The organism is Arenibacterium halophilum (assembly GCF_005938225.1).
GTDB classification, from domain to species: domain Bacteria; phylum Pseudomonadota; class Alphaproteobacteria; order Rhodobacterales; family Rhodobacteraceae; genus Arenibacterium; species Arenibacterium halophilum.
Genome location: NZ_VCPC01000002.1, coordinates 1,309,070 through 1,366,162 on the forward strand (window position 1 = coordinate 1,309,070; position 57,093 = coordinate 1,366,162).

General features: G+C 61.9%; 51 protein-coding genes (1 of these 51 running past the window's edge). 22 read left to right on the forward strand and 29 right to left on the reverse strand.

What is annotated here, in order from left to right:
- Positions 1-1,144, forward strand: partial view of a penicillin acylase family protein gene (locus FGK64_RS12985; RefSeq protein ID WP_138864190.1) — the 3' end only. It extends 1,322 nt beyond the left edge of the window; only the last 1,144 of its 2,466 coding nucleotides appear in the window; the start codon falls outside the window, past its left edge; it ends in the stop codon at positions 1,142-1,144.
- 148 nt (positions 1,145-1,292) lie between these two features.
- Here FGK64_RS12985 and hflX read toward each other — a convergent pair whose 3' ends face one another.
- The 4 genes from hflX to trkA all read right to left on the reverse strand — a co-directional run bounded on the left by hflX (position 1,293) and on the right by trkA (position 5,843).
- On the reverse strand, positions 1,293-2,567 hold the full coding sequence (gene hflX, locus FGK64_RS12990) for a GTPase HflX (RefSeq protein WP_138864191.1): 1,275 nt from the start codon (positions 2,565-2,567) through the stop codon (positions 1,293-1,295).
- Positions 2,564-2,803, reverse strand: a complete 240-nt coding sequence (hfq, locus tag FGK64_RS12995) for an RNA chaperone Hfq (protein WP_008204623.1) — start codon at positions 2,801-2,803, stop codon at positions 2,564-2,566. Before hfq ends, hflX begins: the two co-directional genes overlap by 4 nt.
- Positions 2,804-2,935: 132 nt before the next feature.
- A complete protein-coding gene (locus tag FGK64_RS13000) occupies positions 2,936-4,465 on the reverse strand; it encodes a TrkH family potassium uptake protein (RefSeq protein WP_138864192.1) in 1,530 nt (509 codons plus the stop codon).
- A 1-nt stretch (position 4,466) separates the two neighbouring features.
- Complete coding sequence (trkA, locus tag FGK64_RS13005) at positions 4,467-5,843, reverse strand: Trk system potassium transporter TrkA (protein ID WP_138864193.1); 1,377 nt, start codon at positions 5,841-5,843, stop codon at positions 4,467-4,469.
- Positions 5,844-5,978: 135 nt separating this feature from the next.
- Between trkA and FGK64_RS13010 the strand changes: the two genes are divergently transcribed.
- Complete coding sequence (locus tag FGK64_RS13010; RefSeq protein WP_246057751.1) at positions 5,979-6,449, forward strand: hypothetical protein; 471 nt, start codon at positions 5,979-5,981, stop codon at positions 6,447-6,449.
- Positions 6,450-6,601: 152 nt separating this feature from the next.
- Positions 6,602-7,294: a VPLPA-CTERM sorting domain-containing protein gene (locus FGK64_RS13015; protein WP_138864195.1), complete on the forward strand. Its 693-nt coding sequence runs from the start codon at positions 6,602-6,604 to the stop codon at positions 7,292-7,294.
- Between the two features lie 75 nt (positions 7,295-7,369).
- Here the strand turns inward: FGK64_RS13015 and ntrX are convergent, their stop codons facing one another.
- The 5 genes from ntrX to dusB form a co-directional block, all read right to left on the reverse strand.
- Entirely contained in the window at positions 7,370-8,791 is a 1,422-nt protein-coding gene (ntrX, locus tag FGK64_RS13020) for a nitrogen assimilation response regulator NtrX (protein ID WP_138864196.1), read from the reverse strand.
- Positions 8,788-11,082 (reverse strand): sensor histidine kinase NtrY-like, encoded by a 2,295-nt coding sequence (locus FGK64_RS13025; protein WP_138864197.1) that lies wholly within the window; start codon positions 11,080-11,082, stop codon positions 8,788-8,790. The genes ntrX and FGK64_RS13025 overlap by 4 nt, the downstream gene beginning before the upstream one ends.
- Positions 11,083-11,192: 110 nt before the next feature.
- Positions 11,193-12,560, reverse strand: a complete 1,368-nt coding sequence (locus tag FGK64_RS13030; protein WP_138864198.1) for a response regulator — start codon at positions 12,558-12,560, stop codon at positions 11,193-11,195.
- 4 nt (positions 12,561-12,564) lie between these two features.
- Positions 12,565-13,641, reverse strand: a complete 1,077-nt coding sequence (locus FGK64_RS13035) for a two-component system sensor histidine kinase NtrB (RefSeq protein ID WP_138864199.1) — start codon at positions 13,639-13,641, stop codon at positions 12,565-12,567.
- Between the two features lie 8 nt (positions 13,642-13,649).
- Positions 13,650-14,633 (reverse strand): tRNA dihydrouridine synthase DusB, encoded by a 984-nt coding sequence (gene dusB, locus FGK64_RS13040; RefSeq protein ID WP_138864200.1) that lies wholly within the window; start codon positions 14,631-14,633, stop codon positions 13,650-13,652.
- A gap of 192 nt (positions 14,634-14,825) precedes the next feature.
- Here dusB and ispF point away from each other — a divergent pair, with 192 nt between their 5' ends.
- From ispF to FGK64_RS13060, 4 genes are all read left to right on the forward strand, one after another.
- Positions 14,826-15,989 carry a 2-C-methyl-D-erythritol 2,4-cyclodiphosphate synthase gene (gene ispF / locus FGK64_RS13045; protein ID WP_138864201.1) on the forward strand — a complete coding sequence of 388 codons (1,164 nt, stop codon included), beginning with the start codon at positions 14,826-14,828 and terminating at the stop codon, positions 15,987-15,989.
- Positions 15,986-16,483 carry a phosphatidylglycerophosphatase A family protein gene (locus FGK64_RS13050; RefSeq protein WP_138864202.1) on the forward strand — a complete coding sequence of 166 codons (498 nt, stop codon included), beginning with the start codon at positions 15,986-15,988 and terminating at the stop codon, positions 16,481-16,483. Before ispF ends, FGK64_RS13050 begins: the two co-directional genes overlap by 4 nt.
- Positions 16,480-16,959: a CinA family protein gene (locus FGK64_RS13055; protein ID WP_138864203.1), complete on the forward strand. Its 480-nt coding sequence runs from the start codon at positions 16,480-16,482 to the stop codon at positions 16,957-16,959. The genes FGK64_RS13050 and FGK64_RS13055 overlap by 4 nt, the downstream gene beginning before the upstream one ends.
- A gap of 142 nt (positions 16,960-17,101) precedes the next feature.
- Complete coding sequence (locus FGK64_RS13060; protein WP_138864325.1) at positions 17,102-18,280, forward strand: ammonium transporter; 1,179 nt, start codon at positions 17,102-17,104, stop codon at positions 18,278-18,280.
- 34 nt (positions 18,281-18,314) lie between these two features.
- Here FGK64_RS13060 and FGK64_RS13065 read toward each other — a convergent pair whose 3' ends face one another.
- From FGK64_RS13065 to FGK64_RS13075, 3 genes are all read right to left on the reverse strand, one after another.
- Positions 18,315-18,875 carry a DUF4453 domain-containing protein gene (locus FGK64_RS13065; RefSeq protein ID WP_138864204.1) on the reverse strand — a complete coding sequence of 187 codons (561 nt, stop codon included), beginning with the start codon at positions 18,873-18,875 and terminating at the stop codon, positions 18,315-18,317.
- A 31-nt stretch (positions 18,876-18,906) separates the two neighbouring features.
- Complete coding sequence (locus tag FGK64_RS13070) at positions 18,907-19,353, reverse strand: type II toxin-antitoxin system RatA family toxin (protein WP_138864205.1); 447 nt, start codon at positions 19,351-19,353, stop codon at positions 18,907-18,909.
- A gap of 83 nt (positions 19,354-19,436) precedes the next feature.
- On the reverse strand, positions 19,437-19,967 hold the full coding sequence (locus FGK64_RS13075; protein ID WP_138864206.1) for a hypothetical protein: 531 nt from the start codon (positions 19,965-19,967) through the stop codon (positions 19,437-19,439).
- Positions 19,968-20,031: 64 nt separating this feature from the next.
- Between FGK64_RS13075 and hpt the strand changes: the two genes are divergently transcribed.
- Complete coding sequence (gene hpt / locus FGK64_RS13080; RefSeq protein WP_138864207.1) at positions 20,032-20,583, forward strand: hypoxanthine phosphoribosyltransferase; 552 nt, start codon at positions 20,032-20,034, stop codon at positions 20,581-20,583.
- On the opposite strand, the gene FGK64_RS13085 is transcribed toward hpt, so the two are convergent.
- The gene (locus tag FGK64_RS13085) at positions 20,580-21,443 is read right to left on the reverse strand and encodes a LysR family transcriptional regulator (protein WP_138864208.1); all 864 of its coding nucleotides are present in this window, start codon (positions 21,441-21,443) and stop codon (positions 20,580-20,582) included. The genes hpt and FGK64_RS13085 overlap by 4 nt on opposite strands.
- A gap of 96 nt (positions 21,444-21,539) precedes the next feature.
- On the opposite strand from FGK64_RS13085, the gene FGK64_RS13090 reads away from it, so the two are divergent.
- Together FGK64_RS13090 and FGK64_RS13095 are read left to right on the forward strand one after the other, a co-directional pair.
- Complete coding sequence (locus FGK64_RS13090) at positions 21,540-22,022, forward strand: c-type cytochrome (RefSeq protein ID WP_171054063.1); 483 nt, start codon at positions 21,540-21,542, stop codon at positions 22,020-22,022.
- A gap of 75 nt (positions 22,023-22,097) precedes the next feature.
- Positions 22,098-22,976 carry a c-type cytochrome gene (locus FGK64_RS13095; RefSeq protein WP_138864210.1) on the forward strand — a complete coding sequence of 293 codons (879 nt, stop codon included), beginning with the start codon at positions 22,098-22,100 and terminating at the stop codon, positions 22,974-22,976.
- Between the two features lie 6 nt (positions 22,977-22,982).
- On the opposite strand, the gene FGK64_RS22175 is transcribed toward FGK64_RS13095, so the two are convergent.
- Entirely contained in the window at positions 22,983-23,147 is a 165-nt protein-coding gene (locus FGK64_RS22175) for a hypothetical protein (protein WP_171054064.1), read from the reverse strand.
- 10 nt (positions 23,148-23,157) lie between these two features.
- Complete coding sequence (gene lipA / locus FGK64_RS13100) at positions 23,158-24,111, reverse strand: lipoyl synthase (RefSeq protein WP_138864211.1); 954 nt, start codon at positions 24,109-24,111, stop codon at positions 23,158-23,160.
- Between the two features lie 195 nt (positions 24,112-24,306).
- On the opposite strand from lipA, the gene FGK64_RS13105 reads away from it, so the two are divergent.
- Positions 24,307-25,209 (forward strand): hypothetical protein, encoded by a 903-nt coding sequence (locus FGK64_RS13105; RefSeq protein ID WP_138864212.1) that lies wholly within the window; start codon positions 24,307-24,309, stop codon positions 25,207-25,209.
- Between the two features lie 240 nt (positions 25,210-25,449).
- Positions 25,450-25,998, forward strand: a complete 549-nt coding sequence (locus FGK64_RS13110; RefSeq protein WP_138864213.1) for a peroxiredoxin — start codon at positions 25,450-25,452, stop codon at positions 25,996-25,998.
- A 274-nt stretch (positions 25,999-26,272) separates the two neighbouring features.
- Here FGK64_RS13110 and FGK64_RS13115 read toward each other — a convergent pair whose 3' ends face one another.
- Entirely contained in the window at positions 26,273-27,421 is a 1,149-nt protein-coding gene (locus FGK64_RS13115; RefSeq protein WP_138864214.1) for a DUF6456 domain-containing protein, read from the reverse strand.
- Between the two features lie 224 nt (positions 27,422-27,645).
- Between FGK64_RS13115 and FGK64_RS13120 the strand changes: the two genes are divergently transcribed.
- Positions 27,646-27,963 carry a DUF6477 family protein gene (locus tag FGK64_RS13120; protein WP_138864215.1) on the forward strand — a complete coding sequence of 106 codons (318 nt, stop codon included), beginning with the start codon at positions 27,646-27,648 and terminating at the stop codon, positions 27,961-27,963.
- Here FGK64_RS13120 and FGK64_RS13125 read toward each other — a convergent pair.
- A complete protein-coding gene (locus FGK64_RS13125) occupies positions 27,956-29,500 on the reverse strand; it encodes a trimethylamine methyltransferase family protein (RefSeq protein ID WP_138864216.1) in 1,545 nt (514 codons plus the stop codon). The genes FGK64_RS13120 and FGK64_RS13125 overlap by 8 nt on opposite strands.
- 195 nt (positions 29,501-29,695) lie before the next feature.
- On the opposite strand from FGK64_RS13125, the gene guaA reads away from it, so the two are divergent.
- Both guaA and FGK64_RS13135 read left to right on the forward strand, forming a co-directional pair.
- Complete coding sequence (guaA, locus tag FGK64_RS13130) at positions 29,696-31,255, forward strand: glutamine-hydrolyzing GMP synthase (RefSeq protein WP_138864217.1); 1,560 nt, start codon at positions 29,696-29,698, stop codon at positions 31,253-31,255.
- A 106-nt stretch (positions 31,256-31,361) separates the two neighbouring features.
- Positions 31,362-32,264: a DMT family transporter gene (locus tag FGK64_RS13135; protein ID WP_138864218.1), complete on the forward strand. Its 903-nt coding sequence runs from the start codon at positions 31,362-31,364 to the stop codon at positions 32,262-32,264.
- 566 nt (positions 32,265-32,830) lie between these two features.
- On the opposite strand, the gene FGK64_RS13140 is transcribed toward FGK64_RS13135, so the two are convergent.
- Both FGK64_RS13140 and FGK64_RS13145 read right to left on the reverse strand, forming a co-directional pair.
- Positions 32,831-36,022, reverse strand: coding sequence for a Hint domain-containing protein (locus FGK64_RS13140; RefSeq protein WP_138864219.1), 3,192 nt, complete (start codon positions 36,020-36,022; stop codon positions 32,831-32,833).
- Positions 36,023-36,748: 726 nt separating this feature from the next.
- Positions 36,749-37,510, reverse strand: coding sequence for an SDR family NAD(P)-dependent oxidoreductase (locus FGK64_RS13145; protein WP_138864220.1), 762 nt, complete (start codon positions 37,508-37,510; stop codon positions 36,749-36,751).
- 206 nt (positions 37,511-37,716) lie between these two features.
- Between FGK64_RS13145 and FGK64_RS13150 the strand changes: the two genes are divergently transcribed.
- The 3 genes from FGK64_RS13150 (at position 37,717) to FGK64_RS13160 (ending at position 41,277) form a co-directional block, all read left to right on the forward strand.
- On the forward strand, positions 37,717-38,958 hold the full coding sequence (locus tag FGK64_RS13150) for a cytochrome P450 (RefSeq protein ID WP_138864221.1): 1,242 nt from the start codon (positions 37,717-37,719) through the stop codon (positions 38,956-38,958).
- 71 nt (positions 38,959-39,029) lie between these two features.
- Positions 39,030-40,025: a zinc-dependent alcohol dehydrogenase family protein gene (locus FGK64_RS13155; RefSeq protein WP_171054065.1), complete on the forward strand. Its 996-nt coding sequence runs from the start codon at positions 39,030-39,032 to the stop codon at positions 40,023-40,025.
- On the forward strand, positions 40,018-41,277 hold the full coding sequence (locus tag FGK64_RS13160) for a thiolase family protein (RefSeq protein WP_138864223.1): 1,260 nt from the start codon (positions 40,018-40,020) through the stop codon (positions 41,275-41,277). The genes FGK64_RS13155 and FGK64_RS13160 overlap by 8 nt, the downstream gene beginning before the upstream one ends.
- 11 nt (positions 41,278-41,288) lie before the next feature.
- Here the strand turns inward: FGK64_RS13160 and FGK64_RS13165 are convergent, their stop codons facing one another.
- From FGK64_RS13165 to FGK64_RS13200, 8 genes are all read right to left on the reverse strand, one after another.
- Entirely contained in the window at positions 41,289-42,092 is an 804-nt protein-coding gene (locus FGK64_RS13165) for an enoyl-CoA hydratase/isomerase family protein (RefSeq protein WP_138864224.1), read from the reverse strand.
- Positions 42,093-42,199: 107 nt separating this feature from the next.
- Positions 42,200-43,759, reverse strand: a complete 1,560-nt coding sequence (locus tag FGK64_RS13170; RefSeq protein WP_138864225.1) for a class I adenylate-forming enzyme family protein — start codon at positions 43,757-43,759, stop codon at positions 42,200-42,202.
- A 593-nt stretch (positions 43,760-44,352) separates the two neighbouring features.
- Positions 44,353-44,982 (reverse strand): TetR/AcrR family transcriptional regulator, encoded by a 630-nt coding sequence (locus tag FGK64_RS13175; RefSeq protein WP_138864226.1) that lies wholly within the window; start codon positions 44,980-44,982, stop codon positions 44,353-44,355.
- Positions 44,983-45,193: 211 nt separating this feature from the next.
- Positions 45,194-46,816 (reverse strand): AMP-binding protein, encoded by a 1,623-nt coding sequence (locus FGK64_RS13180; protein ID WP_138864227.1) that lies wholly within the window; start codon positions 46,814-46,816, stop codon positions 45,194-45,196.
- Positions 46,816-47,994, reverse strand: a complete 1,179-nt coding sequence (locus FGK64_RS13185; protein WP_138864228.1) for a thiolase family protein — start codon at positions 47,992-47,994, stop codon at positions 46,816-46,818. Before FGK64_RS13185 ends, FGK64_RS13180 begins: the two co-directional genes overlap by 1 nt.
- A 27-nt stretch (positions 47,995-48,021) precedes the next feature.
- Positions 48,022-49,602, reverse strand: a complete 1,581-nt coding sequence (locus FGK64_RS13190; protein WP_171054066.1) for a TRAP transporter large permease — start codon at positions 49,600-49,602, stop codon at positions 48,022-48,024.
- The gene (locus FGK64_RS13195) at positions 49,599-50,174 is read right to left on the reverse strand and encodes a TRAP transporter small permease subunit (protein WP_138864229.1); all 576 of its coding nucleotides are present in this window, start codon (positions 50,172-50,174) and stop codon (positions 49,599-49,601) included. Before FGK64_RS13195 ends, FGK64_RS13190 begins: the two co-directional genes overlap by 4 nt.
- A 65-nt stretch (positions 50,175-50,239) precedes the next feature.
- Positions 50,240-51,337 (reverse strand): TRAP transporter substrate-binding protein, encoded by a 1,098-nt coding sequence (locus FGK64_RS13200; RefSeq protein WP_171054067.1) that lies wholly within the window; start codon positions 51,335-51,337, stop codon positions 50,240-50,242.
- Between the two features lie 226 nt (positions 51,338-51,563).
- On the opposite strand from FGK64_RS13200, the gene FGK64_RS13205 reads away from it, so the two are divergent.
- Positions 51,564-52,337 carry a class II aldolase/adducin family protein gene (locus FGK64_RS13205; protein WP_138864231.1) on the forward strand — a complete coding sequence of 258 codons (774 nt, stop codon included), beginning with the start codon at positions 51,564-51,566 and terminating at the stop codon, positions 52,335-52,337.
- Positions 52,338-52,386: 49 nt separating this feature from the next.
- On the opposite strand, the gene FGK64_RS13210 is transcribed toward FGK64_RS13205, so the two are convergent.
- Positions 52,387-53,325, reverse strand: a complete 939-nt coding sequence (locus tag FGK64_RS13210) for a ketopantoate reductase family protein (protein WP_171054068.1) — start codon at positions 53,323-53,325, stop codon at positions 52,387-52,389.
- Positions 53,326-53,705: 380 nt separating this feature from the next.
- On the opposite strand from FGK64_RS13210, the gene FGK64_RS13215 reads away from it, so the two are divergent.
- On the forward strand, positions 53,706-54,038 hold the full coding sequence (locus FGK64_RS13215; protein ID WP_138864233.1) for a hypothetical protein: 333 nt from the start codon (positions 53,706-53,708) through the stop codon (positions 54,036-54,038).
- A 260-nt stretch (positions 54,039-54,298) separates the two neighbouring features.
- On the opposite strand, the gene FGK64_RS13220 is transcribed toward FGK64_RS13215, so the two are convergent.
- Positions 54,299-55,123: a hypothetical protein gene (locus FGK64_RS13220; protein WP_138864234.1), complete on the reverse strand. Its 825-nt coding sequence runs from the start codon at positions 55,121-55,123 to the stop codon at positions 54,299-54,301.
- Positions 55,124-56,572: 1,449 nt separating this feature from the next.
- On the opposite strand from FGK64_RS13220, the gene FGK64_RS13225 reads away from it, so the two are divergent.
- Both FGK64_RS13225 and FGK64_RS13230 read left to right on the forward strand, forming a co-directional pair.
- Positions 56,573-56,779 carry a cold-shock protein gene (locus FGK64_RS13225; protein ID WP_138864327.1) on the forward strand — a complete coding sequence of 69 codons (207 nt, stop codon included), beginning with the start codon at positions 56,573-56,575 and terminating at the stop codon, positions 56,777-56,779.
- On the forward strand, positions 56,776-57,015 hold the full coding sequence (locus FGK64_RS13230) for a hypothetical protein (RefSeq protein ID WP_138864235.1): 240 nt from the start codon (positions 56,776-56,778) through the stop codon (positions 57,013-57,015). Before FGK64_RS13225 ends, FGK64_RS13230 begins: the two co-directional genes overlap by 4 nt.
- Positions 57,016-57,093: the final 78 nt, after the last annotated feature.

Below are 57,093 nucleotides of genomic sequence, written 5' to 3' on the forward strand. Positions count from 1 at the left end.
TATTGCCCCGGCCCAGAACCTGATGCTGGCCGATCAGGAACAGATCGCGCTGAAAACCATCGGCGCTGTGCCCCGCCGCGACCCCCGCCACCAAAGCAAGGGCCGAATGCCCAGCCAGGGCTGGCGCGCCGAGAACCGCTGGCAGGGGCGGATGCCTTATGCCTCGAACCCTGAATTCGTGAACCCCCGCGGCGGGATCCTTGGCAATACCAACAACAAGATCCTCGAACGGCCCTTCCCCAACCACCTGTCCTACATCTGGGGCGACACCCAGCGCATCAACCGCTGGCAACGCCTGATGCAGTCGCGCCAGGTGCACACCCGCGACAGTTTTATCGAGGCGCAGCTGGATCCGGTCAGCTTTACCGCGCGCTCGCTGCTGCCGCTGATCGGCGCCGATCTGTGGTTCACCGGCGAAGCCGCGCCCGATGGCACCCCAGAGCGCCAGCGCCAGATCGCACTGACACTGCTGGCCGACTGGAACGGCGAGATGAACGAACACCTGCCCGAGCCGCTGATCTACGCTGCCTGGCTGCGCGCGCTGCAAGACAGGCTGATCCGCGACGATCTGGGCCCGCTGGCCAGCGAATTTATCCACGTCGAGCCGATTTTCCTCGAACGCGTGTTCCGCGACATCGACGGCGCCTCGACCTGGTGCGATGTGAAACAAAGCGCGGCGATCGAAACCTGCTCCTACATGGCGCGACTGGCGTTGGACGACGCGCTGGTCTGGATTGCCGAGCATCACGGCACCGCGCTGGAATCCCTGCGTTGGGGCGATGCCCACCAGGCCACCCACGACCATCAGGTGTTGGGCGAAGTGCCGGTACTGCGCTATTTCGTGAACATCCGCCAATCTACCAGCGGCGGCGACAACACGCTGCTGCGCGGGCGCACCTCAGGCACGGGCGACCACCCGTTTCGCAACGTCCACGGGGCCGGATACCGCGGCGTCTATGACTTCGCCGATCCCGACAGCTCGGTCTTCATCATTTCAACCGGGCAATCCGGTCACTTCCTGTCGCGCCATTACGACGACCTCGCCCAGCTTTGGCGCCGGGGCGAATACATTCCGATGTCGCTTGATGCCGAACTGGCGCGCGCAGCCGCCGTCGGCGTGACACGTATCTTGCCCGCGCAATAGGACAACGTAGAATATCGCGCTCCGCGCGATGCCTCCGGCGGGGATATTTAAGGCCCAAAGAAGCGAATGTCCCGCCTTCTTTGGGCCTTAAATATCCCGGGGGAGTCCGGCGCAGCCGGGCGGGGGCAGAGCCCCCGGCCACATCAGCCTAAAGCGCGTCGAACCGTGCTTTCTGGATCCCGCTCCAGCGCACTGTGAAGGCAAAACCGTCTTCGGTCTGGCGCTCTTCGATCACCACGTCCTGTTCGAAAAGCCATGCGCGCTGCCGTCCGGCATCGAAGCCCAGCGTGATCTCTTCCTCGAACATCGCGCCGGCCAGCTGATCGGCAATCCGGGCAAGCAGAACGTCCAACCCTTCGCCATCCAATGCCGAAATCGCAAAAACATCGTCCTGCCGTTCGGCCCGGGCACGCGCTGCGTCGCGTTCGTCCGGCGTTAGCAGATCAAGTTTGTTCCAGACTTCGAATTGCGGGCGGTCGTTCTCTACCCCCAGCGATGCAAGGATCGCTGCCACATCGTGGGCCTGTTCCTCAGTTGCCGGGTGCGAAATATCCCGCACGTGCAGCACCAGATCGGCAGCCAGAACCTCTTCCAACGTGGCACGGAAAGCGGCGACCAGTTCTGTCGGCAGATCCGAGATAAAGCCCACCGTGTCCGACAGGATGATCTCGGGTCCGTTTTCCAACTCGACCCGGCGCATCGTCGGGTCGAGCGTGGCGAAGAGCATGTCCTTCGCCATCACCTCGGCCCCGGTCAGGCGGTTGAACAGCGTTGATTTGCCGGCGTTGGTATAGCCCACAAGCGCCACAATCGGATAGGGCACCTTGGCGCGAGAGGCGCGGTGCAGGGCACGGGTTTTCACCACCTTGTCCAACTGGCGCTTAAGGCGCACGACCTGGGTGTCGATGGCACGACGGTCAGCCTCGATCTGGGTTTCGCCGGGGCCGCCCACAAAGCCAAGCCCGCCGCGCTGGCGTTCAAGGTGGGTCCAGGCCCGCACCAGACGCGTGCGCTGATAGGACAGCGCCGCCATTTCCACCTGCAAGACGCCCTCGCGGGTGCGCGCACGATCCGAGAAGATTTCAAGGATCAGCCCGGTCCTGTCTAGGATTTTGACCTTCCACTTGCGTTCCAGATTGCGCTGCTGGACCGGGGACAGCGGGCCGTCGATCAGAACCAGCTCGATCTCTTGCGCCTGAAACAGCGTGGCGAGTTCTTCGATCTTGCCCGACCCGAACAACAATCCGGCATGCGCCTTTGGCAAAGGCACAACGGTGCCGCCCACGATCTGAAGTCCGGGAAGCGCAGCGCCAAGGGCCACAGCCTCTTCAAGCGCCGGCCCGGACGGGCGGCGGTCGGGATCGGATTTCAGATCGGGATGCAGGACCCAGGCGCGGGTGTCTGCGGTGTCACCCGTGGTCAAGACGCGTCTTCGCCCTCGTAGAGGCTGATCGGCTGAGCCGGCATGATCGTCGAGATCGCATGCTTGTAGACAAGCTGGGATTGCCCGTCGCGACGCAGCAGCACACAGAAGTTGTCAAACCACGTGATCACGCCTTGCAGCTTCACCCCGTTGATCAGGAAGATGGTGACAGGAACTTTGGTTTTCCGAACGTGGTTCAGAAATGCGTCCTGAAGGTTTTGTCTGTCCGAAGCCATTTTTTTCAATTCTCGCCTTTTTTCTTGCAACGCACCGCGGTCAGCACGCCCCTTTGGTCCGAGTATGGAGTCTGTGATCAGGAGATTCCACCCAAATAATCAGCCTGTTAATCGCGTCCGGGCAGATTGTTGTCAACTGCGCCACAGATCAGGCGTCAGAAGGGCGACGATTGCCAGCGTTTCAAGCCGCCCGATCACCATCGCGGCACACAGCACGCTCTTGGCGCCAACGCTCAAATTCAGGATATGGATCGGCGTGTCCGCGGAACTGCCAATCAGCGGGCCAGTGGTGGACAGTGCGGCAATCGTCAGCACCAGAGCATCGGAAAACGGCACGTGCATCGCCGACAGCAGCGCCCATACCGTGGCCAGCGACAGGGCAAACAGCATGAAGGAAATCCATGCGATGAAGGCCCCGTTGCGCTGCACGCGCCGATGCATCGCACTGCCAACGCTGACCGAATGCGGGTGCACAAGCCGGTGCAACTCGTCCAGCCCGTTGAGGTACAGCGTATAGACCCGCAACAGTTTCACACCGCCCGCCGTGGTCGCGACACCGCCGCCAAAGGTCGCAAGACCCAGCAGGATCAGCCCCGGCGTATCCAACCCCGACCATTGCCGCGCTTCGGCCCAATCGGCGCTTTCAAACCCGGTTGTCGTCAGGAAGGACATCACCGTAAACATCGCGCCCCAGAGCGCATGCAAGGCCTGCGCCACATTCTCGGCGCTGGCGATATCCAGAGCGCCCCACCAGTGACGCACGAACAACAGCAGCGGCAGCGCCAGCACGATCAGGATACCGAGGCGGAATTCGGGATCCCGATCCAGACGGCCAAATCCACGCACCACCGTATCGCCCGAGAACGTCAGCCGCGACAGCGCAAAGAACATGAACAGGAACAGGATCAACTCTCCGGTCAGCCCGGCCTGCGCCTCGTCCAGACCGCCCAGCGGCGAAATCCCCGAAGTCGCCATGACCGACATCGCATGGCACAGCGCGGCCAGCGCGCCTTCGCCCGCGATCAGAAGCAGCACCCACACCGCGACCGTCAGCCCGGCGTAGATTGGCGCCAGAGCCAATGTAACCCGCGCAAGGCGGCGGCGCGGGTCCGCTCGTTCCATCCCCGCCACAACCGTGCCGCGCCCGGGTTCACCTCGGGCGGTAATCTCGAACCCACCAAGGCTCAGCGGGGCCAGCACGGCAGACGCCGCGATCCACATCAGCAGCCCGCCCATCCAGCCGACCTGCGCACGCCACAGGTGCAGCGAGGCGATCAGGCGGCCCGGGTCCTCGAACACTGGCGCGCCAGTGGTGGTGATGGCGCTGACCATTTCCATGTAGGCATTCAGGAAAGACGTGGTGCCAAGTGCGTCGTGAAACGGAATCGCCAGAAATACCGGCAGCACTGCGAAGGTGCCCAGCAGCGACAGCAGCTGCGCCACCGGCCCGTTACGTGCGGGCCGCGTGCCCATGGCCAGCGCGATCAGCGTCACAGCGATCAGCCCAAGCAGGCCGGCATAGAAGAAAGACCGCGACGCCGGATGATTGTTCAGCACCAGCGCGTGGCTGGCAGGCACAAACATCGACGCCGCAGCAATGCCCCAGATCAACAGGAACAGCGGCATCCGCATCAGCACGTTGGGTTGGGCAGCGCGCGCCATATCAGAAGAAGTCGATCGAGACCTGCAACAGCCTCTCGACCTCGGGCACGTCGGCGGTCATCGCAAAGATCACCACGATATCGCCTGCGTCGATACGCATGTCGCCAGAAGGGCGCATCACTTCGCCGTTTTTCATGATCGCCCCCATCAGCACGCCTTCGGGGAAGGCAATGTCGCGCATCGCCTGCCCTGCCATCGGCGAGGTCGACATCACCTCGGCCTCGATCATCTCGGCCTCGGCGTCTCCGATGGAGTAAACCTGCCGCACCCGGCCGTGGCGGATGTGCCGCAGGATCGAGCTGACGGTGGTGGTGCGCGGGTTGATGTAGGCGTCGATCCCAAGCGGGCCCAGCAGCGGCACAAGCGTCGGATCGTTCAGCAGCGCGATGGCAAAGGGGCAGCCCTCGGCCTTGGCGCGCACGGCGGCCAGCATGTTCGTCTTGTCGTCATCCGTCACCGCCAGCATGGCATCGGCGCGGGAAATTCCGGCCTCGGCCAGCAGGGCGCGATCCAGCCCGTCTCCGTGCAGCACGATGGTGCGCTCCAGCGCCTCGGCGGCGCGTTCGGCGATGGTGCGGCTGCGCTCGATCACCTTGGCGCGGATGCGGCTTTGGCGTTCCTCGAGCGCGCGCGCCACGGTCAGGCCCACGTTACCGCCGCCCACGATCACGGCACGTTCCTGTTTCTTCTGGCTCTTGCCGAAAACTTCCAGCGTGCGGGGCACGTCGTCGCGGTGGGTCAGCACGTAACAGGCATCACCCACGAAGAGCTGGTCGTCGGGTTCGGGCGCGAACAGCGTTCCGTCGCGACGCACACCAACAACGATGCTACGGAGGGTCGAAAACAGATCAGTCAGCTGGCGCAGCGGCGTGTTCACCACCGGGCAATCCTCGGACAACAGCACGCCCAGAAGCTGCGCCTTGTTGTCCATGAACATTTCGGTGTCAAAGGCGGCAGGCGCCGACAGGCGGCGCATCGCGGCAGCGGCCACCTCGCGCTCGGGAGAGATCACCACGTCGATCGGCAGGTGATCGCGGCGGTAAAGGTCGGAATAGATCGCGTTCAGATAGGATGTGGCGCGAAGCCGCGCCACCTTGCGATTGACCGAAAACACCGAATGCGCCACCTGACAGGTGACCATATTCACCTCGTCCGAGTGGGTGGCGGCAATGATCATGTCGGCATCGCGCGCCCCGGCGCGGTCCAGCACATCGGGATAGCTGGCAAACCCGGCAATGCCCTGCACGTCAAGCGTGTCGGTCGCACGGCGCACTAGATCGGGGTTGCTGTCGACCACCGTTACATCGTTGGATTCGCCGGAAAGATGGCGCGCAATCTGCCAGCCAACCTGACCCGCGCCGCAAATGATGACCTTCATGCCGTCCCGCTTTCTGGTCTGCCGTTCCCCCGCAAGTCAGGCATATGGCCGGGCCCCGGGATCTTTTCCATGACACGCGGGGGTTTGGGGGTCAATTCAATTGTCACGGGCGATGGGCGCGCTATGATCCGGGTTATGAAACCGTGGTTTGTCATCGCAGCCCTTGCGGCATTTCCGGCGTCCTGTGGACCCTATCAGACCTATTACAAACAAGGGGTCGAGGTGTCGCGCCTGAACCGCGACCAGACGCAGTGCGAGGTCAACGCCCTGCGCGATGCGCCCGTCGCCACGCAGATCCGCCAGAACCCGCCGGTGTTCGTGCCACCAAGGCAGGGCTGCGACAGCAACGGAACCTGCTATACCCGGCCCGGATATTGGGCCAGCGGCGGCGTTTATACGGTCGATGTAAACGAACAGCTGCGCGCCCGCGTTCTGGATATGTGCATGGTGAATCGCGGCTATCAGCCGGTCAGCATCCCGCGCTGTTCCGGCGGGGTCGCCGCCGCAGCCCCCGACCGCAAGATGACCACCCTGCCCCGGCTTACATCCAGCAGTTGTGCGATCCCCCGTCCAGACGGCACCTGGCAGATCGTAAACGCCGGATAGCGCCGCATTTCCGCCGCAATCTGACGTAAAGCGCTTGTTTTTCAATACGAAAATCCGTTAACCTTTCTGCACTTTGCGTCAATTTAATGGCGCAACGGACGGAACAGCCGCTGGACGGGTAAGCCCGGCGGAGTAAGAATTTGGAGTAAACGATGAAGTATTTCGCAGCCGCGGCCCTGACCGCGATTTTGACCGCAGGCGCCGCAAGCGCCGCAACCACCTCTGCCCAGACCGTGAACTGGAGCAGCGCAGCCAACCCGGTTACCGGTTCCCAGTCCGGAAGCTATACCGCGTCCTCGGATGAGGTGTTTCTGGGTAGCAACGGCAGCCGCGCGTTTGTGTCGGATTTCACCACCTCGGGCGATTTCACCTATACCGGGACCATGCGTGCCACCAACGATAACGACACCATGGGCGTTGTCTTTGGCTATGCCGACGCCGCGAACAACTTCCGTATCAGCTGGAGCGGTAGCAATATCGACGAATACGACGGCCTTGCCCTGATCCGGGAAACCGGCGGCACCAGCACCCGAATTTATGAAGAGGCAAACAACCACTGGGCCGTGAACAAGGATTACGATTTCTCGATCACGGTCGCGGCGGGCAATATCTCGTTCTCGATCACCGAGGGGTCGAACACCATCGCCTCGGCGACAGTTGCCGCAGGCGGCAGCACCGATGGCAAGCTGGGTGTCTTCATTTACAGCAACTACACCAATTTCACCAATCTCGCCTATGATCTGACGCCTGGCACCACCGCCGTGCCGCTGCCGGCCGGTGCGCCGCTGCTGATCGCCGGGATCGGCGCCTTTGCCGCGCTGCGTCGCCGCAAAAAGGCCGCCTGATCCGGCTAATGTCTATGGAATGACAAAGGGCGGCCCGGTTGGGGCCGCCCTTTTTCGTTTCGCGACACGCTCGCCCTATTCGGCGGCTTCCACCTGATCGTCGATGTCATCCACATGAGCCACCCGCGCGCCCATCTTGGTCGAGGTCACAACGCCCAGCGATTTCAGCTTGCGGTGAAGCGCGCTGCGCTCCATCCCCACGAAAGACGCGGTACGGCTGATGTTGCCGCCAAAGCGGTTGATCTGGGTCAGCAGGTATTCGCGTTCGAACGCCTCGCGCGCCTCGCGCAGCGGCAGCGTCGCCAGCGCGCCCGAAAGCACCACGCGCCCGCTTTCACCGCCGGCGTCATCCTCGCCCGGCAACTCGCGCGCCTCGATCGGGCCGTTGCCTTCGCCCAGGATCAGCAACCGCTCGACAAGGTTCTTCAGCTGGCGCACGTTGCCCGGCCAGGTCATCGTCTGCATCAGCGCCACCGCCTCGTCGCTGAGTGGCCGCAGAGGCAGCCCCTGCGCGGCATGGCAGGCGGCTATGAAATGTTCCGCCAGAACCGGAATATCCTCGCGCCGTTCTTCCAGCGAGGGCACCGAAATCGGCACCACGTTCAGACGGTGATACAGTTCCTGCCGGAAGCGTTCGGCGCGGATTTCATGTTCAAGGTCGCGGTTGGTCGAGGAAATCACCCGCAGGTCAACGCGCACCTTGTCCGACCCGCCGACCCGCTGGAATTGCTGATCGACCAGAACCCGCAGGATTTTCGACTGCGTCCCCAGCGGCATGTCGGCCACTTCGTCGAAATAGATCACCCCGCCGTGGGCTTCTTCCAGCAGGCCGGATTCGATGCCCCGCTCGGCACTTTCGCGGCCAAACAGCACCTCTTCCATGCGCTCGGGTTCGACGCCCGCGCAGTTCACTGTGATGAAAGGCCCCGAGGCGCGGTTGCTTTGCGCGTGGATATAGCGCGCGGCGATTTCTTTGCCCGACCCTGCGGGACCAGTCAGCATCACGCGACCGTTGGATTTGGTCACCTTGTCCAACTGCCCCACCAGCGTGCGGAAAGCGGCGGACTGGCCGATCATCTCGGCGCTGGTTACCTCGCGCCGTTTCAGCGACGAGTTTTCGCGCCGCAGGCGGCTGGTTTCCATCGCGCGCCGGATCACCACCATCAACTGGTCGATGTTGAACGGCTTTTCGATGAAGTCATAAGCGCCCTGCTTGATCGCGGCGACGGCGATTTCGATGTTGCCATGCCCCGAGATGATGACAACGGGCACATCCGGGTTGTCACGTTTCACCGTCTTGAGGATGTCGATCCCGTCCATCCGGCTGTCCTTGAGCCAGATGTCAAGGATCAGCAACGCCGGAGGTTCGGCGTTGATCGCATTCATGCATTCGTCGGAATTTCCGGCCAGCCGTGTGGCATATCCTTCGTCTTCCAGAATATCCGAAACCAGTTCTCGTATGTCGCGTTCGTCGTCGACGATCAGAATATCACTCATATCGATCCTGCTTCTTGTTTTGATGTGTCCGCCAAATCCTGCGGCGGTTCTTCCTTGGTGGTCCGGCCCAGCGTGGGGCCGGACGGAAACCGGATGACGGCCATTGCGCCGGCATGGGTGTGCCCGTCAAAGACGGGGGCATCGACCAGCGACAGCGTGCCGCCGTGTTCCTCGATGATCTTCTTGACGATGGGCAGGCCCAGGCCGGTGCCTTCGTCGCGGGTGGTCACGTAGGGTTCGAACAGGCGGGCGCGATCCTCGGGCAAACCGATGCCATTGTCGGCAATGGTCACGCGACATTCTTCCTCGTCCGCGGTGACGGTCACCCGGATCTGCGGGTCCAAGCCGTCGGGCGCGCCCTTGCGTTTCAGGCTTTCAATCGCCTCGCCCGCGTTCTTGATCAGGTTGGTCAGGGCCTGGCTGATCATGGTGGCATCCAGATCCAGCACCACCGGCGCATCCGGCAGATCGGCGCTGACCTTCACATCGGGCTGACCGGTCTGCTGCAACAGAACCGCATCGCGCACCAATTGCACCAGATCTTCGGTCTGTGTGCGCGGCTCTGGCATACGTGCGAATTTCGAAAATTCATCGACGATCCGGCGCAGATCGCCGGTCTGACGCACGATCACATCGGTCATCGAGGTCAGCTTGTCGCTGTCTTCGCCCACCAGGGGCGCGAATTTGCGCCGGATGCGTTCGGCCGACAGCTGGATCGGGGTCAGCGGGTTCTTGATCTCATGCGCAATGCGGCGCGCCACGTCGCCCCAGGCGGCCATGCGCTGGGCGCTGACCAGATCGGTCACATCGTCAAAGGCGACCACATAGCCCTCCAGCCCGCCATCATCACCGCGCCGCGTCGCCATTCGCACCAGCAGGTTTTCCAGCCGGCCCTGGCGCGACACCTTGACCTCACCTTGCACAACTTCGGATTTGCTTTCCTTCATGCTTTGGAACAGGGGGCCGAATTCCGGGATCGCCACCGCCAGCGCCAGCGCGTGTTCGTCCCCCGACCAATCCAGCAGCCGCTCGCCCGAGCGGTTGACAAAGGTCACGCGGCCATCCGGATCCAGCCCCACAACCCCCGACGTCACCGACGACAGAACGGAATCGAACAGGCGGCGGCGCAATTCGATCTGGCGCGTGTTGTCCAGCAGCGTTTCACGCTGGCCTTTCAACTGGCGGGTCATCTGGTTGAAATAGCGCCCCAGCATCCCGATTTCATCGTCGCCGCCGTCTTCCAGCACCTGCACGTCCAGATCGCCCGCGCCAACCTGCTGCGCCGCCATGGTCAGCCGCCCCACGGGCCGCGATAGCCGTTCGGCAAACCAAAGCCCCAGCCAGATCGCTGCCAAAATCAGGATCACCGCAAAGCCCAGGTACAAAAGCCCGAATTCGAACACCACGCGCCCGCGTTCATTTTCAAGCTGCTGATACAGGCGGATCGTTTCCTTGGTTTCGTCCAGCAGGTTCAGGATTTGGCCGTCGACATCGCGGCTGACGTACAGAAAACGGTCAACAAAAGCATCCAGCCGCACCAGCGCACGGAATTCGTTGTTGTCCCAATCCTGAATGATGCGAAGGCCGGTATCGCGGGTTTCGGCAATCTGTTCGGGTGTGGGGTGTTCGAAATCGAACAGGTACGAGCCTTCACCGCGCGCCCGGATATCGCCGGTTCCGTCGATCACATAGGCCTCGCGCAACCCGCGCTGAATTTGCGGCTGGCCTTGGGTCAGCACCTGCCGCAACTCGGCATCGTTCATGAACACGGTGACTCGGCGCGACGTATCCAGGAAGCGGGCCAGCGCCACGGCATCCTCCGAGAGATCTTCGCGCTGTTCTTCCTCATAGGCCTGCGCGGCGGCCAGCGAGGTGCCGACCACCCGGCTCACCCGGTCGGAAAACCACCCCTCAAGCCCGATGTTCACCGTCAGCCCGGCGAAGATGGCAACCGTCACCGTAGGAATCAGCGCAAGAAGCGCGAAAACGCCGATCAGCCGCAGGTGCAGCCGCGACCCGGCGGATTTGGCACGCCGGGCGGCGATGATCCGCCCAACCTGCCCCAGCACCAGCGTGGCCACCACCAGCACATAGACCAGATCGGCCAGCAAGGTGAATCGCAACGCCAGCGCCGATGGCCCGCGATCAAACGTGCCAAGCGCCAAAAACGTGGCAAGCGCCAGCGCCGGGCCAAGCACCACAAGGCCAAGCGTTGCCGCATTCTGGGCGCGCCGCGTCCGGCGCCACCTGTTCAGCGCCGTGAACGGGCCATATTGTGACCGGGAAACCACCCGCTGCCCTCATCCTGATGTGTCGCCTGCGCGACTGACCGCCAAATGTCGTGGTCCTTTCCCGGCAGCCAGTTCGGCTGACACCCGGGCGCCACGCTTCTGTGGCCTTTTTACATCAATTTGCGGCGCCGTGTCACCTGAATATCGAGGTCCGAGATTTTCTTGCGCAAAGTATTGCGGTTGATGCCAAGCAGATCGGCGCATTTCGCCTGATTTCCGCCCGTGGCATCCAGCGCGATTTCGATCAGCGGTGCTTCGACTTCACGCAGGATTCGCGTGTAGAGCCCCGGCGGCGGCAGAACATTGCCGTGCAGATCGAAATAACGGCGCAGGTGGCGCGTGACCGACGCGGCCAGCTTTTCCGTATCCCCCCCGCCCAGCACGGGCTCCATCTCGGGCTGGCTGCCCAGCACCTGCTCCACCTCGGTCCGGGCGATTTCGTCGGCGCGGCTGGTCAGCACAAGGCGGCGAATCGCGTTTTCCAGCTGGCGCACGTTGCCGGGCCAGGAATAGGCGCGGAACAACTCTTCCGATTCGGCACTCAGCCAGCGTTTGGGCGCGCCTTCGCGCTCGGCCCGGGCCAGAAAATGCGCCGCCAGAAGCGGCACATCGTCGACGCGTTCGCGCAGCGAGGGCACGTGGATCGTGGCGCCCGACAGGCGATAGAACAGATCCTGCCGCATCTGGCCCTTTTCCATGGCCGCGTTCAGGTTGGTCTGAGTCGTCGCCATGAAGCGCGGCACATGATCGCCGGGCGCATCCATCATCCGCACGATCCGGGCCTGCAATTCATCGTCGATATCGGCGATTTCGTCGATCAGCAGCGTTCCGCCCCGCACCCGTGCCAACACCCGCGCCGGGCCTTCCAGCTCGCGCAGGTCGCCCGAGGTCACGGTGATGAACGGCAGCGTGCGGCGGTCGGAAAAATCGTGGATCGCCCGCGCGATCAGCGATTTGCCGGTGCCGGATTCGCCCGAGATCAGCACCGGCAGATCGGTATTCATCACCCGCGCCACAAGGCGATACAGCGCCTGCATCACCTGTGTGCGCCCCACCAGCGGCAGATCGTCGGGGCGTTCCGTCACCTCGTCAGGGCGCGTGGCAGGCGCGTGGCGTTTCAACTCCAGCGCGCGCGCGGTGCGCTTCATCAGGTCGGGCAGGTCGAACGGCTTGGGCAGGTAGTCATAGGCCTCGGCCTCGGCGGCCTGAATTGCCGTCATGATCGTGTTCTGTGCCGAAATCACAATCACCGGCAGGCCGGGACGATCCTGGCTGATCTTGGGCAGCATTTCCAACCCGTTCCCGTCGGGCATCATCACGTCGCTGATCACCACGTCGCCCTTGCCCTCGCCTACCCAGCGCATCAGCGTGGTGAGCGAACTGGTGGCATGCACCTTGCAGCCCGCGCGGGTCAGCGCCTGTGTCAGCACCGTTCGTATCGTGCGGTCGTCGTCGGCGACCAGTACCGTGCCGTCCATGGGTCTACTCCTTCTTGGGGGCGCTGCGCGGCACCCGCGGCAGCGACAGGCGGAACACGGTGCGGCCCGGGGCCGAGGTGACCGAGATCCAGCCATCGTGGTCTGAGATGATCTTGCTTACCAGCGCCAGGCCCAGCCCGGTGCCGTTTTCACGCCCCGACACGAAGGGATCAAAGATGTCGTCCTTGATCTTTTCAGGCAGGCCGGGGCCGTCGTCGATGATTTCCACCTGCAAGGGCAGCGACTGGCCGGTGCCGTCACTGCGCCGCAGGCGGAAGGAATGTTCGAAATAGGAATGGATGCGGATGGTGCCCCCTTGGGAGTCCGCCGCCTCTGACGCGTTCTTCAGCAGGTTCAGCACCACCTGCAACAGCTGGTCGGGGTCGCCATAGGCCAGCGGAAGCGAGGGGTCGTAATCCTCGATGATCTTCATATGCGCGCCAAAGCCCAGCAGCGCCGAACGGCGCGCGCGGTCCAGCACGTCGTGGATGTTCACCGCCTTGCGGTCGGGCGCGCTGAGGTTGCCGAACTGCTCGACCTGTTCCAGCAGCTTCACGATACGGCGGCTTTCGGTCACGATCAGGTCGGTCAGTTCCAAATCGTCGGCCGACAGGTTCATGCTCAGCAGCTGCGCCGCGCCGGTGATGCCCGCCAGCGGGTTCTTGATTTCATGGGCCAGCATCTCCGCCATGCCGATGGCCGATTGCGCCGCCGATTTCACCGAATGGCTTTGCGTCATCCGCCCCGCCAGCTCGCGCGGGGTGATCGTGAGGATCATGTACCCGTCATGCCCAACCAGTGGCGCGATCTGGAGCGCGCATTGCAGCGGCGCGCGGCTGCCCGATCCCACGTCGATATCGTTCACGAACAGCGGTGTGGAATTGCGGCGCGCCTTGGCGAATGCGTCTTCAATCGGGGCGTCCACGGTGATCTGGTCGAACACCGGCTGGCCCGTGGCATTCTTGGCCGAGGTGTTCAGGAACCCTTCGCCGGCGGAATTCACGTCGGAGATGTTGTCATTCGGGTCGATCAGGAAGGCCGGCACAGGCAACGAGGCCCAGATCGCGGAATCGGTTGGCATGTCGGACATCATGCAGCCCTTGGTATTGGGCCCGACAGCGCGTCGGGCAGGTAGGCAAGCACACGCGCGGGCGTGGCTTCGGTCAGGATGTCCCGGCGCAGCGGCGCGGGGGTATTGGCGGCCTCCATGTACCAGCCAAGATGCTTGCGGGCAGTCCGTAGCCCGATTTGGGTGCCGTAGAACCCCAGGATCGCCTCGTAGTGCCGCCCGACCAGATCAGCCAGCGCGGCGCCCTGCGGCACCTCGGGCGCCGGGGCGCCCCAAAGCGCGGCGGCGATCTGCGCCAGCCGCCAGGGTTGCCCCTGCGCGCCGCGCCCCACCATCACGCCCTCTGCGCCCGACTGTTTTAGCGCCTGTTTCGCATCGCCGGTCGTGACGATGTCGCCGTTGGCGATGACTGGCACGCGCACTGCATCGCGCACCGACCGGATTGCGGCCCAATCGGCGCGGCCCTTGTAGAACTGGCATCGGGTGCGCCCGTGAATCGTGATCATCTGCACGCCCGCCGCTTCGGCCCGCGCGGCCACATCCGGCGCATTCAGCAGCGTATCGTCCCACCCCAGCCGGGTTTTCAGCGTGACTGGCACATCCACTGCGTCCACGACCGCCTCGATCAGGCGCAGCGCGTGGTCGGGCGTTTTCAGCAGGGCCGAACCCGAGGCGCCGTTGGTCACCCGCTTGGCCGGGCAGCCCATGTTGATGTCGATGATACGCGCACCATTGGCCTCGGCCATGCGGGCGGCCTCGGCCATCCAGTATTCCTCGCGCCCCGCGATCTGCACCGCCGTCTGGCCCGCGTCAAAACCCAGTTCGGCCTTTTCGCGCATCCCGGCCTTGGCCTGCACCATTTCCTGACTGGCGATCATCTCGCTCACCACCAGCCCCGCGCCGAAACCCGAGACGATGTCGCGGAACGGGCGATCCGTGATCCCGGCCATGGGGGCCAGGAACACCGGAGGGGTTAGTGATGTGGAGCCGAGTGAAACGGTCAAGTGCCTAAACCTTGTGCGTTGAGCCGACATCTACCAACCCACCCGTAGGGGCACAATGTTACGGAGGCCGTTGATGCCGCCGAAATCAGCCAATGCCTAATTTTTGGGCGCTTGACCTTGGGCAATTGCTAGCCAAGCGGTCACGCTTTAGATACGCGCCGCAAGTGGTGCGTAAAGGCGAGGTGTGACAGCATGACAACGGCAGCTTTGATCCTTGCCGGTGGGCGCGGCACCCGCGCCGGGGGCGATGTCGCCAAGCAATGGCAGATGGTCGCCGGGCAACCGCTGCTGGACCATGCCATCGACGCATTCGCCACCCTGCCCGAGATCGACGTGATCGCGCTGGTGCTGCCCGAGGGCGCACCCCAGCAGGGCGATTATGCCGCTCGCGGGTTTGTTACCGCAACGGCAGGTGCAGACCGGGCCGGATCGGTGCGCAACGGATTGGCCGCTCTTGAAAGCTTCGCGCCCAAGACCGTGCTGATCCACGATGGCGCCCGGCCCTGCGTTGGCGCAGACACCATCCGCGCCGTGCTGGCCGCGCTGGATCACGGCCCCGCGGCCGCACCGGGGCTGGCGGTGACCGATGCGCTCTGGACCGGAGAGGCGGGCAAGGTCACCGGAACCCGCGACCGCACGGGGCTGTTTGCCGCACAGACGCCGCAGGGGTTTCACTATAGTTCGATCTGCGCGGCCCATGCCGCCCACCCCGGCGGCGCCGCCGATGACGTGGCCGTGGCCCGCGCCCATGGGCTGCCCGTCGCCATCGTTCCCGGCGACGCCGACAATATCAAGGTCACGCAGGCGAACGACTTCGCCCGCGCCGACCGCATCATAAGGAGCCGTGACATGGCCCAGACCTCCGCTACCCCCACCCTGCCGATGCGGCTGGGCAACGGGTTCGACGTGCACCGCTTTGGCGAGGGAACTCACGTCACCCTGTGCGGGGTTGAGGTGCCGCATGATCGCGGCCTTCAGGGCCATTCCGATGCCGACGTGGGGATGCACGCGATCACCGATGCGATCTATGGCGCATTGGCTGAGGGCGACATTGGCCGCCATTTCCCGCCCAGCGATCCGCAGTGGAAAGGCGCCGCGAGTGAAATCTTCCTGCGCCACGCCTGCGATCTGGCAGCGAGCCGGGGGTATGCGGTGGGCAACGTCGATTGCACGCTGATCTGCGAATTCCCCAAGGTGGGCCCCCATGCCGCTGCAATGCAGGCACGGCTGGCCCGGATCATGGGCGTGGATGCCGGTGCCGTGTCGGTCAAGGCGACGACTTCGGAACAGCTGGGCTTTACCGGGCGCGGCGAAGGCATCGCCGCCACGGCCACCGCGCTGCTGGTGCGGGTGTGAGCGCCCCGGCCCGCCTGATCGGCACCGTCTTTGGCGTGGGGTATCTGCGGCCTGCGCCGGGCACATGGGGGTCTCTTGTCGCCCTGCCTGGCGCATGGGCGCTGCATACGCTGGGCGGCTTTCCCCTGCTGGCGCTTGCAACGATCGTTGCCTTCATGCTGGGCCTTTGGGCGACCAAGGCGATGGCGGCGGCGGGGTCAGGCCATGACCCCTCGGAAATCGTGATTGACGAGGTGGTCGGCCAGTGGATCGCGCTGATGGCGATCAGCTATCCTTCTTGGTCGATGGGAATTGATATCACGCGGCTGTGGCCCGGCTGGATTGCCGGATTCCTGCTGTTCCGCCTGTTCGACATCACCAAACCCGGCCCCGTAGGCTGGGCCGACCGGCGCCCCGATGCGCTGGGCGTGATGCTGGACGATGTGATCGCGGGCGTTCTGGCGGCGATTGGCGTCATGGCGCTGGCCGCGCTGTATCATGTGGTGCTGATATGACGGCGCAGCGCGTGCTGGAGCTGGGCCGCGCGGCGGGACTGCGCGTCGCCACCGCCGAAAGCTGCACGGGCGGCATGGTTGCTGCCGCGCTGACCGACATTGCCGGATCCTCTGCTGTTGTAGACTGCGGGTTCGTTACCTACTCGAACGACGCCAAACAGGCGATGCTGGGTGTGTCGTCCGACACATTGGCCCGCTTCGGCGCAGTATCGGAGGAAGTGGCGCGCGAAATGGCGCTGGGCGCGCTGGCGCACTCGCGGGCCGATGTGGCCGTGTCGATCACCGGCATCGCAGGCCCCGGCGGATCCGAGCACAAACCCGAGGGCCGGGTGTGTTTCGCCCGCGCCCGCCGAGGCGGCGCCTGCACCGCGGAAACGGTCGAATTCGGCGCGCTGGGCCGCGCCAAAGTGCGCGCCGCTGCCCGCGATCATGCCCTTGATCTGCTGGCCACAGCCATTTCAGAAACCGACCAATAAATAAACGCACCCCCGCAATAAGCGCCTAAATTTCGCGCATATTGCGAAATGCCCCAAAAACAGGCGCGTCGATCACAAAAGCGGCTTTATTGGCACGCGCCAATCCGGTCTTACCCCCGAAACACCAATGGGAGGGATCGAAATGAATGGCGCCGATACGGCCTGGATCATTGTTGCAACCGCACTTGTTCTGTTCATGACACTACCGGGGCTGGCCCTGTTTTACGGCGGACTGGTTCGGGCACGCAACGTGCTGAGCGTTTTCATGCACTGCTACGCCATTGCCTGCCTGATGAGCGTTCTGTGGCTTGTGGTGGGATATTCCATCGCGTTTGGCGACGGAAATGCCGTCTGGGGCGGGCTGGGCAAGATGTTGCTGCTTGGGGTCACGGCCGAGTCGCTGGCGGGCACCCTACCCGAAGTGCTGTTCTTTGCCTTCCAGATGACATTTGCCATCATCACGCCCGCGCTGATCGTGGGCGCCTATGTGGAACGGATCGGCTTTGGCTTTGTGCTGTTGTTCTCGGGCCTGTGGATGCTGCTGTGCTATGCGCCGGTGGTGCATTGGGTCTGGGGCGGCGGGTTCTTGGCAGACGGTGGCATCTTCGGCGATAGCGGCGTGCGCGATTTCGCGGGCGGTATCGTGGTGCATGAAACCGCAGGTCTGGCCGCGCTGGTCATCGCCGTCTTCCTGGGCAAGCGCCGCAATGCGACCACCCCGCCGCACAACCCCGGCTTCGTGATGATTGGCGCGGCGATGCTGTGGGTCGGCTGGTTCGGCTTCAATGGCGGCTCGCAGCTGGCCGCCGATGGCGGCGCGGCGATGGCGTTGACGGTCACGCATATCTCGGCGGCCACGGCCTCGCTGTCCTGGGCGCTGTGGGAGAAGATCAAATTCGGCAAGGCCTCGCTGGTCGGGATCGTCACGGGCACCATCGCGGGGCTGGCCTCGATCACGCCCGCCAGCGGCTTTGTCGGCCCGGTCGAGGCGCTGGTGATCGGCGCAATTGCAGGTGTGCTGTGCCAGGAAGCGGTGACGCTGATCCGCAACGGGCTGAAGATCGACGACACGCTGGATGTCTTCGCGGTGCATGGCGTGGGCGGCATTTTCGGAACGATCATGATTGCCGCCTTCGGAGCCGCCAGCTGGGCGGCGCAGCTGGGCAGCCTGCTGATCGTGGGTGTGTTCACCGTGGTCGTCAGCGTGGTTCTGGTGAAACTGGTCGGGTTGGTCACCCCGCTGCGCGTCGATGCGGAAACCGAGCACACCGGGCTGGACCTCGCCGTGCATGGCGAACGCGCCTACGAAATGACAAGCTGACACAACGCCGGGGCGCGCAAGCGCCCCGCCACCCCTAGGGGATCATCTGGTCACAGGGGTCCGCGCCGGGCCAGTACATCCACCCCGCCGCCTTGAACTGATCGGTCTGCGCATTATGCGCCGAGACATAGACCCACTCGTCCACCGCCTCGTAGTTGTAATAGACGTTGTCGCCGGTCTGGATGTTCCCGACCACCCCCAACGGTGCGGTATAGCCATCGTGCAGCGGTGTCTGCGGCCCGTTCCAGCTGATGCAGCCGCCTGGAAAATCCTCGTACAGCGGCAGATCGCGCATAGCCCGTCGAAATGCCATGTCGTCCATGTCGAGCCAGGTCTGATTGGTGTTCACCTGACACTGGTGGGTCTGCTCCAACTGCTGGATCTTCTGGATCAGCGGCTGGGCCGAGGCTGGCGGCTGGACGTTCTGGCCGATGCAGTTGGAATTATCAAACAGCGCCTGCCCAAGCGGCGAGCCGAAGCAATACCCGGCCCGGTCCATCAGCAGGTTGCGTGTGAACCAGATGTCTTCGCAGCCCGTGGCGGCAAAGGCGGGCGGAGCGGCCAGAAGGGCCATGGCGATGGCAAGGCGTTTCATGGCCCAAGCGTGGCGCGCCGGGGCCTTTCGGTCAAGCCCCGTAAAGCGTGCGGGCGCGATCCTCGAAGGCGCGCACGATGCGCTGCATCGCCTCGTTGAACACCAGCCCGATCACCTTTTGCAGGATCGCATTTCGGAATTCGAAATCGACGTGGAAATTCACCGTGCAACCCTCGGGTGCCGGGTCGAATGTCCACTGCGATTCCAAGTATTTGAACGGGCCGTCCAGATATTCGGTGTCGATACGGCGGCGGTCGTTGTACAGCGTGACCCTGCTGCCGAATTTCTCGCGGAAGACCTTGAAGCTGATGACCAGATCGGCCTCGATCACCTGTGCGCCCTCGATCTCTGTCGTCCGGTTGATGCGCGCAGCGGCGCACCACGGCAGAAATTTCGGGTATTGCGCCACATCCGCCACCAGATCGTACATCTGGTCGGGCGTGTAGGGCAGCGTGCGGGTGTCGGAATGGGTGGGCATAGGGGACGTCGGCCTTGTTCTTTCGCGCCCCGGGGTTTCCCAAGAACAGCGCGAAAGATCAAGGCAAAGCCCGAAACGAACCTCTAGGCAGGCTCGCCCGCGCCAGATCCGGCGCGATATTCCTCAATCGGCGACGTCGGTTTCAGCAGGATCGAGGCTTCTTTGCCGCCACTCTCTTTCGCCAGTTGCGTCAGCATCATCTCGGCCCGAAGCCTGTCATTCACGGCCTGCGCGTAGAACCGCCCCAGGGTTGCCTTGTCGTGGTCGGGATGCGCGCGCGCCACGTAATTGCTCAGCCGAGCAGCATGGCCCGTGCGTTCCGGTGCCGCCGGAGCCGTTGGCGTACCAACACCGGCAGAAGATCCGTTTTGGGCGGTGCCGCCGGCGCCCTGCGTTTCATTCGTTGGCTGCGTGCTTGTGCCAGATGTCGGTGGGCTACCAGTATTGCTATTTTCGGGCGCGTTGGGCTGGCTATTCGTCTGGCCCGTGCCTTGCGCCGCTGTCGGAGATCCAAGGCCGATTGCTGAAATTAGTCCCATAAAAGTAAACCTTTGCCGCAGCCCCATGCTCCAATCATCTAAAAATTCGTCAAAATTGTAGCCATGAAGCTTCAAAAATGTGGCGACTATCCGCTAACTAGTTGTATCGCCCACGTTTCAGCCCGTTGCAGGACCTGCCATGCCCGACCGCCCCTATGTGATTGACGAAATGATTTCGGCCAAGGCGATTGCCGCGCGGATCGAGGCGTTGAGCCACGATATCCGCAGCCATTTCGGCGATACGGAAAAGCTCGTCGTAGTTGGGCTGCTGCGCGGCAGCTTTGTGTTCATCGCCGATCTGGTGCGCGAGCTGGATCTGCCTCTGGAGGTTGATTTCCTCGAGGCGTCTTCCTACGGAAATGCGATGGAAAGCAGCCGAGAGGTGCGAATCCTGAAAGATCTGCGCGGCGCGATCGAAGGCCGCGATGTGCTGGTGGTCGAGGACATCGTCGATACCGGGCATACGCTGAATCATGTGACCGCGCTGCTGAAAAGCCGCGCGCCCAAGCGGCTGAAATCCATTGCTCTGCTGGACAAACCCAGCCGCCGAGAGGTTGATTTTCGCGCGGACTGGATCGGCTTCGAGATCCCCGACGAATTCGTTGTCGGCTATGGCATCGACTTTGCCCAACGCAACCGAAACCTGCCATTCATCGGCAAGGTGCGATTTACACCCGAGCCTGCGCCCTAAACCGGCCCCCTCAGCCAGTCCGCACGCTCGGAAAGGTAACCAAGGATTTCCTGCCGGACCAATCGAATGCGAGGCACATCGCGCAGCTCGGCGTAGGTGGCCACCCAGATCGGCACAAAGTCAGGCGGCATCAGATCAGGGCGCCGCAAAAGGCCGGGCGTGTCCGCGCCAACGAAATCGGGCAACACTGCAATTCCCAGACCGGCGCGCGCCATTTCACGCAGGACCATAAAGCTGTCGGCCCCTGCCGTGATCTGTTCCGGCGCGATATTGGCCGTGATCCAGGCCGCAGGCGCCGAACGCGCCAGCGGACCCGCAAGGCCCAGCCACTGTTTTCCGGAATAGCCTTCGGCCACATATGCGCCGAAGCTCATGGTGGCACCCTGCTCTCCCTCCAGATCATCGGACAGACGGTGCGTGGGGCGCACGGTCAGATCCGCCTCGTTCCGGGCGAAATCCAGATGGATGTTGGAGCTGAGTACGTCAACCCGCAATTCCGGCGCCTGCCCGTGCAGCCGCGCCAAGGCCCCCGGCAGCACCAGTTGCGACAGGGAATCGGTGCTCGACACGCGCACAACCCCGCGCAGCGGCGCACGCGCGCCGTGCATCAGGCGGCCCACCGAGTAAACCGCGCGCTCGACCTCGCGGGCCGCTTCGATCACTCTTTCGCGATCCGGGATCACGCGATAGCCCGTCGCCGTCTTTTCAAACACGGCGCCGCCGTGGTCATCTTCGAAGGCCGACACCCGGCGCAGAACCGTTGCGTGGTTGACGCCAAGCGCCCGCGCCGCCGCGCTGAGAGAGCCGTGTTCGGCCACCGTCAGTACATAACGCAGATTGTCCCAATTGCTGCTGTGCATGGATTATCAGGGCCTTTGCAATTTTAGCCAGTATATCGGAAATTGCTCACATGCATACTGAACATGCGTTTCACGTCATCCAGGGAGACCAGACACATGACGTTCAAAAAGACTTTGCTTGCAGGGCTGGCGCTTGCCGGTATCGCCGCGACGGCCGCCATCGGCGATTCACATGCCGACAAGGCCGCAATGCAGGCCGTGAAGGCGCGTCAGGCAACGATGCAGCTCTATGCTTTCAACCTTGGCACCTTGGGTGGCATGGCAAAGGGTGAAATCGACTATGATGCAGAAGCGGCCAGCGCCGCCGCGAACAACCTGGCCGCGTTGTCCGGCATGAACCAGATGGCGATGTGGCCGATGGGCAGCGACAGCGACACGCTGGGCGAGGCCACGAGCGCCCTGCCCGCGATCTGGGCCGAGGGCAGCGATATTGGCGATCATTCCGCCGCCCTGCACGAGGCGGCCACCGCGCTGGCCAGCACCGCAGGCGACGGGCTCGACGCCCTGCGTGGCGGGATTGGCGCCGTCGGCAAGGAATGCGGCGCATGTCATGAAGATTACCGCAAACCGAATTCGTAACGTCGCACAAACGTGCCATACTAAAGGGGCGGCCTTTCACGGGGCCGCCTCTTGCCATCGCCGGAGGCCACGTCCATGAACAAAGCAGTCAGGTTTCTTCTGGGCACCGCCGTGGTCGCAGGCGCGGTCGGCTGGGCCGTTTCGGCGCCCCAGCGGGCGGATACTGCGAATATGCCCCAAGGCGACGCCACGAGGGGCGAAACCGTGTTCTGGGCAGCAGGCTGCGCCTCGTGCCATGCCACGCCCGGTGCCGAGGGCGACGCGCGTCTGGTGCTGGCCGGTGGCTACCGCATCAACAGCCCCTTCGGCACTTTTGTGGCGCCAAACATTTCCCCTTCCGACGCCGGCATCGCCGGGTGGAGCGCGGCCGATCTGGCCGATGCGCTGATTGCCGGCGTGTCGCCTGAGGGGCAGCATTATTACCCCTCGTTGCCCTATACCACCTATACGCACATGACGCTGCCGGACGTGGCCGACCTGAAGGCGTACATGGACACGCTGCCGCCCTCGGACGTGGCAAGCCAGCCGCATGACATTGGGTTTCCCTTCAACATCCGCCGCGGGCTTGGGCTGTGGAAACGGCTGTACCTTGACGACGATTGGGTGATGCCCGCCGACACGCCGCAACTTGAACGCGGCCGCTATCTGGTCGAGGCGCTGGGCCATTGCGCCGAATGCCACACGCCGCGCGACCAGTTCGGTGGGCTGGACCGCGCGCGCTGGCTGCAAGGTGCGCCCAACCCTTCGGGCGACGGGCGCATTCCGGGGATCGACCCTGGCAGCCTGAGCTGGTCCGCACAGGACATCGCCTATTACCTGGAAAGCGGGTTCACCCCTGAATTCGACAGCGCGGGCGGCGAGATGACCGACGTGATCGCCAACATGGCCAAGCTGACCGCCGAGGACCGCGAAGCCATCGCCGCCTATGTGAAATCGGTGCCCCCGGCGCAGTAGCCGGGCCTATTCAGGCTTTTTCGCCTCTGCCGCCGCCTTCATCCGGGCGATCAGCGCGGCCTTGGGGTCGGGTTTGCCGAACGGGTTCTTGCGGCTGCCCTTGGCGTTATGCTCGCTGTGGCGGGGAACGCCTTTCGCGCCCTTCGGCGCGCCGGATTTGCTGTAGTCCATCTGGTTTTCCTCAAGCGATGCCCAGTTTCTTTTGCCGCGCGTCGCGCAGCCGGGCGAAATCGTCGCCCGCGTGATAAGACGACCGCGTCAAAGGCGTGGCCGAAACCATCAGAAAGCCCTTGTTGAAGGCGGTCTTTTCGTAGTTCGCAAATTCCTCGGGCGTCACGAAACGGTCGATGGCGTGATGCTTGGGCGTGGGTTGCAGGTACTGGCCGATGGTCAGGAAATCGATATCGGCGGCGCGCATGTCCTCCATCACCTGAACGACCTGCTGGCGGGTTTCGCCAAGGCCGACCATGATGCCCGACTTGGTGAACATCGACGGGTCCAATTCTTTCACTCGCTGCAACAGCCGCAGCGAATGGAAATAGCGCGCGCCGGGCCGTACCTCGGGGTAAAGCCCCGGCACGGTTTCCAGATTGTGGTTGAACACGTCGGGCCGCGCCTCGACCACAACCTCAAGTGCCTCGGGCCCGCAGCGGATGAAATCGGGAGTCAGGATTTCAATTGTCGTGTCGGGGCTGCGATGGCGGATCGCGCGGATCGTCTGGGCGAAATGGTCGGCGCCGCCATCTTCGATATCGTCGCGGTCGACGCTGGTGATCACCACATGGTTCAGACCCAGCTTTTCCACCGCATGGGCAACGCGGCCGGGCTCGAACGCATCCAGCGCCTCGGGCGGCTTGCCGGTGGCAATGTTGCAAAAGGTGCAGGCGCGGGTGCAGACCTCGCCCATGATCATCATGGTGGCGTGGCCCTGGCTCCAGCATTCGCCGACGTTGGGGCATCCGGCCTCTTCGCAGACAGTGGTCAGCTTGTTGTCGCGCATGATCTTGGCGGTTTCGGCATACCCCTTCCCGCCGGGCGCCTTCACCCGGATCCAGGCCGGTTTCTTTGGCTGGGCATTGTCGGGACGATGCGCCTTTTCAGGATGGCGCTGGGCGGGAATTTTGAGATCGCGCACGGGTTTGCCTTTGGTATCGCTGAAAGCTTTGCCATAACATAAGCGAGCTTAAGGGAAAGTGCCAGCCACGCAGTTCTGCCATGCACGCCGTGCAGCCGGGTTGTGTGGCCTGAATTACAGAACGTGCCGGCAGTGGGTGGTATCCGGCATCATGCCCCGGTTCGGGGGGCTCATGCGTCATGCGGAGGATGCGCCATGCAGAAAGACTGGGAGACGTTTCAAACCGATTTCAGGAAGCAGAAGGCAAAGTTCAAACCGGTCAAGGCCAGCGACGCCGAGAAGCTGCGAAAGGCGCTGATCGACGCGCTGAAACAGGCATGGGATGCCGAAGATACGCTGCGCGAAACGATCGCGGCAGCCGCAAAGGCCGGGATCAAGGGCGCCAAGCCCGAGGATTTCCAGAAAGACAAGGATTTCGCCCGCGCCCTTGATGCATGGAAGAAACAGTCGGCGGTTCACAAGACGCAACTCAAGGCGTTGGAGGCATACTGCAAAAACGCGGACAAGCTGTATCTGGATTGGAAAAAGCGCCACGACGCCATCGAGAAAAGCGTGAAGAAAAGCAAGGAAGCGCCTGCCGCGAAGAAAGAAATCACCGCCACTATCAAGGAGTCGGCCACCGCGCTGGAGGATGTGAAGACAGCCGCCGAGGTCTTCAGCAAACTGAAAGTGGCCGAAGTGTTCTATGCCGCGAATGAAAAGCGCACGATCGAGACGCTTTTGAAGAAAGAGGTCAAAAAATCCGCGCCGAAAGAGTTGCCCAAGATTCTGGAGCCCGCAGAAGGCAAGAAGAACCAGAAAGTCGCCACCACCATGCTGAAAAAAGTGAAGGACCTTTGTAAGTCAGCACAGGACTTGGCGGTGGAGGCGCCCAAGAAGGCGCTGGGTGACCTGAAAAAGGCACAAAAGCAGTTCGAGGCCTTGGCAGACATTCACAACGGCTATCAGGCGGCTGAAAAGAAACAGAAGAAGGAAATCGCAGCCTCGGAGGCCAAGGCCGACATTCTGCGCGCGATCAAGGCGGTGCAGCAGGCCCACAAAGAGGCGCAGGCCCATCTGAAAGAGGCAGAGGATCAGGTCGGCAAGGCTCCGGCGTAAGACGCCGCGGCGCGGCACGGTGCCCCAAGGGTTTTGCGTGCGAACAGGTTTGTTCTGCGCCAAAAGAACATGCAGTTCCGTGCGGATCTTCTTCTGTCTGCTCGCATTTCGCGCGCATGGCAGGTTTTCACAAAACTTCACCTCTCAGGTGGTTGAGGCCCGGCTGGAATCGCCTTAGGTCAAGCCGCAGCGCAGCATTGCTGCTTGCAAGACTCCTCCACCTCGAAGAAAGGACGTTTGATGAAAACCGGTCAGACCCTGCCCAAAATCACCTTCCAGACCCGCGTGCGCGACGAAAGCATCGAGGGCCCGAACCCGTTCCGTTGGGAAGCCAAGACAACCGACGATTATTTCGCAGGCAAGCGGGTTGTGCTGTTCTCGCTGCCCGGCGCCTTCACCCCGACCTGCTCGACCTACCAACTGCCCGGCTTTGAAAACGGATTCGCCGATTTCGCCGCGCTGGGTGTCGACGAAATATACTGCATGTCGGTGAATGATGCCTTTGTGATGAACAAATGGGCCGAAGCGCAGGGCCTGAAGAACGTCAAGGTGATCCCCGATGGCTCGGGCGAATTCACCCGCCGCATGGGCATGCTGGTGCGCAAGGACAACCTTGGGTTTGGCCTGCGCTCGTGGCGTTACGCGGCCATCGTGAACGATGGCAAGATCGAAGCCTGGTTCGAAGAACCCGGCCTGTGCGACAACCACGGCGAAGACCCCTACGGCATCTCGTCGCCGGAAACCGTTCTGGACTGGCTGCGCGAAGACGCCAAAGGCCAGGCAGCCTGATTTGAACGCTTGGGCGCCCCGCAAAGGGGCGCCCGCCAACAGTTTTAACGAACCAGCACCGTAGTGAATTTATTAACGATTGTTTCCAGTAAGGAAACGCACCTGTGGCGCTGACGCAACGACGATCCGACAGTTACATGCAAATGGACGTGAGTTGATAAACTAACCCAGCTCAAAAGCGAATCGGTTTCCGGTTTTTTCGTGGTTATCCACAGGCGCGGCGCGGTCCTGGTCGGCGCCGAAACGATCCTGATCTACGCTTGCATGGATCAGCCTAGCCAATCATGCGGTCGGACGATCCGGTTGTTTCGTAGTGCCGCTTGAGCCGCTGCAGAGCGATCCTCAGCACGATCTTGCCCGACCGGGCCGACCAGCCCAACCGCCGTTCAGCTGCTTCCAGACCTTCAAGATGACAGCAGCAGCGCAACGCCACCTCGCTCAGGCCCGGGCCCATATCCGTCAGCGCAGCCGCCACGCGATCGCGCGCCGCCGCAGGCCCCCGCGGCAGATCGGGCGCTTTCGCCATGTCGCCGCGCGCCCCGCCTGTCAGGAACCTGTCCCAGTTCTGGGCCACGCGCGGCCCCATCTGTGACAGCTCGAAATCTTCGCGCAAACGCTCGCCCGCGCGCACCAGGTCATCCGACAGGAACGGCTTGCCATCCTTGTCCTTGCGCCGGGCCAGCGCGATCAGCGGGCTTTCCGCCATGTTATAGCGCACGCGTCGCGGCCGTTCGTCATCAGGGTCGACAATTGTGATCTCGGTTGAGCCTTTACCGAGAAACGCTTGTTTTGCATCGGCAAATCCGAACTCAACATCGCTGCGGCGCTGATTTTCCTGGTCGGCCACAAGCTTGCCAAGCGCGCTGCGTCCGGCCGCGGTGATGTAATAGCGGCACAGGCGTCCCGGCACGGCACAGTTTATCCACTGTTTCAATGCCATCGCCCGTGCAATGCTTGAATCGACCACCGCCGTGCGCGCATTGGCACCGGTGCCATCGTCGCGAACCACAACCGCCTTATCCATGTTCTCGGCGACGGCAAGCACCGCCCCGGTTTCGCACAACCGACGCAGAATCCGTGCGGCTTCGGCATTCAGGGTGACGGTATCGGGCAAGGCGTCTTTGCGTTCATTATCCATGACGTGAGTTCCATTTTCCATCTTGCGGGAAAGGCTCGGCTTTCCGCCGTGAGGGTTGGCCCCCGGGAAGTAGGTGCGCGCCAGAAACTCCAGTGCCTCGTCAACCAGCGGATCATCGCGCTGCGTTTCTATGCGACGGATCTGTCGCAATATGGTCGAGGCGTGGCATTGAGCGGTGCGCGCCAGATCGCGGATCGACAGTTCCTTTTCCGTATGCAGCAGATAGCGCCACGCCGGTTTTGGAACCCAGCGCGGCGCGCGCGGAGTGAAAAGCGAATTTACCATGTGAGTACCTGTCCCAAGCGCTGTCCCGAGCGCTTTCGTTAAGGAAGAGTTATCCACAACCTAGGGGCGATTTGGTTACCTGTTTGTTAACAACAACGTGCGGTTTATCATTGTTTCCAAACGATAAACGCCAATGAACAGGGCGCACGGTCTCATGCGGGTTCAGGCAACACCCGAATTTCTGTGCCATTGTTAAAGCGTGGGGCCAAACATGGAATGCAACCATGCAAGATATAATGACAATGTTGAACCGGCTACGCCGCCCCCGCCTCTTGATCCGGGCCGCGCGGCTTGGGGCACAGGACTACTCGCGCGACAGGCATCTCAAGCGGATACTGGGGTATGGGCCAGCACCAAGGCCGGCCGCCGCGCTGTTGCAGTTGCTGGAAATGGAAGTGGCGCTGAATGAACAGCGCCAATCCGAAGATGCCGGGTATTCACTCACCCGGCACGTGGACATCCTGATCGCCATGATGGGCGAGTCGCGGTTGCTGGCCTCGACAATGCCGACGGTCGTGACCAGCGAGATGCCGATCAGGTAAAGGCGTCGGGCATGCTGGCCTTTTTGGTCGCCACATAGGCGTCAAGCGCCTCGGCGATCCCCGGGTCAAGCTCGGGTTGCTGATAGGTATTCAGCAGGGTTTCGACCCGCTTCGCCGCCAGCGTCACGGTATCGCGCGCGCCTTCCTCTTCCCAGGTCTCGAAAGGTTTGTAGTCGAGCAGGTTGGTCCGCCAGAAAGCGCTTTTGAAGTTTGCCTGCGTGTGGGCACAGCCCAGATAGTGCCCGCCGGGGCCAACCTCGGCGATGGCGCCCATGGCCTGGTCTTCCTCGGTCACGCCGACTCCGCGCGCGAGGTGGTGCAGCACGCCAAGCTGATCTGCATCCATCACGAATTTCTCAAAGCTCGAGACCAGCCCGCCTTCCAGCCAGCCACAGGCGTGCAGCATGAAGTTCACACCGCCCATCAGCGCCGCATTCAGGGTGTTTGACGTTTCATAGGCTGCCTGCGCATCGGGCAGCTTCGACCCGCACAGCCCGCCGCCCGAGCGGTACGGCAGATTCATCCGCCGCGCCAGCTGACCCGCGCCATAGAGGATGTGCGACGCTTCGGGGGTGCCAAAGGTCGGCGCGCCCGAGTTCATGTCGATCGAGGTTACGAAGGTGCCAAAGATGATCGGGGCACCGGGGCGCACCAGCTGGTTATAGGCGATGCCGGCCAGCACTTCGGCCAGAACCTGCGTCAGAGTCCCCGCAACCGAGACCGGCGCCATCGCGCCGCCCACGATGAAGGGCGACAGGATGCAGGCCTGGTTGTTCTCGGCGTACACCTCCATCGCGCCCATCATCACGTCGTCAAACGTCATGGGCGAGTTCACGTTGATAAGCGAGGTCATCACCGTGTTGTCCTGCACGAACTGCTTTCCAAACAGGATCTCGCACATCTCGACACTGTCCTGCGCGCGGCTGGGTTCGGTGACCGACCCCATGAACGGCTTGTCCGACAGCGTCATATGCGCCTGAAGCATGTCAAGGTGGCGCTTGTTTACAGGGATGTCAGTCGGTTCGCAGACCGTGCCGCCCGAGTGGTGCAGCCACTTCGACATGTAGCCCAGTTTCACGAACTTGCGGAAATCGTCCATCGTTGCATAGCGGCGCCCGCCGTTCATGTCGCGCACGAAGGGCGGCCCATAGACCGGAGCAAGGACGAGGTTGCGCCCGCCGATCACCACGTTCTTTTCGGGGTTGCGCGCGTGCTGCGTGAATTCGCGCGGCGCCGTGGAACACAGCTGACGTGCCAGACCGCGCGGGATGCGAACCCGCTCGCCATCGACATCGGCACCCGCATTGCGCCAGCGTTCCAGCGCGGCAGGGTTGTTCACGAAATTCACACCGATCTCGGCCAGAACCGTTTCGGCATTGGTCTCGATGATCTCAAGCGCCTCTTCGTTCAGAATTTCGAAGTTGGGGATGTTGCGCTCGATGTATTTCGCCGTTTCGATCACCACGGCGGTGCGTTCAGCGCGCCGCGCTGCTCCGCCACCGCCACGAGTCCGCTTGCGTGCCGCTTGTTCTGACATCTCTGATCCCCGGAATCCGATTGCACTCTGGCTGTTGATCTAGCCCGAGCCCACGGTTGCCCGCGCGCCAAAGACGCCCCTTGCGGGCAAAAAGCGACATGCCTTTGCGTGATGCGCGTCCCAAGGCACGGGAAAGCCCGCCCCACCCCATTCGCGCGCTTGCACGCCTCGGGTTTGGTCGCTAATGCCAAGGCCATGACACAGACTCATGATCGTCTTCTCATCATCGACTTCGGCAGCCAGGTCACGCAGCTCATCGCGCGCCGCCTGCGCGAGCTGAACGTCTACTGCGAAATCCACCCCTACCAGAACGTGAGCGATGCCTTCCTGGCGGAATTCGCGCCCAAGGCGGTGATCTTTTCGGGCGGCCCCGACAGCGTCACGCGCGAAGGCTCTCCGCGCCCGCCGCAATCGGTCTATGACCTTGGCGTGCCGATCCTTGGTATCTGCTATGGCCAGCAGGTCATGATGCACGATCTGGGCGGCAAGGTGGAACGCGGCCACGGCACCGCCGAATTCGGCCGCGCCTATGTTACGCCCGACGATCAGCGGATCGACCTGCTGGCGGGCTGGTTCCTTGAAGCCCGCGAACAGGTCTGGATGAGCCACGGTGACCACGTGAGCCAGATTGCGCCCGGCTTTGAGGTCTATGGCACCTCGCCCAACGCGCCTTTCGCGATCACGGCAGATCTGTCGCGCAATTTCTTTGCGGTGCAGTTCCACCCCGAGGTGCATCACACCCCGAACGGCAAGACGCTGTACGAAAACTTTGTCCGCCTCGCCGGGTTCAAGGGCGACTGGACGATGGATGCCTATCGCGACGAGGCCGTGCGCCGCATCCGCGAACAGGTGGGCGATGCCAAGGTGATCTGCGCGCTGTCCGGCGGCGTCGACAGCTCGGTTGCCGCTGCGCTGATCCACGAGGCGATCGGCGATCAGCTGACCTGTGTTTTCGTCGACCACGGGCTGCTGCGCCTGAACGAGGCCGAGGAAGTCGTGGGCATGTTCCGCGACCACATGAACCTGTCGGTGATCCACGCGCAGGAACAGGATCTGTTCCTTGGCGAACTGGAAGGCGTGAGCGACCCCGAGGTGAAGCGCAAGACCATCGGGCGGCTGTTCATCGACGTGTTCCAGAAATACGCCGACCAGATTGACGGCGCGCGGTTCCTGGCGCAGGGCACGCTGTATCCGGACGTGATCGAAAGCGTGTCGTTCAGCGGCGGGCCTTCGGTCACCATCAAGTCGCACCACAACGTGGGCGGATTGCCCGAAAAGATGGGCCTGACGCTGGTGGAACCGCTGCGCGAACTGTTCAAGGACGAGGTGCGCGCGCTGGGCCACGAGCTTGGCCTGCCGGCCAGCTTCATCGGGCGCCATCCCTTCCCAGGCCCCGGTCTTGCGATCCGCTGCCCCGGAGAAATTACCCGCGACAAGCTGGAGATCCTGCGCAAGGCGGATGCGGTTTACATCGACCAGATCCGCAAGCATGGGCTGTACGATGACATCTGGCAGGCCTTTGTCGCCATCCTCCCGGTGCGCACCGTGGGCGTGATGGGCGACGGGCGCACCTATGATTTTGCCTGCGCCCTGCGCGCGGTCACCAGCGTTGATGGCATGACAGCGGATTACTATCCGTTCAGCCACGATTTCCTGGGCGAAACCGCGACCCGCATCATCAACGAAGTGCCGGGCATCAACCGCGTCACCTATGACATCACCTCGAAACCTCCGGGCACGATCGAGTGGGAATAAAACGGAGGGCCGCCTAAGGCCACCGAAAGCACGCGGCGATTGAGGAGGAGCCCGCAATGCAGGGCGGGAGGAGCGCCATTCAACCGGCTGCGCCGCAGGGGCAGGTATGAACGCCACGTTCAAGGCAGCGCTGTGGATGATTGGCGCCATCGTGTCGTTCACGTTGATGGCGATCGCCGGTCGCGCCGTCAGCCACGCGGCCGATACCTTTGAAATCATGCTCTACCGCAGCCTGTTCGGGCTGATCGCCGTAGCCATCTTTCTGACGGCCACGCGCAAGTGGCGTTTGGTGAAAACGCCAGTCATCGGGCTGCACATTACGCGCAACATATTGCATTTCACCGGGCAGAACCTGTGGTTCCTGGCCATCACCATCGCCCCGTTGGCGCTGGTGTTTTCGATGGAATTCACCGCACCGCTCTGGGTGCTGGTGCTGTCGCCGCTGTTCCTCGGCGAAACCATGACGCGCACGCGCGGGTTTTGCGCGGCTTTGGGGTTTCTTGGTATCCTCATCGTCGCCCGCCCCGATCCGGCCGATATCAACATGGGCTTTGTGGCCGCCGCCGTCGCCGCCATCTTTTTCGCAGGGACTCACATCTGCACAAAGCGACTGACCCGTACCGAGGCCACCGCAGGCATCATGTTCTGGATCACCGCCCTGCAACTGGTGCTTGGTCTGGTCACCGCCGGGTATGACGGCGATATCCTGCTGCCCGATGCGCAAACCGCGCCCTGGCTGGCGCTGATCGGGCTGTGCGGGCTGGTGGCGCATACCTGCATCACCACGGCCCTGTCGATTGCCCCTGCCTCGGTTGTGGTGCCGTTTGATTTTGCCCGCCTGCCCACCATCGCCATCGTCGCCATGGTGCTTTACGCCGAACCTCTGGACCCGTGGATCCTGCTGGGCGCGGCGCTGATCTTTGCTGCGAACTATCTGAATATCATGACGGAAACCCGCAAGCGTGTTAGAAAACCTGGATACAGTTCAGTAAGAAAAGACGTTCTTTAGCATACTCACATGAGCGAGCTGCAATGATTGGCTTAAACCATTTAACAGTACCAGCAATCGCTATCTCTATCATTTCGTTTTTTCTGGCTTTGCGCAGCCAGAACAAACGCAGGAAGCTACTGATGTTTCTATCAGTTCTACTTCCGGCGTCATTTTTTCTTTTGGGCCTAGCACACTCTATCATTACGAATGAACACATCAGCCGGCCTTGGCACTTGCTGTTGTTTGCTTCGACTCTTTTTTACTCAACAATACTCAGCGTCGTTGCTTTTGTTTGTTTTGTCTCTTGGAAATATTTGGTGAAGAAATATCGCAGCTGAGCACTCTATTGCCATCGCGTGTTTCCTCTTATCGAAAATCGAATAACGTTTTGCTTCAGGGTATCCGAGAGACCGGCCGCCGCCCCCGGCGTGCCGGCCTCTCGTCCACCTGTGGCGGGCCTGAGCGGCGCCGCCTGCGCGCCCCGTGATCGCGATTGCGAGCTGCATAGTCGGGGCTGTTCCGGGCGGTTCCGACCGCTGCCAGAAACCGGCAGCTTTAGTCGAAATGCCCTAAAATTTTAGGTATCAGTGCAACAAAAGCTGCGCCTCATACCGTTTGAGCGACCTCCGCGCGGCGGCATAGGCCCCAAGGCCCGCCGTGGTGTCCAGCTCGGGGAACAGTTCGATGATCTCGCGGCGCTGATCCGCGTCGATACCGGCCAGGGTGTGATCGCCCGGCTGAAAGCTTTCGGTCCAGGCGCCGTCGGACAGCACGACCTCGTGCTGGTCGAACATGAAGTGAATATAGGTGATTTCAGCGACGTCGACGATCTCGATGCCCGGCAGCCCGGTCAGGTGCTTGGCCGCGACCAGAACCTCGGACTCTTCGAAATAGAGGGCTGTCTTGTCGCCGGTGATCAGCACCCGGTGGTTCGGGCTGACCATCATGTCGCGTTCGGGCAGATCATTGCCCAGGGCGCCCTGCCGGATCAGAACCGGGCGCAGATGGGGCGCGCTGGCCAGACGCTGCGCATCCACGCGCGTGGCCCCGATCCATTTGATTTCCTGGAACCCGTTGTCCCGGGTAATGATGCGATCGCCCGCTTCCAGCGTTTCGACCAGGCGTTCGCCCTGCGGTGTCGCGATCATGGTTCCCGGCGTGAAGCAGGGAATGATGTTTTCGATGTTGGTGAAGATCAGCGTCGATAGGTTGCCCGACGCGTCCGTGAAATCCACCGTGCCGTCAAAGCCGTTGCCGTCGCTGTCGGGGCCGGAGATGTTGATGGATAGGCTGCCGCCCGCAGGTAGCGACCCGCGTAGGTCCAGCGTGTCGTAATCATCGGACGGGGATAGCGAATATCCCGCCCCGCCAAACACTTCGTCGCCGCCGTTCACTTTGACGAAAGTGTCGCGATCGTCGCCGCCAAATAGGATATCGTTGTCGGTGCCGCCGTCGATCAGGTCGTTGCCCTGACCGCCATAGATCACGTCGTTCCCGGCGCCGCCGTATAGGGTGTCGTCGTCGATGCCACCGTCGATGTAATCGTTACCGTCATCGCCATAGATGGTGTCGTCGTCGTCCTGGCCATAGATGGTGTCGTTGCCGTCGCCGCCGTGGATCAGGTCCTTGCCGTTGTCGGTCACCGGATCGGGCTGCCCGGCCGAGCCGTCGTCGCGGATGTTGGTCGCGTCCGGATAGGCCGGGTTCAACCCGCCATAGATCGTGTCGTCGCCCTTGCCGCCGTTGATCGTGTCCGACCCTTCGCCGCCAACGATGAAATCGTTGCCGTCGCCGCCGTCGATGGTGTCATCGTCCAGGCCGCCGTCGATGGTGTCGTTGCCGGCACCGCCGAAGATGGTGTCGTTGTCATCGCCCGTGGTGATCGTATCGTCGCCATCGCCGCCGTATACAGTGTCACGGTCGTTGAAGCCGTCCGGATCCGCGGGAACCGCCGGGAAGCCGTTGTACGAGGGGAAGCCCCGGTCCGGCAGGTTCGTGTTGTTCGGGCCCGAGGTATCGATGATATCGTTGCCGTCGCCGCCTTCGACATAATCATTGCCCGAGCCGCCGGTGATCGTGTCATTTCCGTCGCCACCGAACAGCTGATCATTACCGCTGCCACCTTCCAGCGTATCGTCGCCGTCTTCGCCATACAGAACATCGTCGCCCATGCCGCCGATCAGCGTGTCGTTGCCTGGGATACCCGGATCAGGCTGGGGGGCGTCAAAGAACACATCCGTCACCAGAACGCCCGAATTATCGTTGCCGTTCTGATAATGCTCGATGCTGATCTTCGCGACGGGCCCCGCAATCGAGACGTTCAGCGTATGCTTTGCATCGGTGGCATCGCCATAGCCTTCGTTGGCATCGGCCGTATCGGCACCGGCCACACCGTCGGCGTTGAGCAGCTGCATCGCCGAACCGCCGATCAGCGTCACTTGGATCGGGTTGCCCGACGCATCCCAGGCCGAAATCCGCACCTGAGCATCGCCGTCGATGTCATTGATGTTGAAAGACACATTCGAAACGGCCGCCGAGAAACCCAGCTCGTACCGGGCATAGTTGTTCTGCCCGTTGGTGGTCGAGGATAGCCCGCTGGTCGCGTCGATGGCCGTGCCGTCACCCTGCACGCCCGCGATGTTCTGGGCGGTGTCCGAGTAGACGGTGTCGACGCCGCTGCTTTGGGTCACGGCGGTGTAGGTGACGTTTACCGAGCCGGTGTTCTGGGTAAAGCTGTGGTCCAGATCCGCGTTGTTCGCCACCGGCTGTGTGTTGGCCGCGTTCGGCGCCTTGTCCCATTCAAAGCTTTCGCGCACCGCCGTGACGGTATCCCCCTGGTTCGCACCGCCAAGCACGCTGTCACCATACAGGATGTCGTTGCCCGCGCCGCCCTCCAGATAGTCGCTGCCCCCGCCACCATAGACGGTATCATTGCCATCACCGGCCTTCACGATGTCGTCGCCCTTGCCCGCATCGACGATATCGTCGTTCGATCCGGCCGGGGAAAGCGCATCGTTGTTGTCGATCCGGTCGCCCTCGGGATCGCCGGTATAGGCGATGTCGATGGTATCGTTGCCGACGGTGCCTTCAACCACGCCGTCAAGCTCCGGCATCAGGCTATCGTAAACGGCGACATGCGAAACGCTGCCTTTGAAATACTGGTCATAGGCGCCGTCGTCGAATTCACGCGCACCAAAGGTGAACCGTTCGTCATCATTGTCGCCGATGTCCATGTCCAACCCGGTCACCGCATGGCTCAGCGTCTGGCTTGCACCAGTGCTTAGGTTCTGAACGATCAGCTGTCCGCCGGTTTCGGCATCCCAGGAATATTTCACGTTCACCGTCTGCCCGATGCCTGCAAGACCGGATAGCGAGGTCAACGCCACCTCTTCACCGTTGGCGACGTGGGTGACCCGCACCGCGCCGTTCGAGGTGACGGCGATGTTGAAATAGCCCTCGGTTGCGGCATCTGCCGCTTCGCCCCGGTTCACCAGCGTGTCCGGATCCGAACCGACATGACCGGCGCGGCTGAACTGAACTTCGATTGTGCCTTGGTCGCCGTCAAAAGGCGCATCTTCACCGCGCACGTCGAAACGGTCGCCCGAACCATCGAAATAGGCCTTCCCGCCGCTGGCATAGGCATTGCCCGCGAATTCGCCGTTCTGGGCCAGGCCATCCGCCAGCCCCGTGTCATGCGTGGTGGCGCCTTGCGAAAAATCCCATAGGCCGATCAAATTCGTCACGGCCGAACTGTCAAAATCGCTCGATTGCGTCATCACATACTCCTCGAGGTGCGAACGCACCTGCCCGCAGGACACCGGGCACACACAAACCAGCCCCCGAGAGGGCACACATGGTCGTGAACCGGCATGTGAGGCAGCTGTCTGACGCGCGCAGGGGCGTTGCACGGGGCCAAGGCCCGCACCAACCTGCGTTCACGGCAGCGTCCGGACCTATCGGTCGGACCAGCGCAAACATGCGGTCGCCCCCACGACCGGAATTGCTGATGCCCCCCCAGCAGGGCATGTATCTGGAATATCCCCAGCCTTTAGTCACATAAAGCGAAAATTGTCGGCATTCTGGCGACGAAGATGGCGACCTGACCCGCCCTGGCGGGTTTCACGACGGCTCACCTCTTGCAGTCGCCCGGTTCACCCCATGCCACGCAACACTAAAATCTTTAGATTACATATCTCTAATAGGTGAGCACGACCCGAATACGTTCATGGTTTCGGCGTGATCCTGTAGTGTTAACCACAAAGTAAATCTCGCAAAGGTTGCGGCAAATCATTGCCACAATTGCGCCATTTTTCCGTTCAGAACAGAGACATTCGATCAACTACAGGCACACTGCGACCATCACAGAAACAATCTTAGGGCGTGCCGCTCGATTCGTAGGGATAAATTTGGGCATTGTTTTGTCAGCGTCTACAGTGTTGCCGCGCTGGTCGGATTGGCGCGAAAACACGATGCCGGCGCAGCGCGGCGGCCCCATTGCGCGCTTATCTCGGCGCCATACGGATCGCGCCATCAAGGCGAATGGTCTCGCCATTCAGGACCGGGTTCGAAATGATGGACTGCACCAGTTGCGCGAACTCTGCCGGTTGGCCAAGCCGTCGGGGGAATGGAACCTGCGCCCCCAGCGACGCGCGAATCTCTTCCGAGAGGGTTTCCAGCATCGGCGTCAGGAACATCCCCGGCGCAATGGTCATCACCCGGATGCCATAGCGGGCCAGTTCACGCGCGATCGGCAGTGTCATCCCGACGACCCCGCCCTTGGACGCGGAATAGGCCGCCTGTCCGATTTGCCCGTCGAACGCGGCCACCGAGGCCGTGTTAATGATAACCCCCCGCTCTTCTCCCAGCGGCTCGGCATCGTGCAATGCCGCCGCGAACCTCGACAAGACGTTGAAAGTGCCCGAGAGGTTGACATTGATCACCGCGTTGAACGCCTCAAGCGAATGGGCAAGCCCGGTACGGTCGATCACCTTTGCCGGGGGGCCGATCCCGGCGCAGTTCACAAGGATGCGCGCCTTGCCATGCAGGCCCTCGGCATCGGCGATTGCCGCCGCTACCTTGTTCGCATCGGTGACATCGACCTGAAAGAAGGCGCCATTCAGAGCCTTGGCCTTGGCGCGTCCCAAATCTGCGTTCATGTCGAAAATAGCGACCTTCGCGCCAGCCGCCGCCAGCATGTCAGCGGTCGCTCCTCCCAGCCCTGACGCACCGCCCGATACGATTGCCGCCTGCCCCTCTGTGATCATCCTGTCTCCTCCCGAATGGCTTTGATTGTTGCGTATATCGCTGGTCTTGCGCGGCTCTGCCTTGGTCGGTTGCGGTCCGTTCGCACGTCAGGCCCCACACTTGCGGCACGGCAAACTCTCTTGAACTGTCGCGCCACGCATCGTACACAGGTTCAAATATCAAACGAACGTTTGGTTGATGTCAACGTTGCTCGAAAGGTTTTCCCATGCCTGCGTCGTCGCGCCCCAAGGATCTTGTTTACGACCCCACCGACCCCTCGGTGATGGCCGATCCGTTTCCCGTTTATGCGCGCCTGCGTGAAGAGGACCCGGTTCATTGGAGCCCCTCGCTGAAATCCTGGATCGTCACTCGCTATACGGATGTGCGTGATCTGCTTCTCTCGGATACCCTGTCGGTCAACCGGCTGTTGCAGTTCTACCAATCCCTGCCGCCCGCCGATGCGCTGCTGCTGAAGGACATCGTCCGCTACCTGAACCTGTGGCTGGCGTTTCGCGATCCGCCCGACCACACACGCGTGCGGCGTATCATGCGCCATGCCTTCACCGCCGATGCCATCGCTGAAATGCGCCCCCGGATCGAAGACATAAGCGATCTGCTGCTTGACCGGCTGGCCGCCGCAGGCACCAAGGATGTTGACCTGATCAAGGAATATGCGCTGCAATTGCCCGCCTTTGTCATCATGGACCTGCTTGATGTGCCGCGCGACATGCTGGACGATTTCAAGGACTGGTCTGACGATATGGCCGTTTTCATCGGAGGCGCGCGCAATTCCGAAGACAAATACGAGCGTGCAGCACGAGGCTGCCGCAATATGTCGACTTACTTCCGCAAGCTGATCGAAGAGCGCACGGCACATCCAAAACCCGGCTTCCTGATGGATTTGATCAATGCCCGCGACGAAGGCGACAAGCTGAGCGATGACGAACTGGTCGCAACCTGTATCCTTGTGCTGTTCGCCGGGCATGAAACCACGACCAACCTGATCGGGAATGCCACGTTGCTCTTGCTGCGCAATCCCGACGAATTGTCGAAGCTGCGTGCCGACCCGGACCTGATCGACACCACCATCGAAGAGGTGCTGCGATTCGACGGGCCAACCAATGCGCTGGTCCGGGTGGTGGCCAAGGATCACGACTTTCATGGCCGCAAACTTCGCGAGGGCGAGCGGGTGTTCGTGATGGTCAACTCGGCCAACCGCGATCCACAGATGTTCGACGATGCCGACAGTTTTGACATCACGCGCAAGCAGAACCGGCACCTGACATTCGGACAGGGGATCCACCTGTGCCTTGGTGCCAAACTTGCCCGCGAAGAAGGCCGCATCGCGATCCGAAAGCTGTTTGACCGCTTTCCCGACCTTGCGCTTGATGCAGAGAATCCGCCGGAATGGCTCGATGCGATGGTCCCGCGCGGCACACGCCGCCTGCCCGTCAAGCTAGAAGGGTAAGGTGCTGTGATGTCGGCTTTTCAACCTTTCGCAAGCGCCCTGGCATCCTGCCACGCCAAGAGGACGCAACCATGAAACGCGCCCTTTTCCGTCGCCATGGCGCCCCGCAGGACGTGATCGAAATTGTGGAAGAACCGGATCCCCATCCAGGGCCGAAACAGGTCAGGGTCCGCAACAAGGTGATGACGATCAACCCCGCCGACCTGCTGTCGATCGAAGGCCGCTATGGCGCCGAACCGATCGACCTGCCCGCGACACCGGGCGTCGGGGCCTGGGGTATCGTGGATGCCGTCGGCGCAGGCGTCACGCGCCTTGCGGTTGGCGATGCGGTGCTGCCTGTGGGCGGCGGATTCTGGTCAGACACGGTAATCCTGCACGAACGCATGGCCCCCAAGGCGCCCGAAGGCATCGACCCGCAACAGGCGGCACTGATGCGGGCCAACCCGGCCACGGCGCATCTGATGCTATCGGATATGGTCGACCTCGCAGAGGGCGACTGGATCTTGCAGAACGCCGCCAATTCCAACGTGGGCCGCATGGTGATCCGTTTTGCGCGGGAACGCGGCCTGAACAGCATCAACATCGTACGCCGCGCCGATGTGGCGAAGGCGCTGACAGACGACGGTGCCACCGCCATAATCGTCGACGACGGCGAGACCGACCTTGTCGCCGCGATCCAAGAGGCCGCCAAAACGGCGCCAAAGCTTGCGCTGGATGCCGTGGGCGGCACGGCAACCGGCGTACTGGCGGCATCCGTTGCGGATCGCGGCACCGTTGTGGCCTATGGCCTGCTGTCTGGGCAAGATCACCTTATCGCCCCGCGCGACACCGTTTTCCGTGATGTGCGGCTACGGGGCTTCTGGTTGTTTGATTGGTATCGCACCGCCACCCCGGATCAGGTCCGCGATCTGAACGACTTTCTTGCCCGCAAGATGTCCGAAGGTGTGCTTCAGACCGAGGTTGCGGCAACCTACCCGCTGACAGGTATCAAAGAGGCACTGGCCCATGCCGCCCGTCCAGGGCGGAACGGTAAAATTCTACTGACCGCAGGAGATGACGATGCGTGACGTTTATGTTCTGGCCACGGCCTGTACCGCCTTTGGCAAACGCCCCGGCGACTGCTTCAAGGCGCTGACCCGCGAAGTGTATCTTGATCTGTTGAAGGACGCGGGGTGGGAAAATGGCGATGCCATCGAACAGGGCTGGTTCGGCAATTGCGGCATGGGCACCTTCGGGCAGCGCAACATCCGCGGACAGGTCTGTTTCACCCCGCTGGTCCGCGAGGGCCTGTTTCCCGAGCGGATCGGCCTGATCAACGTCGAAGGTGGCTGCGCGACCGCGTCGATGGCGTTTCACGGGGCGTGGAAGGATGTCGCATCTGGCGATATGGAAGTTTCGCTGGCGATCGGGGTGGAAAAGACCTTTGTGCCCGGAGACCCGGACCGCACGCTTGAAATTTTCGAGGGCGGGATCGACCAGCTGGATGCCTCGGAATGGCATGAATACTACAAAAAGCGCGGCGCCGAATCCGGCAAACCGTTTGACCCCAATGGCGGGGGCGGCACGGTGTTTATGGACACCTACGCGATGCAAGCCGCGTGGCACATGAAGACCTTTGGCACCACGCAGGAACAGATCGCGATTGCCGCGTCCAAGAACCACTGGCACGGCTCTATGAATCCCAAGGCGCAATATCGGTTCGAAGTCAGCGTTGAAGAGGCTTTGGCGGATCGCGACGTCTCGTGGCCGATCACACGCTCGATGGCGGCACCGATCGGAGATGGCGCGGCTGCGGCGCTTCTTGTTTCGGAAGAGTTTCTGGCGAAACAGCCACCAGAGGTGCGCGCACGTGCGGTCAAGGTGCGCGCCTCGGTCTTGACTGGGGGAAAATATCGCGACCCCGCCGAGCCGGGCCTGAGCTGTATCGCGGCACAGAAGGCCTATGCCAAATCCGGCCTGTCGCCTTCGGATGTGAACCTGATCGAGCTGCACGATGCCACGTCGTTCTGCGAAATCTTCCAGCTCGAAATGCTGGGCTTCGCAGACACGGGCAAGGGCGGGGCGTTCGTGGAAAGCGGTGCGACCAAGCTTGGCGGCCGCCTGCCGGTCAACCTGTCGGGTGGTCTTGTGTCCAAGGGGCATCCAGTGGGCGCGACCGGCCTGTCGATGATCCACGAACTGGCTTTGCAACTGCGCGGAGAAGCCGGCGACCGCCAGACCGAAGCCCCCAGGATCGCCATGGCAGAGAATGGCGGCGGGGTGATCGGGTTCGACGAGGCGGCCTGCTCTGTCATCCTGCTGGAGGCGCCCAGCGCCTGAACGCGGCGTCCCTAGGGCGCGTCGGTGATCCGGCGCTGCCCAGAGGCTCCTTCTGCAAGCAACCTCTGCCCGTCCTCCTGCACCATCAGATCGCAGAACAACGTGCGTTCGTTGGCCAATCCTTCGGCTGATGGGCTTTTGGCCCGCCGCACCAATTGCTTGATGTGCGCAGCTGCCCGCGCGGGTTTGCGGCTGATCTGATCGGCCAAATCATGCGCCGCATCCTGCACGTCAGCCACGCAGTCAATTGCCAGCCCCCAGTCGACCATCTTCTGCGGGCTTAGCGTTTGGCCGGTCAGGGTCATCTGCAGGGCGCGGGCCTGTCCGACGAGGTGGGGCAGCCGTTGGGTTCCTCCGGCACCTGGCAGGATGCCAAGATTGATCTCGGGCAGGCCGAACTGGTAATCGCCGTTCTGAACCAGCCGCAGATCGCAGGCCAGTGCCAGCTCGAACCCGCCGCCCATCGCCGTGCCATTCAGCGCCGCGATAAAGATCACCGGGCTGGCCTCCATCTGCCGCATCGCCTTGTGGATCATCCCTTCCGGCACCGGCCTGTCTGTCGTGAACGAAAGCCCACGCTCCGCCATTGCGGCCGCCTTTGGGGCAAGCACTTTCAGATCGTAGTGCCGGATGAACACATCCGGCAGGCCGCCGGTCAGCACACAGACACGAATTCCGGGCGCGCTGCACACCTCTGCCACCGCCCCGGCAAGCTCTGCCTCCATCGCTTCGTCCATGAAACCCTGATCCGGGTTGGAAAAGGTGATCCGTGCCACCGCTTCGTTCACCGTTAACGTCGCAGACCCCTGAGCCATATCGCCCTTCTCCGGTAGTTATGTCGCCCGTGTCAGGCCGGTTCATTTGCCGCACAGCTTTCGGCCGCGCGCGTCGTGTCAGACCCGCATTGCACGGGCCCTGATTTTCAGCTGTCGACGCCGTCCCAATAGGGCGCGCGCAAATCTTTCTTGATCACCTTGCCCAAGGCATTGCGCGGGAATTCGTCGCGCAGTTCCACTCCGACCAGCCGCTGTGTCTTGGCCAGACGCGCGTTGCACCACTCGAGGATCGCATCCACATCGGCAGACTCTGCATTTGCGGGGATCACCAGCGCGAGGCAGCTTTCGCCCCATTTTCGATGCGGCACACCGATCACCGTCACGTCCTTCACATCGGGGTGCTGGCCCACGATGGTTTCCACGTCGCTGGGAAACACGTTGAACCCGCCCGAAATGATCATGTCCTTCTTGCGGTCAAGGATCTTGAGAAACCCGTCCTCGTCCAGCATCCCGATGTCACCCGACCGGATGAAGCTGCGCCCGCGCGCATCCCGCCAGATCAGCTCGGCCGTCTGCTCGGGGCGGTCGTGATATTGCGTCATGATACCGGCGCCATAGCCTGCGATTTCGCCCGCTTCCCCAGCCGGAAGCTGGCGACCCTCCTCATCCAGAATGCAGACTTCAAAGCCGATCACCGGTGTGCCCACGGTATCGAATTTCTCGTCATGCTGAGACGGTCTCAGGATCGAGGCAAACCCCTCGGAGTAACCGTAGAGCTCGAACAGCCCGGGCGAGATGCGTTCGATCACCTGCCGCTTTGTATCGCGCCGCAGAGGCGACCCCGCCGACAAGACGGTTTTCAGGCTCGACAGATCAGCGCGGTCCAGCTCCGGGCGATCCAGAACCATGATGTACTGCGCCGGAACCATGAAGGTATGGGTGATCCTTTCCCGCTCGACCGTCTGTAGGAACTCTGCCGCGTCAAAGCTGGGCATGACATGCAGCGTACCACCTGCGAACAGCACAGGCAGCATCATCAGCCATGTCCCGTTGGAATAGAGCGGCGTCGTCACCAGGGCACGCGCGCCCGCGTCAAAGCCCATTTCGACCGCGTTCGAAAAGGCCCAATGCATCCGGGCCCGATGCGTCTGCACGATCCCTTTGGGCAGGCCGGTCGTGCCCGAGGAATAGATGATGTTGAACGGATCCGTCAGCTCATAGCGCACGTCGGGCGCGTCTGTTGCTTCGCTTGCCAGAACCGTTTCGATTGCAGTCCAGCCAGACGCATCGAACCCATGAGAGAGCCACTCTGTGATCGCGCCCAGATCGTCGCGCAGGGGCAGAACCCGGTCTGCAAAAGCATCAGAGACGATGGCAGCCTTGGCGCCGCAGTCGGCCAGCAACCCGCCCAGTTGTTCGCCTGTCAAAAGCCCGGACAAGGGCACGACGCACCCGCCTGCCCGAACCACACCGAAAATCGCCTCGAGCGTTTCGATGGAATTGCCCATCATCACGGCGACCTTGTCGCCCTTACGCAGGCCGCAGCCAATCAGGTGATGCGCAACCCTATTGATATTGCTGGAAAAATCACCCCAGGTGCGGGACTGCCCCCCGCAGACAACCGCTGTTTTCTTGGGGTAGTGCCGCGCATGTGTCGCGAAAAGATCGGGAAGATAGACCTGCGGGTCATCAAGCGTGTCGATCATGGGACCAGTCCTTTCGTAGTACGGCGCACCGGTGTTCCGCCAAGCCAGCAGCCTCTTTGCCTGTCGCGTGCCATCTGCAGCTTCCGGGCCCGTCAGTCATCTGGATTTGGAGCCGCTCTGCCACTTCACGGCCCGTCATGGTCGCACCGGGTGTAAGCATCGCGTTCCACACCCAGCCCTTGCCCCCGGCAGGATCATCGCGAACTGCGACAGTTGAATTTTTTGGGGATCGAGATGCGAGCAGATGAAGATCGAAGGTTTCAGCACCTGCGACACCCTGCGCCCGCGCGAGTCAGCCGCCTTGATCGCACCCGGCAAGCGGGCAAATCGGTCAAGGCGCTTCGGCCCCGCTATAAGCTCCGGCCCCAATATAGACTGTCGGTCAGCGCCGTTCATGATCCCCTCCCCGAAACCAAACGAACGTTCGCTTTATTGGCACGGCAGCCCGGCGGAGTCAATCATTCGTAGCCGCAGAATGCGGCGGCCGGTCACCTATGCACACCCCGCTTTACCACGCTTGAGCGTGCTGCATCGCGCAACGCCAACAGCTACTCAGTTGAGCTCCGTAGACATGCGCCCGACCTGCCAATGGTTCAGTTTTGGCCAGAATCGCGCGGCGCATACGCGTTTTTCAGGACCGCAACGAACTGGTCGGAAATCTCGGCTGGCTGCCGCGGCCCATCCGGTTCGTACCAGACCGGGACCCAGTTCAAAGACCCGAACAGCCCAAGCCGAAGGATCGTCGCATCGGTACCTTCGGGCAAGTCCAGCGCGGCAAAGATGTCGCGGAAGATTTGCTCGTACTCGCGCCGATGGTCGGTCACGACCTTTGCAACCTCGGTCTGGTCGCGAATGAATTGCGGCGAGACAATCGCCACGAGGTTGTCGTTCTGGGTCAACCCCTCAAGGTGCGCCCGCGCCGACAGGCGCAGCCTTTCCCAAGGGTCGGAAACGCCTTCCACCGCCTCGCGCACACGTGCGGTCATCGCCTGCACCACGTCTTTGTGCAATTCGACAAACAACGCTTCTTTCGATGGAAAATGGTAATAGACCGACCCGGGCAGCATCCCGACAGAGGCCGAGATATCGCGCATCGACGTGGCATCGTATCCCTTTGCCGCCATCAGTGTGCCAGCAGCGCGCAGAATGTCTGCGCGGCGGTTCTTGCCGCCCTTGCCGCGCCCGGTGGCCGGTGTCGCGGGTTTCTCGGTGGTTTTCGGCATTGTCTCTCGTCTCGACAGGCTTATCAGATCGTTGGAACGTCCCCCTGCAGAGCTTCGCCGCTCTTTGACCGGACGTTTGGTCGTCAACAGTCTTGCATACAAAAAACAAAGGGAACAGGCGAGATGCGGCAACTGTGGCCAATTCGCAAACCCCGATCGGAAGGCTGAACAGCGCAAAACCCAAGCGATAACCAGCGCCCGCTTGCGATGGTCATGCCTGTAGTTTCCGGCGGTTCGCCTTTTCGTCGCGCAGATCAATCGCTGCAGGATCGGCGCAGGGATCTGCCCCAGCCTCGAAAAGCCGGTGCTTTTGCACCTTCTGCGTGCCCGTCACCGGCAGGCTGTCGCGAAAGACCACCCACGCCGGCAGCTTGTAATAGGCCAGCCGCTGACGCGCGAATTCCAGAATGTCCCTGGCCGTGGAGTCATCGGCCTGCGCACCCTTGGCAGGGACGACCACGGCCATCACCTCTTCGTCGCGCATCTTGTCGGGCACCGACAATACGGCCACCTGCCCCACCGCCGGATGGTCGACAAGCGCATCTTCCACCTCAGCCGCCGATATGTTTTCGCCCGACCGGCGGATCAGGTTCTTTGACCGCTCAAGGAAGAACAGCATCCCGTCGTCGCCTTGGGTCACCACATCGCCGGTATGAAACCAGCCATCGCGCCAGGCTTCGGCCGTGGCCTCGGCATTCTTGAGGTATCCACTGAAGAACCCCGATCGCGGCGCGTCTTTCGAAAAGCGCACCACCAGTTCACCCGGGGTATCTGGCGGCACTTCGGCACCAGAGTCGTCGACAACGCGGGCCTCCATATGACCGGGCATCGGGCGCCCGAAGGCGCGCGTGTCGACCTGCCTTGGCGCGTGACAGGCCGCAAGGAAGCGCCCTGTTTCGGTCATACCCCAGACTTCGACCATAGGCACGTTGAACCGCGCCTCGAATGCCGCATGAATCGCGGGGTCAATTCCGGCCCCAAGGCCGAACCGCAGACCGTGATCTGCATCATCGGGCCGGGGCAGTGCCTTCATCAGCACGGGCGGGATGATCCCAAGATAGTGGAATGCGGTCGCCCGCGTGGCGCGCAGATCGTCCCACCAGGTTTCCGCGTGAAACCTGTCGGGCACGATCAGGCATATCCCGGTCAGAAGCGCCGCCGTCAGCGTGTTGATGCCCGCGTTCACGTGGAAGAACGGCAGCGGCACATAGACGCGTTCGACCCCCTCGCGCAGTGTGAGCGCGCCGCCATGGTCTGCGTAGCAGCGGCCGGCCGCAATCGCATAGGCCGTGTCAAGGATCGCCCCTTTGGGCCGCGAGGTCGTGCCGGATGTATAGACCAAGGCGATTTCGCTGTTCGGAGTCGGCGCGGTCTCTTGCGGCGAAGACGGGGCTGGCGGTGGCACGAAAGCATCCACCGCGCTGGTGTCGTCCCATTCAACCACCGGCAACGGCCCCGCCGCTTCCAACCGCGCGCGGTTGCGCGGAAGGGCAACGGCGGCCTGCGCTTCGGAGTGTTCCAGAAGATAGGTCAGCTCGTGGTGAAGATAATATGGATTTACCGGAACTTGCGAGATGCCAAGCGCATTCAGCGCCAGAAAGTGAACGACATGGGCCGGGTGATTGTCCAGTGCCAGCGCCACCCGATGCCCCCTGCCCCAACCTGCGTCGCGCCACTTTTCAGACAGGGCGCTGGCCTGCGCCAGCACCTGCGCATAGGTCCACTCGGACCCGTCGGGGAGGTATCCCCGGCCCGCGTGGGGCGGCGTGCATAGGAACGGGTGATCGGGCCATTTCGCGGCAGCAGCTTCCAACCCGGCAAATAACGTCTGCATCACACCCGCTCCAGCAACAGTGCCATGCCCTGACCGGCACCAAGACACATGGACAGGATCGCCCGGCGCCCGCCCGTATCTTCAAGGTGCTGCATTGCCGTCAGCGCCATACGCACGCCCGTCACCCCCGGCGGATGCCCCAGAGAAATGCCGCCACCGTAGAGGTTGTGCAGGTCGCGCGGTATGCCCAGCTGCGCCTCGGCGTGAACGTTCACCGCCGCGAAAGCCTCGTTGATTTCGAAATAGTCGATGTCGGCAATACTCAGGCCGGTCTTTTCCAATAGCGCCGTGATCGCGGGCACCGGTCCGTGGCCCATGATCCGCGCGGGTACACCAACAACCGTCCAATCCCTGATGCGGGCGCGCGGGGCGACGTTTTCCGCCTCCAGCGCGGCGCGATTCCCAACCAGCATGAACCCCGCCGCATCGTTCACCGTAGAGGAATTGCCCGCCGTGACCCGGCCGCCTTCGCGGAAAGCGGGGCGCAAACGGGCCAGTTTTTCCGCCGTGGCATCGGCACGCGGGCATTCGTCGGTGTCGAAGACCACAGAGCCCGACTTTGTCTTGATCGTGATCGGCGTGATCTGCCGCGCAAGAAAGCCGCTGGACTGGGCGGCAAGCGCGCGTTCCTGGCTCATCGCGCCCCAGGCGTCCATCGCGTCGCGGTCATACCCATAATCGTCGGCAAGGTTTTCCGCCGTATCGCCCATGTATTCCTGGCTGAAGGGGCAGCGATAGGCCCAGTCCAGCATGTCTTCGACCTGCGCGGGCCCGCGCGCCACGCCCCCGCGCAGCGTGGTGATGGCATGGGGCGCCCGCGAATAGCTTTCGGCACCACCGGCGATGGCAATGCGCGAATGCCCGCTGTCAACCTGCTGGCCCGCCGAAATAATCGCCTGCAAACCGGAGGCGCAGGCGCGGATGACACCCAGCGCACCCGCTGTCTCCGGGATGCCCGATTTCACACCGACCACCCGCGCCGCGAACAGGCTGTCGCGGTCCGACGGCACCGTTGTAGTGAACACGATGTGGTCCACCTTCTCGGGCGCGATCCCCGCGCTTGCCACACAGGCGGCAGCGGTGCGCCCTGCCACGTCGGTCATGTCCAGCCCTGAAAGGCTCCCGCCAAACGCGCCAAGCCCCGTGCGCAGGCCCCCAGCCAAAACTGTTTCGGTCATGGTGTCTCTCCTATTGTCGGGACAAGGTCATTTCGAAAAGAGGTAGTCCGGCAGCCATGTTGCCAGCGCCGGGAAAATCGCGATCAACGCCAGTCCGACCAACTGCAAGGCGATGAAAGGCATCACACCGCGATAGATGTCGAAGGTCCGCACACTCGCCGGAGCGGCCCCGCGCAGGAAGAACAGCGCAAATCCGAACGGCGGTGTCAGGAACGAGGTTTGCAGGTTCACCGCAATCATCACACCCAGCCAGACAGGGTCTGCCCCCATCAGGATCAGCACAGGCCCCACGATTGGCACGAGGATGAAGATGATCTCGAGGAAATCGAGGAAGAACCCCATCACGAACATCAGCAGCATCACGAAGACCATCGCCCCGAACAGGCCACCGGGCAACGCATCCAGCATGTGGTGAACGGTTTCTTCGCCGCCCAACCCCCGGAACACGAGCGAGAACAGGCTGGCCCCGACCAGCACGGCAAAGATCATCGCCGTTATCAGGCCGGTCTGTTCCACCACCGGGGTCAGCTGGCGGGTCTGGAACAGCGCCCAGCACGCGGCAACGACAGAGGCCAGCACGACAGCCACCAATCCCATCGCGACCCACAGCATGGCCTGTTCGGTCGGGCTGAAATTGTCGCGCTGGATCAAAAGGTCAAAAAAGCCGTTGATGACGATCAGCGCGACGGAGGCGACGATGCCAGCCCAGAACAGCGGCGCCAGCCTTGGCACGGCCCGCCGCGCGGCCAGGATCACGGCGCCGACGGCGCCCACGCCCGCAGCTTCGGTTGGTGTGGCGATCCCTGTTAGGATTGACCCCAGAACGGCGACGATCAGGATGCCCGGCGGCAATAGACCGTTCAGCAACAGGGCCAACCTTTCACGCTTGCTCATCGCCTGCTCGCCCGGTTCGGGCAGCGGCACGGGCGCGCGTTCGGGTTTGAGCCATGCAATCGCGATGATGTAGATCGCGTAAAGCCCGACAAGCAGCAGCCCCGGGATCAGCGACCCGGCGAAAAGATCACCGACACCAACGGATTTGCCCGCAAAATTCCCGGCCTTCAGGTTCGCTTGCTGGTTTGCGTAGGTCAGCACGTCGCCCAGAAAAACCAGCACGATCGACGGCGGAATGACTTGCCCCAATGTGCCGCTGGCGCAGATCGTGCCCGTGGCAAGCCGCGGGTCATAGCCGGCCTTCAACATCACCGGCAGGGCAATCAGGCCCATAGTCACGACCGTCGCGCCCACGATGCCGGTCGAGGCGGCCATAAGCATCCCGACCAAAACTACCGACAGCGCCAAACCGCCGCGCATACCCCGGAACAGCTTGGCCATCGAGGTCAGGAGATCTGCGGCGATCTGAGAGCGCTCCAGCACGAGCCCCATGAAAATGAACATTGGCGCCGCGATCAGCACCTCGCTCGACATGGTTCCAAAGATGCGCTGCGGCAGGAAACTCAGCTGGCGGAGCTGAAATTCACCCATCCACGCGCCAATCACCGCAAAGATCAGCGCAACCCCCGCCAACGTGAAGGCCACGGGAAAGCCGAACAGGATCAGCACAAAGATGGCAAGGAACAGGAACAGTTCCAGATATTCGGCGATCATTGCTTCACCTGCTCGGCATTCGGAGTATTTTTGCCCTGATCCGGCCCTGCCAGCGGCGCCGGATCAAACCCGAGGATCAGCACCCTCAGGTTGCGCAGCAGGAACGACAGCCCCTGAATCGCCAGAACCACGACGAACACGAGGATGAAGGTCTTCAGGACATAGAGGTAATCAAGACCGGCGATTTCGTTCGAGGTTTCGCGCAGCTTCCAAGAACGGCTGACATATCCGATCGAGCGATCCGTAATCACGTAAAGCAAAGGCGCCAGAAACAGGACGCTGCCAACCACGTTTACAGCTGCCTGTTTTCGAGCCGACATGCGCCCGTAGAAAACGTCGATCCTGACATGCTGATCGGTCAGAAGCGCCCAACCGGCCACGCTCGTCATCACGATGCCGAAGGCATACACAACGGTTTCGTAGGCCGCGATGATCGACAACCCGAAGACATACCGCAGCAGCACGTTTACGAATGTCATCAACACCATGAACAGCGTCAGCCACGAAAAGGCACGCCCGATGACAACGGTCACCGCATCAAGAAACGCGATGGGCAAGTCGAGATACCGCAAGGCCGATCCCCCTCCAGAATGCGCGCGGCACCAAAGAAGTGCCGCGCAGTTGGATTGCTTCAGGATCAGGCGCCGATGTCGAAGGCGATCTTGCGCGCCCGGTACATCGGATAATCGACCAACGCCGAATAGCGCAGCGCGGTATCGCGGTAGTCTTTCCAGCTGGCATAGATTTCGCGGGCGTAATCGTCTGTGTCGCCCAGTTCCGCGATGACTTCGGCAGATGTCTTTGCCAGTGCTTCCAGCACGTCATCCGGATAGAGGCGCACATCAACGTCGTGTTCGTTGCGCAGCGTGTCCATCGCCTTGGCGTTGTAATACGGCCATTCGCCGATATTGATCGAGTTCGCCGATTGCACCGCATGACGCATGATCAGCCGCTCGTGATCGGTGAAGCTGTCCCAGACATCGGCGTTGATGCCGATTTCGCCCGCGCTGTTCACTTCCTGCCAACCCGGCGCATAATAGTATTTGGTGTATTGGTGGAAGCCGTTGGCGCTGTCCAGCCACGCGCAGCACAGCTCGGTCGCGTCGATGGCGCCCGACTGCAACGAGGTAAAGATTTCCTGCGGCGGGATCATCACCGCGCTTGCACCGACACGGCGCATCACCTCGCCCGCGATGCCCGAGCTGCGCATTTTGATACCCTTGAAATCTTCCAGGCTATTGATTTCCTGGTTGAACCAACCGGCCATCTGGGTCCCGGTATGGCCGCAGGTCATCGCCTTCAGGTTGAACAATTCACGATACGGCTTTTCCTGCAGCTCTTCGCCGCCGCCGAAATACATCCAGGCGCAATGTTCGTTCGCGTTCAGGCCAAACGGGACCAGGCCGAAGAACGTTGCCGGCTGCCATTTGCCTGCCAGAAACATCGGCGACGCGTGGTAGCAATCTGCCGTACCCTGCCCCACCGCATCGAACACCTCGAACGCGCCAACAAGCTCTCCGGCCGCATTCACCTTGATGGTGATTGATCCGTCCGTCAGCTCTTCCACGAATTTGGAAAAGTTATAGGCGATGGACGCCAACCCCGGAAAGTTGTGTGGCCAGGCCATCACCATCGACAACTCGCGACGGTTCTGGGCGATCGCAGGCGCAGCCAGGGCCAGCGAACCCGCTCCGATTGCACCCGACTTAAAGAACTGGCGTCGATTAAAGCTCATGTTTTCCTCCCTGTGCGGCCACGCCGCTGATGTGATGCCGCGTTGGCATGCCTTTTGCGCGCGCTGGCAAAGTCCATCCCATCTTTTGCCAAACAAACGCCTGTTCATGTTATTCAGAATATGTAAACTCGCAACAGAAATTTGCGCCTGCATAGAGGTTGACAGCCGATAAACGCCACGTATGGCGCGGCCCGTCAGCGCGGCGCGCTATGTGAAGGGGAGCCACATGCAAAAGACCGACACGACGCAAAGCCCGAAGCCGGAAGGCATGTCAGACGAAGAGTGGCAGGTGCGAATCGATCTGGCCGCCGCCTACCGGCTGATCGCGCATTTCGGGATGGACGACCTGATCTACAACCACATCTCGGCCCGCGTGCCGGGACCGGAAGAACACTTTCTGCTGAACCCGTTCGGGCTCCTTTACGAAGAGATCACGGCGTCTTCGCTGATCAAGGTCGATCTGGACGGCAACAAGATCGACGACACCGAGGACAATATCAACCCGGCCGGGTATGTGATTCATTCCTGCGTGCATCGCGAAAGGCCGGATCTGACCTGTATCATCCACACCCACAGCACGGCAGGGGTCGGCGTGTCAGCCCAGGCCGAAGGCCTGCTTCCGCTCAGCCAAACCAGCCTGCTGTATTGGGATCTGATCGGATATCATGAATTCGAAGGGCTTGCGCTGAACCTTGATGAACAGAAACGGCTTCTGGCCGATCTTGGGCCGGAAAGACACATGCTGATCCTGCGAAATCATGGGCTTCTGGCCTGCGGCCGTTCGATCCCCGAGGCGTTCATCATGATGTTCTATCTGGAACAGGCCTGTCGAATCCAGATCGCGGCGCAGGCCGGAGGCGCAGTTCACCTTCCCGACAAGGAGGTTCAGAAACTCGCCCATAAACAGGCGATGACCGGCCTCGGTGCCGCCCTGGGCAGCCGCGAGTTTGCCGCGCTCAAGCGGCGGCTGGATCGGACGGGCGCCGACTACGCGACATGATCCCGTGCCGAACACGCCCCCGGGTCGCGTTGTCAGATGCAGCGCGGCCCTAGACGCCCAGGACCGCGCGGCCATCTGCCATCGGCTTCAGCAAAGCATATGCCAAGTCATGTATCGGAACCGGCACAGAATGCTGCCGCGCCGCGCGAACCAGCCAGCCGATCGTCGCCTCAAGTTCCGTCGGGCGTCCCTGCTCAAGATCATCCAGCATCGAAGCCCGCGTACGCCGGTCGGCCTGCGTCAACGTGAACGCCATATGCCTCTCGACCAGATCAGGGGGAAGCGCCACACCGCGCGCTTTTGCAACAGCAACCACTTCGGCCATGGCGGCCCGGTAAACACCCTGAGTCTCGGCGCAATCTATCCAGTGCCCCAATGGCGCGCGGGTCAAAGCACTTACGCTGTGAAACGGCGCCAGCATCACGAACTTCGACCAAATCGCGGGCAACGGTTCATCCATATACGACACGTCTAAACCGGCCACCTGCATCAGTTCGGCCAGCGCCGCCCCCTGCCCGTTTTCCGCATCTGGCGTGTACGGTCCGAAAACTGTGCGCGTCACGCGGCCCGTGTGCCGGATACGCCCCGGTGCCAATACAGTGGCAGGAACATAGGTTATCCCGCTCAGCACCCGGTCTGCGCCCACCACCTTCTCCATGATCTCCAGCCCGGCAAACCCGTTCTGTAGGCTCAACAACCGCGTACTGTCGCTCAGCATCGGCTTCACATGGGCGAGCGCCCCGGCCGTATCCTGCCCCTTGACCGCAACGATCAGAATATCCACAGCGCCCAGATCAGCAGCCTTGTCCGACACCGCGTTTGGCCTGACGCATATCTGCCCCTGATCACTTTCCAGCAGAAGGCCGTTGCGACGCACCGCATCCAACGTCGCATTCCGAGCCAGCACCTGCACGTCGGCGCCAGCCCGAACAAGATGCGCGGTGTAGAACCCGCCGATCGCGCCCGCCCCAAGAATTCCTACCCGCATCGTCAGCGCCCCCCTGTTTTGCCTGCGCCCTACCATCGCCGCTTGGCCAGTGCCTTCATCAGCCACCGATTCAATACCCGAGGCGATTCCCAAATCAGCCAAACGATTGTTTGAAATCTGCACTCTCGGCGTGGAAAGAACAACCTTTGCAAACCGCCCCCGTCCCTAAGCCTGGCGGCGGGCTCCGTAATTGTCCTCTCAGCGCGCGCGGCACCAAAGTTTGCGCATATGACACAGTGGCGTGCCTTCTGATACGAAACAGGACTTCTGATTGCCGGCAGCTGTATCGGTGACTACTGGACAAACCCGTTCACACTTTCGTTTCGAAAAACCATTTCGGGGCGACATTTGGACGGACCAACAATCCAGAGGACTCATTCTTGAGAAAGTATCTTTCGGCAATCATTCTTTCCGGCGCCGTAGCGTTGACAGGATGCGCCAAGCCGCCGTCGAAAATTGCGCCAGTTGCAGTTGCCAGCAGTGAATACGCGGGAAAATCCTGCAAACACCTTCTTGCCCAACTTAACAATACGAATACCGAGTTGTCTGCGCTCGAACAGAAGCAACGCGACAAGGTTGCAGGTGATGCCATCGTCGTGTTCCTGATCCTTGTCCCGCCATCTTCGATGGCCGGCGATCATGAGGCAGAGATCGCCCTGAAAAAGGGCGAGGCCATCGCCATCAAGCGGGCAATGGAAAACCGCGGATGCTAAAGGCGAGCGCAGGCCAAGCCAAAGTTTCAGCGGCCACCCGGGCCAACGCCTGAACGATTGGGCCGACGTGTCGCCGTCGGTCCTTTTCCTCTCCAAGGCGAACAGCCGACGCCCTTTGATGTCACACGGAACCGGAGATCATCCACAAAGACAGAACCGGCTATCCACCAAAGGCCGTGGATGCTCGCGCCGCAATGGGCCCCGAGTCTAGTCTGCGAAAGCCGGAAGGGCAGGATGAAGTCGGATGAGAACTGCACGCTTCATCTGTTGGGCCAGCCGATCATGAAAAGTCTGCAAGCCCTTTTTGATTGGTCACTGCTCAGCCAACCCTCCGCCAGTCTCCAATCGCGGAAAAAGATCCAGTCAAGTTCGTTGCGCCGCAAGAACTGCAGGCTCTTTACGGCCCGCTCCGGCGTCATCGGCGCACCTAAGCGTGCATTCGGGCCATACTGTCTCCGGGCCGCTTCAATAGCATCATCATATTGTTGAATGTGGGCGTTGACCTCAGAACCCGTGAGTCTCACCCAGTGGTCAATCTCTGCGCGCATGACCGGTGACATGTCTTCAACCGCGTGCCTTACAGCGCTGACAAAACGGGGGTCAGAGGGTACATCCATACCCCACGCGCGCGGTTGGTTTCGCCAGAGGACGAGTTCTGCGCGATCAGTCCGGTGTCCCTCACCTGTGATGAGACCAAGGGCGATCAGGACCGACAACACCTCTCCATCGGCGCGCCCGGGCCTCATGCCGTAGGCAGGCAAAATGTTCGGCGGAGCCGGATTCGGCGATGTCATACCCTGCCACGGTGTCCGAGGCGGTGGACCCGTTCCATCTGGCAGCCGGTAAATGAGCTTGTTCTGCTGTTCGGCCAGCCACAGAACCGCAATGCACAGGTCGTTCCATCGAGGGAAGTGTTCCGGGCATTTTGGCATTTCCCGGCGACTGGCGCCGCCTTCAACCTCTGTCGCCACCCCGAGCGCCACCAGAACCCCGCATCCAATCTGGTAGGCCGTCGTATACAGGTGTTCCCAGCCATGATTCACGCGCGGCAGATTCCCGGAAAGAAAGGAAATCGCCGGTGCCACCTAGTTCGTTTCAGGGGCATTCATCTTCGGGACACGTCTTTGCCGTGATGTCGTTGCACAGACGCTTACGTGCCTAACAGCCGCAAAGCAGACAGCAAATATTCTGCTTTTCCGCGAAAATATCAGGGCTCAGTGCCAGCACAGATCACATTCCCTTGCTCGGCGCAGCTGCTTTCCGACTGCACCCTGACTTGCCCGCCAGACGACGAGAATGTCAAAAGACAGTGCCAAGTTGGGTGACAACGCAGAACTCGGCGTCGCCTCAGCTGTTTGAACTATTGGCTACATCTTCTCACGGACAGGTGCGGAACAGAGAATAAAGCCTGCGTCATTTTTTATGCAGGTCGAGGCGAACCCGCTAAACCATTGGTACCCAAGGCCGGACTCGAACCGGCACGCCCGAAGGCGGGGGATTTTGAATTCAGTCGAACCCTTTTACGTTCGACCGCTTGTCGCCAAATGACTCACAGAGACAAAACACGAACAAATAGGGACGGTGTGAGCCATCGGATTTTGCATTTCGGTGGGCCGCTCCCAAGCGTCCGGAATGGGCGGAAAGCGGACTTGCGGCAACGCAGCAGGTCGTTCCACGACATCCCAGACATGACCCATAGGGCCCGACCGCGAACGACGTTCGAAGTGTCGAAAACTACTCGGTAGCCGAACTTAACTTGGCGTCCGAAGTCACGCGATACGGAAAACTGGCGCACCCGAGAGGATTCGAACCTCTGGCCGCTGCCTTCGGAGGGCTATCTCGCACCGATATTTCGTTAAAAACAAGGCGTTTTCGAAAAGGGTTAAGACCACCTTAAACAGCCCGAAACAACCTGAAACACTTAATCTTAAGTGCTTCGTTCCCACGTCCCCCATGCATATCTTCGAGCGGCCCGCGCCTGGGCGTCCTCACATGTACCCGAAAAATGTCATTCGACCCTACAGCCCTCAGGGCCGCCCCATCGACGGCACCGTTTTTATGTCGATAGTGCTCAAAATTTTGGGGAAGCATTCTTATAGCCCAAGCCGCGCGGAGACCGCCGATGCCTAACCTGTCTTAGCAGACTGGTCCCCGAACGGCATAGGCGGAGAGCTGCTGTTAACTGCATCTCGAGCTTACGGCAGCAGAGAGCAGGAAGCGGTCGTGGCTCGGGTCACAACGCGCCCCCTGCCCCCCGTGCGCCCCGTGCTTCCGCACCCATTCGCGTACTTTGGACCAAAGTGGAACTAACGGGTTCTCTGAGGCTTCCCGATCATTTAACAAATCTTCAGTGAAAGGCCGATATTGAAAGCTGGACCTTGAAGATCCGGCAGCTACGCACCATTTAGACAATGCTGACGTTTCTTCTATTCGTTTTTCCGCCGCCAGTGGCTTGGTTTCGGTTGATCGGCTTGGATCGACTATGCCGGGCTGCCGCGATCTTGCGGGCAGCGTTTATCAAGGAGAACACGGATATGGCCAATGGCACCGTGAAATGGTTCAACAGCACCAAAGGCTTCGGCTTCATTCAGCCTGAAAGTGGAAGCAAGGATATCTTCCTGCACATTTCTGCTGTCGAACGCGCTGGGATCAGCCGGATCGAAGACGGTCAAGCTGTTACTTTCGACATCGAGAGCGGTCGTGACGGTCGCGAAGCCGCCAGCAACTTGGCGCTCGCATGAAGACGGAGCTGGAAGACCTTATAAAAGGTGTTCCGGCTCAGGACGGAAACGGTGGGCGGCTCAAGGTTCCCAGCGTTTCCGCTTCGGCGGCAAAAGCCGCTGAGCCGGTGACTGCGCTTGACAAAACGACCGCAAGCGCCAAGCGCTTGGTGGATGATGAGGCTCTGGCCCGATCTGAGAAGACGGCGCGCCTGAGGTCTGCCCGCGAAAAGCGCGAAATGGGAGGCGGCGACTGACACCCCGCCCCTATTATGCCACGTTCCATGTTTCTGCCTGCGCGAAATTCACCCAATGAATTTGCGCAGCGCATGATA

Excerpts from the sequence above, each read along its gene's own strand:
- hfq (WP_008204623.1), bottom strand. The coding sequence starts at position 2,803 with ATGGCTTCGGACAGACAAAACCTTCAGGACGCATTTCTGAACCACGTT.
- FGK64_RS13000 (WP_138864192.1), bottom strand. The coding sequence starts at position 4,465 with ATGGCGCGCGCTGCCCAACCCAACGTGCTGATGCGGATGCCGCTGTTC.
- trkA (WP_138864193.1), bottom strand. The coding sequence starts at position 5,843 with ATGAAGGTCATCATTTGCGGCGCGGGTCAGGTTGGCTGGCAGATTGCG.
- FGK64_RS13010 (WP_246057751.1), top strand. The coding sequence starts at position 5,979 with ATGAAACCGTGGTTTGTCATCGCAGCCCTTGCGGCATTTCCGGCGTCC.
- FGK64_RS13015 (WP_138864195.1), top strand. The coding sequence starts at position 6,602 with ATGAAGTATTTCGCAGCCGCGGCCCTGACCGCGATTTTGACCGCAGGC.
- ntrX (WP_138864196.1), bottom strand. The coding sequence starts at position 8,791 with ATGAGTGATATTCTGATCGTCGACGACGAACGCGACATACGAGAACTG.
- FGK64_RS13030 (WP_138864198.1), bottom strand. The coding sequence starts at position 12,560 with ATGGACGGCACGGTACTGGTCGCCGACGACGACCGCACGATACGAACG.
- FGK64_RS13035 (WP_138864199.1), bottom strand. The coding sequence starts at position 13,641 with ATGCCAACCGATTCCGCGATCTGGGCCTCGTTGCCTGTGCCGGCCTTC.
- ispF (WP_138864201.1), top strand. The coding sequence starts at position 14,826 with ATGACAACGGCAGCTTTGATCCTTGCCGGTGGGCGCGGCACCCGCGCC.
- FGK64_RS13055 (WP_138864203.1), top strand. The coding sequence starts at position 16,480 with ATGACGGCGCAGCGCGTGCTGGAGCTGGGCCGCGCGGCGGGACTGCGC.
- FGK64_RS13060 (WP_138864325.1), top strand. The coding sequence starts at position 17,102 with ATGAATGGCGCCGATACGGCCTGGATCATTGTTGCAACCGCACTTGTT.
- FGK64_RS13065 (WP_138864204.1), bottom strand. The coding sequence starts at position 18,875 with ATGAAACGCCTTGCCATCGCCATGGCCCTTCTGGCCGCTCCGCCCGCC.
- FGK64_RS13070 (WP_138864205.1), bottom strand. The coding sequence starts at position 19,353 with ATGCCCACCCATTCCGACACCCGCACGCTGCCCTACACGCCCGACCAG.
- hpt (WP_138864207.1), top strand. The coding sequence starts at position 20,032 with ATGCCCGACCGCCCCTATGTGATTGACGAAATGATTTCGGCCAAGGCG.
- FGK64_RS13085 (WP_138864208.1), bottom strand. The coding sequence starts at position 21,443 with ATGCACAGCAGCAATTGGGACAATCTGCGTTATGTACTGACGGTGGCC.
- FGK64_RS13090 (WP_171054063.1), top strand. The coding sequence starts at position 21,540 with ATGACGTTCAAAAAGACTTTGCTTGCAGGGCTGGCGCTTGCCGGTATC.
- FGK64_RS13095 (WP_138864210.1), top strand. The coding sequence starts at position 22,098 with ATGAACAAAGCAGTCAGGTTTCTTCTGGGCACCGCCGTGGTCGCAGGC.
- FGK64_RS22175 (WP_171054064.1), bottom strand. The coding sequence starts at position 23,147 with ATGGACTACAGCAAATCCGGCGCGCCGAAGGGCGCGAAAGGCGTTCCC.
- FGK64_RS13105 (WP_138864212.1), top strand. The coding sequence starts at position 24,307 with ATGCAGAAAGACTGGGAGACGTTTCAAACCGATTTCAGGAAGCAGAAG.
- FGK64_RS13110 (WP_138864213.1), top strand. The coding sequence starts at position 25,450 with ATGAAAACCGGTCAGACCCTGCCCAAAATCACCTTCCAGACCCGCGTG.
- FGK64_RS13115 (WP_138864214.1), bottom strand. The coding sequence starts at position 27,421 with ATGGTAAATTCGCTTTTCACTCCGCGCGCGCCGCGCTGGGTTCCAAAA.
- FGK64_RS13120 (WP_138864215.1), top strand. The coding sequence starts at position 27,646 with ATGCAAGATATAATGACAATGTTGAACCGGCTACGCCGCCCCCGCCTC.
- FGK64_RS13125 (WP_138864216.1), bottom strand. The coding sequence starts at position 29,500 with ATGTCAGAACAAGCGGCACGCAAGCGGACTCGTGGCGGTGGCGGAGCA.
- guaA (WP_138864217.1), top strand. The coding sequence starts at position 29,696 with ATGACACAGACTCATGATCGTCTTCTCATCATCGACTTCGGCAGCCAG.
- FGK64_RS13135 (WP_138864218.1), top strand. The coding sequence starts at position 31,362 with ATGAACGCCACGTTCAAGGCAGCGCTGTGGATGATTGGCGCCATCGTG.
- FGK64_RS13140 (WP_138864219.1), bottom strand. The coding sequence starts at position 36,022 with ATGACGCAATCGAGCGATTTTGACAGTTCGGCCGTGACGAATTTGATC.
- FGK64_RS13145 (WP_138864220.1), bottom strand. The coding sequence starts at position 37,510 with ATGATCACAGAGGGGCAGGCGGCAATCGTATCGGGCGGTGCGTCAGGG.
- FGK64_RS13150 (WP_138864221.1), top strand. The coding sequence starts at position 37,717 with ATGCCTGCGTCGTCGCGCCCCAAGGATCTTGTTTACGACCCCACCGAC.
- FGK64_RS13155 (WP_171054065.1), top strand. The coding sequence starts at position 39,030 with ATGAAACGCGCCCTTTTCCGTCGCCATGGCGCCCCGCAGGACGTGATC.
- FGK64_RS13160 (WP_138864223.1), top strand. The coding sequence starts at position 40,018 with ATGCGTGACGTTTATGTTCTGGCCACGGCCTGTACCGCCTTTGGCAAA.
- FGK64_RS13165 (WP_138864224.1), bottom strand. The coding sequence starts at position 42,092 with ATGGCTCAGGGGTCTGCGACGTTAACGGTGAACGAAGCGGTGGCACGG.
- FGK64_RS13170 (WP_138864225.1), bottom strand. The coding sequence starts at position 43,759 with ATGATCGACACGCTTGATGACCCGCAGGTCTATCTTCCCGATCTTTTC.
- FGK64_RS13175 (WP_138864226.1), bottom strand. The coding sequence starts at position 44,982 with ATGCCGAAAACCACCGAGAAACCCGCGACACCGGCCACCGGGCGCGGC.
- FGK64_RS13180 (WP_138864227.1), bottom strand. The coding sequence starts at position 46,816 with ATGCAGACGTTATTTGCCGGGTTGGAAGCTGCTGCCGCGAAATGGCCC.
- FGK64_RS13185 (WP_138864228.1), bottom strand. The coding sequence starts at position 47,994 with ATGACCGAAACAGTTTTGGCTGGGGGCCTGCGCACGGGGCTTGGCGCG.
- FGK64_RS13190 (WP_171054066.1), bottom strand. The coding sequence starts at position 49,602 with ATGATCGCCGAATATCTGGAACTGTTCCTGTTCCTTGCCATCTTTGTG.
- FGK64_RS13200 (WP_171054067.1), bottom strand. The coding sequence starts at position 51,337 with ATGAGCTTTAATCGACGCCAGTTCTTTAAGTCGGGTGCAATCGGAGCG.
- FGK64_RS13205 (WP_138864231.1), top strand. The coding sequence starts at position 51,564 with ATGCAAAAGACCGACACGACGCAAAGCCCGAAGCCGGAAGGCATGTCA.
- FGK64_RS13210 (WP_171054068.1), bottom strand. The coding sequence starts at position 53,325 with ATGCGGGTAGGAATTCTTGGGGCGGGCGCGATCGGCGGGTTCTACACC.
- FGK64_RS13225 (WP_138864327.1), top strand. The coding sequence starts at position 56,573 with ATGGCCAATGGCACCGTGAAATGGTTCAACAGCACCAAAGGCTTCGGC.
- FGK64_RS13230 (WP_138864235.1), top strand. The coding sequence starts at position 56,776 with ATGAAGACGGAGCTGGAAGACCTTATAAAAGGTGTTCCGGCTCAGGAC.